The sequence below is a fragment of the Halorubrum sp. Ib24 genome (assembly GCF_002252745.1).
Lineage (GTDB): Archaea > Halobacteriota > Halobacteria > Halobacteriales > Haloferacaceae > Halorubrum.
In genome coordinates this window covers 1-41,281 of record NZ_NHOX01000010.1, presented here as the reverse complement: position 1 = coordinate 41,281, position 41,281 = coordinate 1, and the positions used below count along the sequence as shown (strand labels likewise).

Sequence of the window (41,281 nt, the reverse complement as noted above, 5' to 3'; positions counted from 1 at the left end):
TCGGCCTCGGCGGGATCGGGAAGCACCACGCGACGAAGCTGACGGAGCGCGGCGCGAACCTCGTCGGCGGCATGGACATCGACGCCGACGCCCGGCGGCGGTTCCACGAGGAGTTCGACGTCCACGCGTACGAGAGCGAGACGGACCTGTACGAGGACTGCGACGCCGTCCTGATCACGACGCCGAACCGCTTCCACGAGGAGTACGCCGTCTCGGCGCTGAAGGCCGGCCTCGACGTGCTCTTGGAGAAGCCGCTCGCACACACGGTCGAGAGCGCCGAGCGCATCGCCGCGGCCGCCCGCGACGCCGAGGGGTTCTGCATGGTCGGGTTCAACAACCGGTTCGCGGAGCCCGTCCAGGTGATCAAAGGCTACCAGGACGAGGGGCGGTTCGGCGAGACGACCCACGTCGAGGCGAACTACGTCCGCCGCCGGGGAGTCCCCGGCCGCGGCTCGTGGTTCACGTCGGGCGACGTCGCCGGGGGCGGCGCGCTCATCGACCTCGGCGTCCACGCCGTCGACCTGGCGCTGTACTTCCTCGACCACCCGGAGGTCGTCGAGGTGTCGGGCGAGACGCGCTCCGAGTTCGGGAGCCGCGACGACTACGCGTTCGTCCACATGTGGGGCGACGACAACGGCGCCGAGGGGTTCGACGTCGAGGACTCGGCGTCGGCGTTCATCCGCGATGCCGACGGCAACACGGTGTCGCTGGAGGTCGCGTGGGCGACGAACCGACCGACGAACGATGAGTTCGTGATCCGCGGGACGGAGGCGGGCGCGACGTTCGACCGCGGCAGCGACGAGCTCACGATCCACGAGGCGCGCTCCTTCGACGGCGACAGCCACCACTTCTCCGACACCGAGGTCGAGACCCGCGAGGGCGACAGCCACGGGGCCGAGCAGGCGGCGTTCCTCGAAGCGGTCGCCGCGGGCGAGGCGCCCGCGATCAACACGATCGACGAGGCGCTCTCCGTCCAGCGCGTCATCGACGCCATCTACCGATCCTCGGAGCGCGGCGAGGCCGTCCGGCTGGACTGAGGCCGGCCCGGTCCCGCCCTCGGCCCGAGTCCCCGCCGTCTCCGGCTCCCGCTATCCGAACCTATTCGGTCCTCCGGTTCCTCCTCGGAAGCAATCCGTGACACGCGACGCCGGCCCGACCCCGCCCTCCGAACGCATCGTCAGCCTCGACGCGCTCAGAGGGTTCGCCCTGCTCGGAATCCTGCTCATCAACGTCTGGGTGTTCGCGATGCCGGAGGCGTCGCTGTTGAACCCCACCGTGTACGCCGATTCCACCGTCTACGGCGACTTCACAGGCGCGAACTACTGGGCGTGGTTCGCCGGCCACGTGTTCGCGCAGTCGAAGCTCATCACGCTGTTCTCGGCGCTGTTCGGCGCCGGAGTCCTGCTGTTCGTCGGGAGCAAAGAGGAGAAGGGACAGGACGCGGTCCGGCTCCACTACCGGCGGACCGCGGTGCTCATCGCGGTCGGACTCGCGCACGCGTACCTGCTGTGGTACGGCGACATCCTCGTCGCCTACGGCTTCACCGGGCTGTTCCTGATCACGGTCCGCGACATGGACGCGAAACGGCTGGCGGCGCTCGGCGGGCTCTTCCTGCTGTTCGTTCCCGTCACGGAGCTGTTCGCCGCGGTCAGCATCGGCGGCGACGCGATCGCGTCTCAGTGGGCGCCGAGCGAGGCCGCCCTGCGCCAGGAGGTGGCGACCTACCGGAGCGGCTGGCTCGAACAGATGGACCACCGCGTCTCCGCCTCCTTCCAGCGACAGACGTCCGGCTTCATCGGGTCCAGCTTCTGGCGCGTCGGCGGCGTGATGCTGCTCGGAATGGCGCTGTACCGCTGGGGCGTGCTCACCGGCGAGCGCTCGGCGCGGTTTTATAAGCGGCTCGTCGCCGGCGGGGTCGTCGGCGTCGCGGTCGTCGTCGCCAGCGTCGCCTACATCGAGGCGAACGACTGGAGCGCGGGCGCGGCGCTGTACTGGCGTCAGTTCAACTACTGGGGGAGCCTCCTCGTCGCCGGGGGGTACGTCGGGCTCGTCATGCTGTACGCGAAGCGGCGGCCCGACGGTCCGGTGACGAGGACCTTCGCCGCGGTCGGACGGACCGCGTTCACCAACTACCTCCTCCAGACAGTGCTCGCGACCTCGATCTTCTACGGCCACGGCCTCGGCCTGTTCGGCTCCGTGAACCGCGTCGAACAGTACGGGATCGTCCTCGCCATCTGGGTCGTGCAGGTGGTGCTGTCGGTGGCGTGGCTCAACTACTACCGATACGGCCCCGTGGAGTGGGTCTGGCGGACGCTGACGTACGGGGAGCGGCAGCCGCTGAAGAATCCGAACTAATCGAATTTCGCTGGCCGTCTTTTTCCCGGGTCGATCGTAGTCTGTGTATATGTCGTTGCCGTCGTTGGCACGACGAACCCCTCCGACCCTCCGGCGGCTCGCTTATAAATAATCGAACACGCGTCGACGGTGAAGGCAAACAAAGCTCCAGCCGTGAGGCGCGCCCCGCACCGCAACCGCAGCCTCACGCCTCCCCAGCCTCGCCGCTGGCACCCTCCGCTTCGCTTCGGGAGCCAGCGACTCCCTCGCGAGCGCTCTCGCCGGCGGCTACGCCGCCGGCTGTCAGAGGGACCTTCGGTCCCTCGCTCCTCGCGGCCTCCGGCCGCTCAAAAAGCACGCGCCACCGCACGCTTATTAAAATAAGCCGTCAGTCACGACACGTCGACGACTCGGTTCGACAGCGTCCCGACGCCCTCGTAGGTGATCTCGACGCGCTCGCCCGGTTCGACGAGCCCGGGGTTCGCCGGGCTCCCGAAGGCGACGCAGTCGCCGGGCTCGAAGGTGAACCGCTCCGAGAGGTACGAGACGATCTCGTGGGGACCGAACAGCATCAGCTCGGTGTTCGCGTCCTGACGCTGCTCCCCGCCGACCGTCGTCGAGATGTCGAGGCTCGTCGGGTCGACGTCGGTCTCGATCCACGGGCCGAGGGGCGCTGAGCCGTCGAACGCCTTCCGCGCGGTCCGCCCCTGCTGGTCGAGCGCGTCGACGTCGTTCATCACCGTGTAGCCGCGGACGACCTCGGGAACGTCCTCGGGGGCGACATCCCGGCAGCGCTCGTCGATGACGGCGACCAGCTCGCCGGCGTACGTCAGCTCGTCGGTCCACTCGGGGTACGCGGTCGACTCGCCGTGCGCGAGCAGGCTCGCCGGCGGTTTGATGAAGAAGTCGGGCTCCTCGGGGCGCTCGTACTCCATCTGATCGAGTGTCTCGACGTAGTTCCGCCCGACGCAGTAGAGCGCGCTCGGGTCGCAGGGCGGGAGGAGCCGCCCGTCGCGACCGACCTCGTAGCGGCCGTCGTCGTCGACGATCGTCCCGTCCTCGTAGCGTCCGGAGACCGGTCCGTCCGGCGTGAGCAGGCGTGCGAGTCGCATGGCGGCACGTCCACGCGGGGGCGTCGAAAAGGCGTCGGTCGCGGTCAGTCGTCGTCGCGGTCGATCGCGGTCAGTCGTCGTCGCGGTCGATCGCGGTCAGTCGTCGTCGGTCGCGGTCCCGATCACCACGCCAGACCGGATCTCCAGCGCGGTCTCGTACTCCTCGCGCCGCGTCCGACCCGAGCCCGCCCGCTCGACAGCCGTCTCGTGGGCGCGGGCGACGGCGTCGCGCTCGCGGTCAGTGAGTCCCAGCCGCTCCCCCACGCTCTCCCAGTGGTCGGGCTCCACGAGGAACGTCTCGCGGTCAGGCTCGGTCGCGATGCGCTCGTACCGCCGCCTGTACTCATCGATCCGCGGGCTCAGGTCCGCCTGCACGCGGGCGAGGAGGGAGGGGAGCCGCTCGGCGGGGACGCTGGCGAGCGCCGCCGTCTTGACCAGCGCGGTCCCGTCGATCGGGTAGTCGCCGTTCGGCGACGTCGACCCCGTCCCGGGTGACTCCTCGTCGCCGGCCATCAGCCTCCGGCCCGCATCGCCTTCTGACGGTACTTCGGGAGGAGCTCGGCCAGCGCGTCCGGGTCGCCGACGAACTCGGCGGTCACTTCGGTGAGTCGAATCGCAGCCGCGGCCGTCACCGTCTCGGCGCTGAGCGCGACGCGCCACCCGTCGCCGTCCACGCGGGTCGCCTCGGCCGGGTCGTCCGTGCCCACGAGCGTCCCGCCGAGGTTGACGAGGTAGTGGGCCGCGAGCCGCCGGGAAATCCCGCGGTACGCGACCGTCTCGCGCTCCCAGCCCTCCTCCGCGGGCGGGGGACCGTCGACGGGCTCGGTCCCGCCGCTCGCCTCGCCGTCGGGGGTCATGCGCCGCCCGCGACCGGCGGGAACACCGAGAGCCGGTCGCCGTCCTCCAACGCCGTCTCCAGCCCGTCGAGGTGAAGCACCTCGCGGCCGTTCTTGAGCACGTTGATCTGGGGCGCGAGGCCGCCGTCGACGACCAGGCGACCGTTCATCCCCTCGTACTCCGCTTCTAGCTCCCGCAACACGTCTCCGACACTCGACCCGTCGGCGAACTCCGCCTCGACGATTTTCCCGCCGGCGGCCTCGCGAAACGTCGCGAAGAACCGCAGTTCCAGTTCCATATGCGCGTAATCGGTCCGGACCGACATAAAACGGTCCCGAGAAGCGGGGAGGAACCACACCGCTCGTGCGATGTGGTACCATAGCTTTAGGTTCCACCGGTCCGTCCGATCACTCGGAAATGTCAAGCAAGGCGTACGATTACGCGGTCGTCGGCGCCGGGTCGGCGGGCTGCGTGGTCGCGCGGCGGCTAGTTGAGCGGGGGAACGACGTGATTTTACTCGAAGCGGGGGCACCCGACGAGAACCACGAGGAGCGGATCAACACACCGGTCCGCTTTCCGGAGCTGTTCAAGTCCGAGGCCGACTGGGAGTACTACACGGAGCCGCAGCCGGAGATGAACGACCGCCGGCTGTACCATCCCCGCGGGAAGACCCTCGGGGGGTCGAGCTCGCTGAACGCGATGATCTACAACCGGGGCGTTCCCTGGGACTACGACAACTGGGCGTCGATGGGGAACGACGGCTGGAGCCACGACGAGATGCTCGACGCGTTCAAACGGAGCGAGGACTTCGTCGGCACCGGAGACGAGGAGTTCCACGGGACGGGGGGACCGCTGACCGTCGACGACCTGTCCGACCCGCACCCGGCCTCCGAGGCGTTCGTAGACGCGGCCGAGGAGTGCGGCATCGAGCGGAACGCCGACATCAACGGGCGACGGCAGACCGGTGCGGGACTGTACCACGTGACGCAGCGGGACGGGAAGCGGTGCAGCAGCGCCGCGGCGTTCATCAAACCGGTACTGGACCGCGCCGGGCTGACCGTCGAGACCCGCGCACACGTCACCGGTATCCGGTTCGACGACGCGACCCGCGCCGAGGGCGTCGACTACCGACGCGACGGCGAGACGCACGAGGTCGACGTCTCGGAGGAGGTGGTGCTCAGCGCGGGGGCGTACGACACGCCGCAGCTACTGATGTGCTCCGGCGTGGGGCCGGCAGAGCACCTCCGCGACCACGACGTCGACGTGGTCGCCGACCGACCGGGCGTCGGCCGGAACCTCCAGGACCACCTGTTCAGCTTCGTCGTGTACGATCGGACCGACGACGAGCCGCCGGCGCCGACGTCGAACATCGGGGAGGGCGCCGGGTACACCTACGTCGACGACGACGAGCCGGCGCCGGACCTCCAGTTCCACTTCTGTCCGACGTACTACATGAACCACGGCTTCGACAACCCCGACGGGCTCGGGTTCTCGATCGGCGCGACGCAAGTGCGGCCCGAGAGCCGGGGGCGGGTCGAGCTCGCCTCCGCCGATCCCACCGATGACCCCGTCGTCGATCCGCGGTACCTCTCGGCCGAGCCGGACCTCGAGGTCCTCCGCGAGGGCGTCAAGCGGGCCCGTGAGATCGCTCGGGCCGACGCCCTCGACCCGTATCGCGGCGCGGAGGTCTGGCCGGGCGAGGACGTCGAGACAGACGCGGAGATCGAGGAACACGTGCGCGAGACCGCTCACACGGTGTACCACCCGGTCGGGACGTGTCGGATGGGGGACGACGAGTCGGCGGTCGACGACGATCGGCTCCGTGTGCACGGCGTGGACGGCGTCCGGGTCGCCGACACGTCGGTGATGCCGACGATTCCGAGCGGCAACACCAACGCGCCCGCGATCGCCGTCGGCGAGCGGGCGGCGTCGCTGCTCGAGGCCTGACCGGCCGGTTCGCCCGGCGGGACCGCGTTCGGAAGGGGACTACAGGTCCGAGAGCCGGATCCCGTCCTCGACGAGCCGGAAATTCCGCTCGCGACCCAGCTCGTCGCCGAGCCACTCGTGTTCGTACAGCTGTCCGATCAGTTCCACGTAGAGGTTCCGCCATGCGATGGCGTAGATCGGGGACTGCCCCCACGCGCGCAGTTCCGGGACGAACTCGTGGTACGTGCTCGCCTGCGTCTCCATTCGCTCGACCGCGTCGGCGACGACCTCGGCCGCCTCCGCGGGCTCGGCGCCCTCGATCTCCTCGTTGATCCGCGACTGAATGCCGGCGATGGCGCGACGCATGTCCTGTTCGGCGGTCTCGTCCTCCTCGGGGAGCGACTCGACGACCCCTCGCGGCACGCCGAGCTCTATCTCTGGCATACCGAATCGTCCGGCGGCGACGCTGAAAAAACCCGCTCACCGATCCGCCGCTCGACGGGGGCCTCCACGAGCCACCGACCGGTGAGCGTCCCGACCCGATCACGCGCGGCCGCCGGGTCGGTCGATACCCACTCGTCTCCCCGCTGCGGCCCGTAGGCGCCGAACCCGGCGTGATTGACCCCGTCGAGCTCGATCACCCGGGCGTCGTCGGGCAGGTTCGACCGGCTCTCGCGCTCGCGGTCCGCGTCGATCACCCCGTCGGCGCCCCCGAGCACCGAGAGGACCCGCAGCCCGCTCTCTGAGACGTCGCTGTCGCAGTAGGCGGCGTGGAGGACGAGCCCGTCGAGGTCGACGGCGTTGGCCGCCGCGTACCGACAGGCCATCGCGCCGCCGAGCGAGTGGCCGCCGACGTACCACGACTCGACCGCCGGGAGCGCCGCCCGCGCGTCGTCGGCCCGGTTCGGTCCGAGCACCGCGAGGTTCAGCGGCACGTCGACGATCACGACGGCGACGTCTCGCCCCGCGACCGTCGCCGCGGCGGTCGGGACGTAACTCTCCGGGTTCACGCGCGCGCCGGGATAGTAGGCGAGTCCGACCGTCTCCGCGGTCACCGGCCCGCTCCGAACGACCGTCAGCCCGTCGAGCCGCTCGACGGTGACGGCCGACGAGGACTCGACCGCGTTCACCGCCGCCTCCTCCGGGCCCGCGCCGACCGCGAAGTAGAGCCCGGCACCGGTCGCGAGAACCGCCGCACCCAGCGCGATCACCGCGACGGCGACGGCGACGGTGCGTCGGGAGGGGAGCCGACCCGTGTCGTCTCCCTCGGGGCTCACGGGGTCGGCGCGGCCTTCTGGAGAGCCGTCTCCGCGATGTTGCCGCCGTAGTCGGCCGACCGGAGCACGGAGTCGACGACGAGGCCGAGCAGCTGCGCGCGGGCCGGGTCCAGGTCGCGGAGGAGTTCGTCGATCGCGCGCACCCGCTCGTCGATCGCCCTGACGCCCGTGCGAGCGTCGTTCGCCAGCCGCGTCGCCTCGTCGCTGTCGTCGGCGAACAGCGCGTCCATCGCGGTGTCGATCACCTCGACCGCGTCGCCGTGGAGGTCGTTGACCGCCTCGACGACCTCGTCGGGGAGCGGCTCGTCGATGCTGAGCGTCAGGTGGCCGATCTTCGTCGCGTGGTCGCCGATCCGCTCCAGCTGGCGGGCGCTGGAGTGGTAGTCGAAACACTCCTCGCGCGGGAGGCCGAGCTCTTCGGCCGCCTTCGGCGTGCGAAGCGTCGCGCGGAAGATCCGGGAGACGACGAGCCAGAGCCGATCGAGGTCGTCGTCGCGGCCGATCACGTCGCGGGCGAGGTCGTGGTCGAGATCGGAGAGCGCGGCGAGCGCGTCCTCCAGCATCGACAGCGATATCAGCCGCATCCGGGTGACGGCGTTGTGGATCGACAGCTCCGAGGAGTCGAGCAGGTCCTGGATGACGACCCGCTCGCGCGTCTCCTCTAACACCTCCAGGCCGACGAGGCTCTGGACCGCCTCGCGGATGGCGGAGCGCTGCTCGGTGGAAATCTCGGCGCCCTCCAGTTCGATCACGTCGAACCCGCTGACGTACATCGTCGTCACCGCCCGGGTGAGCGCCTGCCCCGAGAGGTCGGTGACGTCGAGCGTCCCGCGGGTGCGCTCCTCCTCCGACCGCGGCGTGAGGAACAGCGAGTCCCCGTCGGGGAAGAACTCGATCTTGGTGCCGGCCTCCACGCCGTTTTCCGTCGCCCACGTCTTCGGGATCGAGACCGTGTACGTCGAGCCGCCGGTGACCTGCACCTTCCTCGTTTCCATGTATACAGATCGCACACGATATCCCTTAAGTTTATTCAAAATATATACTCCTACCGCGTCTCGGATAGACGACGCAAGTCGCATCTCAGCGGTCATAATTCGGATGGAAGCCGCGAGCAAGCCCTAACTGTCAGTCATAATATAATAATTATATATCCCTATATATTTCGGGTCGCGGGCCGAGCGGGCCGCTCGGCACGTCGACGTTCGAGGGTGAACACCGGGGTTGAGGTTCCGGGACGCAGAATACTGAGTCATGCCAGTCGCGACTGTCGGCGAGACGGCGTCCCACGAGGTACAGGTCACGGACGAGGCGATCGACGCGTTCGCCGAGCTCTCCGGCGACGACAACCCGATCCACCTCGACGACGCCTACGCCGCGGAGTCGATGTTCGGCGGACGCGTCGCGCACGGAATGTTGTCGGCCGCGGCGGTCTCGGCGGCGCTCGCGTCGCTCCCGGGCGACATCGTCTATCTCGAGCAGGAGCTGTCGTTCAACGCGCCCGTCCGTCCGGGCGAGACGCTCAGGGCCGCCGTCGAGGTCGTCGAGGACCTCGGCGGCGACCGACTGCGGGTGCGGACGGAGGCGTTCGTGGACGCGCGCGAGGAGCGCGTCCTCGACGGGGAAGCGACGATACTCTCGGTGGCCCACGAGGACGACTGACCGCGCGGACCGACGCCCCGACGCAAAGCGGCCCGCTACCCGTGCCAGCGGAGCACCGTCGCCGCCCACGTGTACCCGGTGCCCGCGGCGAGGAAGCAGACGAGGTCGCCGTCTGCGAGCCGACCGTCGGCCAGCCCCTCCTCGACGGCGAGCGCCTGATCGACGCTCTGGACGTGGCCGTACTCGTCGAGGTAGTAGCCGTCCCGCTCGGGGTCGAGCCCGAGCTCCTCCAGCACCATGTCGTGGAAGGACCGCTTCATGTGCGTGAGCGCGACGAAGTCGAGGTCGGTCCGCTCGAACCCCGACCGCGACAGCGCCTCGTCGGCGACGGAGCGGAACGCCGGCAGCGAGACCGGGCCCAGTCGCTCCTTCATCCCGTCGGGGTCGGGGACCTGCAGCGCGTGGAGCCCCTCGCGCACCGTCGCCTCGCTCGGCGGCGGCTTCGACCCGCCAGCGGGCATCACGACGTCGTCGGCGAAGGAGCCGTCCGTCTCGGCCGCGCTCTCGTGAACCGTCGCGCGGGCGCGGTCGCCGGGGTCGGCCTCGACGACGAACGCGCTCGCGCCGCTCCCGAAGTTGAACATGAACGACGCGTCCTCGTCCTCGTAGTCGACGAGGTCCTCCTCCCGGCTCGCCGAGACGAGCAGCGCGGTGTCGGTCTCCTCGACCGCGAGCTGAGCGGCCGCCTGCCGGAGCGCTATCGGGGCGCCGGCACAGAGCGTGTAGCTCTCGGTGGCGTAGGCGTTCTCGGCGCCCAACGCCTCGGCTATCGCGGCCGCGGCCGACCACACCACGTGGTCTTTGAACTCCGAGCCGTGGTAGAGGAGGAGGTCGACCGCGGTCGGGTCGACGTCGGCGTCCGCGAGCGCCTCGCGGGCCGCCTGCTCGGCCATGTCCGTCGCGTGGTCCCCGTCTCGCGGGCAGACGTGCTTCTCGGTCACGCCCATCTTCTCGACGACGACCTCCTCGGGGATCCCGCTGATCGCGGCGATCTCCGCGCCGGTGATCGTGTCTGGCGGCACGTATGTCCCGAGGCCGGTGATTCCGACCGTCATCGGCGGTACCTCCGTATCCGCTCCGGCAGGCGCTTGCCGACGGTCCCCCCGAGCCGGTCGCGCACCGTGCCGAGGATCCCGTTGGGGACGAACAGCACGAAGAGCACGAAAACGATCCCGAGGTACAGCGGCGCTCGTCCGGCCAGAGCGGTGTTGACGAACAGCTCGACGCTGAGCCCGAAGACGTCGGTCTCGAGGACGGTCGCCGGGACCCCTTCACGGATGTAGGTCGCGAGACCGCCGCTCTCGGTCGAGAGCACGTCCTCCAGCCACTGGTGGAACGCCGTGCCGAACAGCGGTCCCGCCAGCGTGCCGAACCCGCCGATGATCGTCGTGATCAGCGCGTCGGCGGTGACGAGGAAGAAGTAGGAGTTGTCCGGCGACACCGACCGGGCGTACGCGGCGAAGATCCCGCCGGCGACCGCCCCGAAGAAGCCGCTGATCGCGAACGCGGCCAGTTTGAACCGGTAGGTCGGATAGCCGACGGCGCGGGCGCGCTCCTCGTTCTCGCGGATGGCGACCATCACCCGCCCGAACGGCGAGTGGAGGATCCGCTGCATCGCGAAGTACGAGGCTAAGACGACGGCGCCCAGCGCGTAGTAGGAGACCACCGTCGCGGAGACGTCGATCCCCAGGCCGAGTAGATTCTCGACGCTGGTGCCGGTGAGCCGTCCGACCCGGAGGCTCAGCGCGTCGACGTACGGGACGCCGATCGCGAGCCCGTCGCCCCCGATCGTCGCCCCCTCTTGGGGGTTCGTGGAGACGTACCCCCACGAGCGGATCAGCTCGTAGATCACCTGCGCGAACCCGAGCGTGATCATCGCGAAGTACACCCCCGTGAGCCGGAACGAGACCGAGCCGATGACCAGCGCCAGCAGCGCCGCGAGCAGCGCGCCGAGCAGCAGCGTGATCATGAACGGCGTCCCGCCCGGGATCCCGGGGATCTGCCCGTTCGCCGCGAGCACGACGAAGTACGCCCCGGTGCCGTAGAACGCGGCGTGGCCGAACGAGAGGTAGCCCGTGTAGCCGCTGACGAAGTCGAAGCTCATCGCGAACAGCCCCATGTACAACACGGCGATCATGAACGTGATCCCCGGGAGGAACGCCGCCGTCTCGGCCGCCAGCGGCGACGACTCCAGCGCGCCGTTGACCGGCGGGTACAGGAAGAAGACGAGGACGACGGCGGCGTGGACCGCGTGGTCCCGGGCGTAGTCGGCGAGGGTCACGGCGCGGTCGACATCGCTGACTTCCGCGTCGTCGTGCCCGGCGTCGGCCCCCGCGTCGTCGGCGGAGGAGTCGGGGTCGCTAATGGCCGCCCACCTCCTCGACGCCGTAGAGGCCCTGCGGCCTGACGATCAGCATGCCGACTAACAGCAAGAAGATCGTCACCTCGGAGAGGCCGGAGAAGGTGACGACGCCGGTCGTGAACAGCCACGTCGTCACCGAGTCCGCGATGCCCACGATCCCCGCGGCGACGACGGTGCCGCGGAAGCTCCCGAGCCCGCCGATGATCACGACGACGAACGCGTACAGGAGCACGTCGATGCTCAGCAGGACGCTCGGCCCCCAGATCGGGTCCCACATCAGCACGACCCCGCCGACCGCGGCGAGGCCCGTCCCGACGCCGAAGACGACGGTGAACGCCCGGCGGACGTCGATCCCGAGCGCCTGCACCATCTCGGTGTCCTCGCTCCCGGCCCGGATGTATAATCCGTACAGCGTCCGGGTGAGGAACAACCAGACGGCGACGAGGACGACGCCGCCGATCAGCACCTCGAACAGGTAGAGCCGCCGCACTGCGATCCCGAGGAAGTCGGTCCGTCCCAGCAGCACGTCCGGCGCGGTACCCATCGGCGCCTGCCACTGCGGGTCCGGCTGGATGCCCCGCAGCGTCAACACGATCCGCGCGACCTCCTCGATGATCAGCGAGACGCCGAACGTCAGCAGGATCTGGTAGGTCGGCGTGCGGTCGTAGATCGGTCGGATCAGCTTCAGCTCGATGAGACTGCCCGCCGCGGTGGTGACGGCGAAGACGATCGCCATCGCGGCGAAGAAGACGCCGATCGTCGCGAGCGTCCCCGTCCGGGAGCCGACGACCAGAACGAGCACGAGCCCGCCGAGGTACGCGCCGACCATCGTGACGGCGCCGTGGGCGAAGTTGAGCACGCCCATCAGCCCGAACACGAGTGTGAGCCCCACCGCGATGGTGAAGTAGACGGCGGCCTTGCCGAGCCCCTCGACGAGGACGCGGACCGCGGTCCGGAGCCCGTCGGCGGCGCCGCCCGTCGCGAGCAGCGGGGCCGGGTCCGCGACGCCGAGGGAGAGCGCGGTCGCGCTCATGCGGTGAGGTACCTCCGGATGCGCTCGTCCTCGCTCGTGACGCCGTCGGTGTCGCCCTCCTCGACGACGACGCCGTGGTCGACGAGGTAAAACCGGTCGGCCAGGTCCATCGCGAGCCGGAAGTTCTGCTCGACGAGTACCATCGTCGTGTCCGCGGAGGCCGCGCGGAGCGCCTCGACGACGTCGCTCACGATCTGCGGCGCGAGCCCCTCGCTGGGCTCGTCGACGAGCAGCAGGTCGTTGTCGCCGAGCATCCCGCGGGCGATCGCGAGCATCTGCTGTTGGCCGCCGCTGAGGTCGCCGGCCTCCTTGTCGGCGAACCGCTCAAGGGCCGGGAAGAGGTCGTACGCCTCCCCGATCCGGGCGTCCGGGTCGGCCGCGGCGTGGGCGGCGACGCGGAGGTTCTCCGCGACGGTCAGGTGCGCGAACACCCGCCGGTCCTCCGGCACCCACCCCATTCCGCCGCCGGCGATCTCGTGGGGCTCGCGGCCGGTGACGTCCTCGCCTTTGAATCGGACCGTCCCGCGCCGCGGCGGCGTCAGCCCGAGCGCGGTCCGTAGCGTCGTCGTCTTACCGACCCCGTTGCGACCGACGAGCGCGACGATCTCGTCGTCTTCGACGGTCAGGTCGAGCCCCTGCAGGATGTGGCTCTCGCCGTAGTACGTGTGGACGCCCTCGAACTCCAACACGCTCACCGGCCGCCACCTCCGCGGTTCGGCGTTCGCCCAGACGCTCGGCCCCGTTCGGCCGGCGGGGCTCGCCCTGTCGGCCGGTCGACGCGACGACCGCCGTCGGTCGCGCGCGGAGCCCGTCCCGTCGGCCCCGCGCTCTGCTCCTCGCCGGTGGCGTCGCCCTCGCGCCGTAGTCCGCCGAGATATCGCCTCCTTGACGGCCGGGTCGTTCCGGACCGATCGGCGGGCCGTCCGCGATGAGCTCGCCGCGGTGGAGCAACCGCGATGCGTCGGAGATGCCCATCACCACGTCCATGTTGGTGTTCGAATCAGCATCACGGAGTGGTCGGCGCACCGTCCTCGATCCAAGGCGCGACAACGTTCGTCGACCCCCTCGCTGTAGACCCCGGCGGTCGGCTCGTCGATCAGGAGCAGGTCGGTCGCCCGTCGAGCGAGACGCGACCTCAGGCTTCCCGTTTCTCGCCGTGACTGAAGGATCTCCGCGACGCGTCGGGCCCTCCATCGATCGATCCGGTCGAGGATTGGTGGGCTCCCTCGTAATGCGCGTCGAACGACCGAACGTGCGCCAGAGCTTCCAGCGTCGCCGCCCCGCGCCGCCTGCGCCGCGATCCGGACCGTTCTTCCCAGCCCGTGAGCGTCGGGAAAGACGGTTGCGTGATCTGGTACGACCGGTGAATCCCGCCAGCGCCGTCTCGTGAGGGAGGCGTCCGTTATGTCGCGGGTGCCGACCCGCCGTCTCCGCCCTCGCGGCCTGGCCGACTGGCGCCCCCGCGGCTCCGGAGAACGGTGCGAACCGGATCGCGCGTCGGACGGCTCCACACTCCAGTGAGGAGGTTGAAGAACGTCGTCTTCCCCGGCGCCAGTTCGTGGCCGATGGCGAGCAGAGCCGCCGGACTCCAGCGCGAAGTCGACACGTCGCCGCCGTGATCTCCGAACCGCTTCGTCAGCCCGTTCGGTTTCGGAGCAAGCATCACAGCGAGGCAGCTGGCGTCCTCCTGGGACCATGACGTCCTCGGCGTCGAGCCGTTCGAGCGGCTCGCCGGGCATGATGGGCGCGTCCCACGTCTCGGCGAACTCGTCGCTCGTGGGGACCGGCCAGGCGACGGTCATCTGGGAGGCGCCCTGGTTGTTGTGGCCCTGGAAGGTGTAGCCGTCGGCGCCCTTCGGCGTGTCGGCGACGGTCATCCCGCGCAGCGCCTCCGCGACGTCGGCGCCGTCCGTCGACCCGGACTCCGTGACGGCCTGCGAGAGGGCGGAGGCGGCGGTGAACGTCCCCGAGCTGAACAGGTCGGGGACGATGTCGTACGCGTCGATGTGCATCTGTCGGAACTCCTCGTTGATCGGGTTCTCGTACTGGTTCCAGTGGTACCGGCTGGTGAACGGACCGAGCCCGGCGTCCTTGATGTCCTGCTCGGTGAAGCCCTCGCCGAGCGCCGACTCGATCGTGCCGCCGATGAGCTGGGTCGTCAGCAGCGCCGCGAACCCGCCGAACACCTGCACGTCGAACGAGATCGCCGAGGTGAGGAACTGCGGCAGCGTCGACGCCGTGAACCCGCCGACGACGCCGGACGCGCCGTTCGAGACGGCCTCCTCGAAGAGCCCGTCGAACTCGGAGTAGCCGACCTCGACGAACCGCGGCTCCAGCACCTCGACGCCCTGACTCTCGAGGACCGCGGTGTAGTTCTCCGCGACGCTCTGTCCGAAGGCGTTGTCGGACGCGAACACCGCGACCGTGTCGATGTCGAAGTTCTCGGCGACGTACGTGCCGCCCGCACGCGCGTCCATCGCGGTGTGCTCGCTCGCGCGGAACGCCAGCGGGTGACAGAACTCCTCGTTCACCGTGATGCCCGCGTCGGCCGCGGGACCGATGAGGTACGGGACCTCGGACTCGTCGACGACGGTGTCGATCAGGCGCCGCGCGCTGTCCGAGGACGTGCCCCCGAAGAGGACGTCGACGTCCTCGTCGAGCACGAGGTTCGTCGCGACGTTCTGTGCGGTGTCGGGGCTGAACTGGGTGTCCTCGACGATGATCTCGTAGGTCGGGCCGTCGTCCGTCTCCAGCGTGTAGGTGCCCGGCGTGAGCTCCTCGATCGGATCGACGTCGTGTTTGTACGCCAGCCCGGAGTAGAACCCCATGAGGCTGATCTGGCCGTAGTACTGGAGGTCACCGGAGGTCGGCTGCAGCGCCCCGATCCGGAGCGTCTCCCCGGAGAGGTCTCCGCCGTCGCCTCCGTCCTCTCCGTCGCCGGATCCCCCGTCTTCGCCGTCGCCGCAGCCGCCGTCGCCGCCGTCGCCGCTCCCGCCGTCGCTCCCGTCGCCGCCGTTTCCGGAGCAGCCGGCGAGTCCTGCGAGTCCGACTCCGCCGACCGCGGCGCCAGTTCGTCGAAGATACGACCGTCGCGTGGTTACGTCTCGCATACGCATACCGACGAGACACACCGGCAAAAGGGGCCGAGTTAAGATGTTAACAAGCGACGCGAAACCGCGAGGGATCAGGCGAAACCGCGAGGGATCAGGCGAAAACGCTCGCTCACGCGGAGAATCAAGGGGCCGGGCGAGTCACGGACTCAGTCGACCGCAGTCGCCCGGCTCAGTTCATCCGGTCGAGCGCCTGCACGACGCTACGGAGCAGTTTCTTCTCGCCGCGGCGCATGTTCTTCGAGACCGCCGCCGTCGACACGTCGAACTCGTCGGCGAGCGTCGAGAGGGTCGCCTCTCGCGGCGACTCGAAGTAGCCGGCGTCCGCCGCCGTCTCGATGGTCTCGCGCTCGACGTCGGTGAGGTCGCGGCAGGCCTCCAACATCGTGGAGGCCGCGTTCGCGTTGCGCATGGTGTCGAACAGCGACTCCATCGACAGCTCCGAGCGGTCCTCGACCACGAACTCGTTGCCCTTCTCCAAGTCGTGTAGCGCCGCCTCCGTGGTCTCGTCGTCGTCGAAGCCGACCTGCCACTGCTCGGAGCCGTCGGCGATCCGGAACGGGCCCGTGATGTAGCCGCCGTGGTCGGTGATCGTCGACATCGCGTTCGTCTCCTCGATGACCGTCCGGATGATCGCGGTGTCGTCCCGCTTCGAGAACAGGCGGTACTCGGCCATGTTCTCGTGGTCGCGGAGCCTCTGCAGGCCCTCGCTCAGCTCGTAGCGGTCGGACGACTCGACGAGCAGTCGGGTCTCCAGCTGTTCGGCCGCCGTGTCGAGCTGCCAATGCATCGCGGAGAACCCGACGTCGTGGTCCGCGGAGGTGTCGATGAACGGGCAGTCGAACTGCTCCATATCCATCGTGACGTCGATCATGGCCTCCCCTTATCTCCCACATATATAACGGTTGTTCCTGTGGGACGCCCGCCACGTCGTGAGACGGCCGAAAACGGCGGGATAGCGCCCGACAGCTCGTTCCCGGCACGCTCGGCTCGGTCGCGTCGGACCGTCACTCCCCGAACCGCTCCTCGATCGCCGCCCGGTCGATCTTCGACGGGCCCGACGTCGGCATCTCCTCGACGAACGCGAGCCCCTTCGGCACCGCGTACCCGGCGACGCGGGAGGCGAGGTGCGAGCGCAGGTCGTCGAGCGTCAGCGACTCGTCGCCCACGACCACCGCCTTCCCGACGGTCCCCCACTCCTCGCTCGGAATCCCGATCACGACGGCCTCCTCGATCTCGGGGTGATCCGTGAGCGCGTCCTCGACTCGCGGCGGGTAGACGTTCTCCCCGCCGGAGACGAACATGTTCTTCTTGCGACCCTCGATGTGGTAGTAGCCGTCCGCGTCGACGCGGGCCAGATCGCCCGTCGAGACCCAGTCGCCGAACGTCTCGGCCGTCTCCTCGTCGTCGTTCCAGTAGCGGTCCGCCGCCGCGGGGCCGGCCAATTCAAGCTCGCCGACGGTCCCGTCCGGGACCGGGCCGTCCTCGTCGACCACGCGCGCGTCGACCGCGAGCGCGGGCACGCCGACGCTGGCGGTCTTCTCCGGCGGGAAGCCGTCGGGCATCGCGAAGTTGTTCGGGCCGCACTCCGTGAGCCCGTACCCCTGCGATATTTCCACGCCGCGGTCGCGCCACGCGTCGATGACGCTCTCGCGGCACGGCCCGCCCCCGCTCTTGACGAACCGCAGGGAGGAGAGATCGGTGTCGGCCCACTCGTCGTGGCGCGCCATCATCCGGACGACCGCGGGGACCGCGACGAGCGTCGTCGCGCGTTCGCGCTCGACGTCGGCGAGGACGCGGCCGGGATCGACCTCGGGGCTCAACAGGATCCGCGCCCCCATCTGGAGGAAGGGGACGGTGAGCACGTTCCACCCACCGGTGTGGAACATCGGGAACACCATCGGCGTCACGTCGTCCTCGCGGAGCCCCCACGCCGTGATCGTGTTGAACGCGTTCCAGCGGATCGCGCCGTGGCTGATCACCGTCTCCTTCGGCGTGCCCGTCGAACCGCCGGTGTGGAGGAAGAGGTGCGGGTCGGCGAGCGAGACGGCGGCGGTCTCGACCGGCGAACCGTCGTCGGGGAGGTCAGCCCCGAGCGTGCGCCACGCGTTGTCCGCGTCGGTCGCGATCGCGCGCACCGGGGGCTCGACGTCGGCGCGCTCCAAGGCGTCGACCACGTCGCCCTCGAACGGCGTCTCGGCCGCGAGGAGCGCGGGGTCGACGTCGCCGAGGACCGCCGCGAGCTCGCGCTCCGCGAGCCGGTGGGAGAGTGGGGCCAACACCGCCCCGACCTTCGCCGTCGCGAAGAACAGGTCGAGCAGCTCCACGCGATTCCGCGAGACGACGGCCACGCGGTCGCCCTTCCCGACGCCGACCTCGCGGAGGAACCGCGCGGTGCGGTTGGCGCGCTCGTCGAGGTCGGCGTACGTGTACTCCTCGCCCGCGGCCGTGTCCGTGACGGCGACGCGGTCGGGCGAGAGTCGCGCTCGGCGCGCCGACAGCGACCCCACCCACTCGTACGCCCGGTCGCCGTGCGGGTGCGGCCGGGGGTCGTCGGCTCCCTCCCCGCCACTCCGCGGATCGTTCCCGGCCATCTCAGGCGACCCCGTCGAGGAACGACCGGATCCTGTCGTCGACGGCGTCCCGCTCCTCGATGAAGAAGAGGTGGGGCCCGCCCTCGATCCGTTCGACCGTCGCGTGCCGGATGAGTTCGGCCAGACGGTCCGCGTTCTCGACCGGGAGCACCCGGTCGGCGGTGCCGTGGACCACCAGCGTCGGGACCGACAGCTCGCCGAGCCGGTCGGACGCGTCGAACGCGGCGACCGCGGCGGCCTGCGCCTCCCGGCCCGCGGGCGTCGCGTCGCCCGACAGCCGCCAGTCGACGATCCGATCGACGAGCTCCGGCTCGCGCTCGTAGAACCCGTCGCTCACCGCGGGCTCCATCAGGTACCGGATCCGCTCCCGCGGGTCCGCGTCCTCGGGCGCGGAGAAGATGTGATCTTGAACCTCGGGCGGCGTCTCGGCCGCGCCCTCGCCGCCTGGCGAGGTGCAAAGCAGGGTCAGCGAGGCGACCCGCTCGTCGGTCAGCGCGAGCTCCTGCGCGATCATGCCGCCCATCGAGGCGCCGCAGACGTGCACCCGGTCGACGCCGCGGTCGTCGAGCACGGCCCGCGCGTCGGCCGCCATCTCGGCGATCGCGTACGGCCCCTCCGGGACGTCGGAGTCGCCGGTCCCGCGGTTGTCGGGACGGAGCACCTCGTACCCGTCCGCGAGGTCCTCGGTCAGCCACCGCCACATCCAGCGACCGTACCCCAGCCCCTCTAAGAGGAGGACCGTCGCGCCGTCGCTCGTCCCGTCGACGGCGTAATTTATCGCGACGCCGTCGCGTGTCGCTCTCGGCATACCAGTACAGACGGGGTCGCGCCGCATCAACCCGCACGTTAACGTTTCAACCACCCCACCGGTGTCAAGCGGACTCAACGCGCCGACCGCTCTCGACGGCGGGGCGGAATCCGGGGACGAAGCCCCTGTCGAGGCGTCCCACGGTGACGGGAGTTGAGAAGAGTTAAATCGGATGCGGCACAAGCGGAAATCGCGCTCGGTTGGTGTAGTCCGGCCAATCATGTTGGCCTTTCGACGGATGCGGCGCATCGGTGCGCCGGTTCGGAAGTCAGCCGACGACCAGGGTTCAAATCCCTGACCGAGCACTTCTCGCGAAACCGCTCCGGCAGCGACGGGTCCGTTCGGCCACCGCCGCTCCGAAGGGGAAGAATCACCACGCTCGCCGACGAGTCCCCGATATGAGCGACCACCCCGAAGGCGACGACCCGCGCTTCGAGACCCGCGCGATCCACGCGGGACAGGAGCCCGACCCCGAGACCGGCGCGCTGATGACGCCGATCCACGCGAACTCCACGTACGAGCAGGACGGACCGGGCGACCACCGCGGCTACGAGTACAGCCGGACCGGGAACCCGACGCGGACCGACTTGGAGGCGAACCTCGCGTCGCTGGAGTCGGGGAGCCACGCGCGCTGCTTCTCCTCGGGCATGGCCGCGATCAACACCGTCCTGAACCTGCTGTCGGCGGGCGACCAGGTCGTCGCCGGCGACGACGTGTACGGCGGCACCCACCGCATCCTCACGCAGGTGTACGACGAGTACGACGTCGACACCACCTTCGTCGACACCACCGACCACGACGCCGTGCGGGACGCGGTACGGGAGGAGACGGAGCTGGTGTGGGTCGAGACGCCGACGAACCCCCTGATGAACGTCAACGACATCGGCGCGCTCGCGGACATCGCCCACGCCAACGACGCGCTCTGTGCGGTCGACAACACGTTCGCGACCCCGTACCTCCAGCGTCCGCTCGAACACGGCGCCGACGTCGTCTGCCAGTCGCTGACGAAGTACCTCGGCGGCCACTCCGACACGATCGGCGGCGCGCTCATCGTCGACGACGAGGGACTCGACGAGCGACTCGGCTTCTACCAGAACTCGGTGGGCGCGACCCCCGGCCCGTTCGACTGCTTCCTCGTGCTCCGCGGGACGAAGACGCTCCCGGTGCGGATGGACCGCCACTGCGAGAACGCCGCGGCGCTCGCGGAGTGGCTCGAGTCCCACGACGACGTGAGCCGCGTCTACTACCCCGGCCTGGAGAGCCACCCGGACCACGAGCTCGCCGCAGAGCAGATGGACGCGTTCGGCGGCATGCTCTCCTTCGAGTTCGACGGGAGCCTCGATCAGGCGTCGACCGTCGTGAGCGAGACCGAGGTGTTCACGCTCGCGGAGTCGCTCGGCGGGGTCGAGAGCCTCATCGAGCAGCCGGCCGCGATGACCCACGCCGCGATCCCGCGCGAGGAGCGTCTCGCGGCGGGGCTCACGGACGGACTCATCCGCGTCTCCGTCGGCCTCGAACACGTCGACGATATGAAGGCGGACCTGCAGGGCGCGTTCGACGCGGCCCTGGAGTAACCGAACTCCGCCGCGACCGCGCCCCACAACGGCCTCGCCCCGCACCGGCCACCTTCCGGACCGGCCACCTTCCGGACCGGCCGCCGCGCGCCCCGAATCCGGCACCCTTCGCCGCACGGGCACCCTTTATAACGGTCGCGCCGAGTGGCGTCGCCATGAGCGATCCAGACGTCCTCGTGCTGCGACAGACGATCCACGGATCGGACGCGTCGGACCTCGTCGCGTCGCTCCGCGAGCGACTCCCCGACCGCGAGATCGCGCTGGCCCGGACGCCGGCGGAGGAGCGCGAGCTGATCGCGACCGCCCGCGCCGCGGTGGGGCTCCACATCGACGAGGAGCTGTTGGCGGCCGCCGAGGAGCTCGAACTGTTCGCCTGCGTGTTCGCCGGGACCGGGCACCTCCCGCGCGAGGCGCTCGCGGACCGCGGCGTCGCCGTGACGAACGCCTCCGGCGTCCACGGCCCGAACATCGCCGAGTACGTCGTCGGGTCGATGATCACGCACGCCCGCCGGTGGCCGCGCGCGCACCGCCAGCAGGCGGACCGCGAGTGGCGCACCTACGAGACGACCGAGGTGTACGGCTCGACGGTCGCCGTCGTCGGGCTCGGCGCCATCGGGCAGACGGTCCTCGAACGGCTGGCGTCGTTCGACGTCGAGGCGGTCGGCGTCCGGTACTCGCCCGAGAAGGGCGGCCCGGCCGACGCGGTGTACGGCTTCGACGAGTTCCACGAGGCGATCGCCGACGCCGAGTACGTGGTGCTCGCGTGCCCGCTCACCGAGACGACGCGGGGGATCGTCGACGCGGAGGCGCTCAAAACGATGCGCTCCGACGCCGTCCTTATAAACGTAGCGCGCGGGCCGATCGTCGACACCGACGCCTTGGTCTCCTCGCTCAGGAACAGCCGGATTAGAGGGGCCGCCCTCGACGTGACCGACCCCGAACCCCTCCCGGAGGACCACCCGCTGTGGGGGCTCGGGAACGCCACGATCACCCCGCACAACGCCGGCCACACGCCGCACTACTACGACCGCGTCGCCGACATCCTCGCCGGCAACCTCACCAGGCTCGATGACGGCGAGGAGCTTGAGAATCGGGTAGTATAAGATACTCGGACGGCGGACCGCGGCGTCGACATCGGGGACCGCGGCGTCGACATCGGGGACCGCGGCGCCGGTCTACTCGTCGACGGCGACCTGCTCGATCTCGACCGTGTCGCGGGGCTCGTCGCGTCGGTCTGTCGGGACGGCGCCGATCTCTTCGACGACGTCCATCCCATCGATGACCTGGCCGAAGACGGCGTGCTTGCCGTCGAGGTGCGGGGTCGCGTCAAGCGTGATGAAGAACTGCGAGCCGTTCGTGTTCGGGCCGGAGTTCGCCATCGAGGGGATCCCCGGACCGTCGTGGGTGAGGTCGTCGTGGAACTCGTCGTCGAACTGGTAGCCGGGGCCGCCGCGGCCGTTCTCCTGCGGGTCGCCGCCCTGGATCATGAAGTCCTCGATGACGCGGTGGAAGACGTTCCCCTCGTACAGCGAGTCGCCGCGGACCTCGCCGCTCTCGGGGTCTTCCCACGTGTTGGTGTCGCGCGCGGGGTCGGCGTCCGCGGCGGGGTCGTGACGCGCCAGTCCGAGGAAGTTCTCGACCGTCTTCGGGGCGCGGTCGGCGAACAGCTCGACGACGACGTCGCCGTGGTTCGTCTGGAGCGTCACCTGCGGGTTGTCGGGGTTGGAAACCTCTCGTGCCATGTCGCCGTGAAGGGACGCGCGTCGGAAAACCCTACCCATCCCCGCCGCCGCGTCCCCGACCGCGAACACCGCGTTTATAAACGGACGTCGCCGACGCGTCGACATGGGTTCGACCACCGTCCTGACCGCCGCCGCGCTTCTCGTCGGGGTGACGGTCGGCGCGCTGTTCGCGTTCCTCCGCGTCCCGATCCCCGCCCCGCCGGAGTTACCGGGCGTGATGGCGATCGTCGGGATCTATCTCGGCTTCAAACTCGTCGGCTACGTCGGTGTGGGCTTCGACCTGCTCGACGCGCTCGGGCTGTAACGGTCCGCCCTCACCCGTCGCCTCGGCCGCCTCCACCCGTCGCTTCGGCCGCCTCCACCCGCCGATCCGTCCCGCTCGCGGGTCGACTGCGCCGCTCGCTCGAACGGCCGGTATCGTTTTGCACCCGGCCCGAGCAGTGCCGGGTATGTACGACGACATCCTCCTCCCGGTCGCGCCGGGCGGCGAGTCGAACGACGCCGTCCCGCACGCCGCCAGCCTCGCCGAGCGCTACGACGCCACCGTCCACGTCGTCTCAGCGGTCGACACGCTGGCGCAGACGCTCGGCGGGCCGCAGGCCGGGGCGTTCGCCGAACGGATCGAGGACGCCGCGCGAAAGCGCGTCGAGACGGTGACCGCGGAGCTCGATGACGCGGGGGTCGACGTCGTCGGCGACGTCAGGCAGGGCGAGCCGATCGACATCATCGAGGCCGCCATCGAGGACACCGGCGCCGACATCGTCGTGATGCCGAGCCACACTCGCAGCGGCCTTCGGCGAGTCCTCCTCGGAAGCGTCACCGAGAAGATAGTCCGGGTCTCTTCCGTTCCCGTCGTCACCGTGCCGATGGCCGTGGACGGCGACGACGCGACGACGGGCGAGGATGCGACGACGGGCGAGGATGCGACGACGGGCGACGCCGACGGGGGCGACGACCGGTCCGCAGACGGGACGTGACCGCCGCCGCGACGACTCGCGCGTTCCGGGTCGCGTACGACGGCCGCGAGTACGCCGGCTTCCAGCGCCAGCCCCACGCGACGACCGTCGAAGGCACCCTCCTCCGGGCGCTCGCGGAACACGGACTGCTCGATCGCGGGGACGGGCCGACGCACGCGACGCCGCCGGGCTACGCCGCGGCGGGCCGCACCGACGCCGGGGTCTCCGCGGTCGCGCAGACGGTCGCGTTCGAGGCGCCGACGTGGCTCACGCCGCGGGCGTTCAACGGGCACCTCCCGGGATCGGTGCGCGTCTGGGCGGCCGCGGACGTCCGGGACGGGTTCCACGCGACGCACGACGCGGTCCGGCGGACGTACCGGTACCACCTCTACGCGCCCGCGGCGGGTGCCTCCTCGCCGGCCCCCGACGGCGCCGTGGACGACGGACGCGTCCGCGACGCCCTCGATCGGCTCTCGGGCCGCCACGACTTCCACAACCTGACGAGCGACGACGCGGGGACCGTCCGGAACCTGACCGCGACCGTGTCCCGGGACGGCGACCTGCTCGTGGTCGAAGTCGCCGCCGACGGCTTCCCGCGCGCGCTGGTCCGCCGGCTCGTCGCCGCGGTCCGGGCGGTCGGACGGGGCCACACCGAGCCGTCGCGGATCGACCGCCTGCTCGACGCGGAGCCGGTGCCGGGGGAACTCGGCGTCGGCCCCGCGCCGCCCGAGCCGCTGGTGCTGTGGGACGTCGCGTACGACGGGGTCGCCTTCGACGTCGACCGGGAGGCCGCCGAGAGCGCCCGCGTCGCCTTCGGAGAGCGGTACCAGACGGCCCGTCACGCCGCCGCCGCGACGGGGGCGATCCGGGACCGGATCGCGTCGGGGGACCGCGTCGAGTCCGCGGAGCGCCGCGACGGCGACGCCTCTTAGTCGGCCGCGCTCTCCTCGGCGGCGTCGGCGGACGGGGTCTCCATCCCGTCGACGCGCAGGAGGAGGGTGTTACCGTCGACGTTCGTGGCGTCGACGGTCCCCGAGAGGCGCAGCCCGGCGGCCGGCGTCGGACCGACGGTGACGTGATCGCCGGCCTCGAAAGGACCGACCGGGCCGCGGATCACCAACTCAGCGCGGCAGAGTTCGGGGTTGGCGACGCTGGAGAGGTCGATCTCCTCGACGTTCACGCCCTCTACCGGGTCGCCGTCGACGGCGACCGGCGTGGTCTCGGCGTCGTCCATCCGCTCGACGCCGAGAGTCTCGTAGGCGCCGTCGGTGGGGACGTACCCGCCGTCGGGCCCCGGGACGCCCTCGACCAGCCGGAGGTCCCGAAGGCTCTGCATCCGGTTCCGGACCGTGCCGGCTTTGCGATCGATCGACTCGGCGATGTCACCCCCGGAGACCGGGAGATCGGCGTTTTCCGCGAGGTTCACGAGCGCGGTCAAGACGCGTTTCTGACTCGTCGTGAGCTGTATCGTCGACATACACGAATCCAACAAATTGATATGGATAAACGTTTGCTTCTACGCACCTTATATTCTTGATACAGTAATTGGGAGCCGACTAATCCCACAAACATATGTTATTAGTGCCAAAATGCACATAGAACAGAACTCCTGTTACTCCATATGAGACACAATCTGCGTATCAGCTATCTTTCGCTGTATGACCCCGAATTTCTTTATCAGTATTCCGTATTTACACTGGTATCTGAGATAATTCTCACAATACCTTATATAGTTGGCACCGTGGGTATTTACCCGTCCGTTCGGAAGCGGGAGTCGAACATGAATCGTCGAACCGACGGTCGACCGCGGTCGGGTCCCCGCCGAGCCGCGGTCCCGGACCGCGCCACGCCGTGGAACCGCGGAGCGACGACGGGGACGACCGGAGGCCCGAACGATGAGTGATCGGGGGTCTCCCGCCTTCGAGGGCGACTCATTAGACGGGCGCGCCGCGAGTTCGGTCCGGTCGGACGCTCGCGACGAGACGGCTGCGACCGACGGACCGCACGCCGGCGAGTCGGTTCCCGACGACGTCACCGGCGACGAGGACCGTCGCCTCCGCGACCCCGGTGACGAGCGCGAGCGGGTCCGCTCGTTCCTCGACTCGCGGGTCGCGGCCGCCGGTGCCGAGGGGGTCGTGGTCAACATGAGCGGCGGGCTCGACTCCACGGTGACCGCGGCGCTGGCCGTCGAGGCGCTCGGCGCCGACCGCGTGTACGGGCTGATACTCCCGTGTAACAAGGTCGGCGCGCACCACGCTCGCGACGCCGAGGCACTGGCCGAGGCGCTCGGGATCGATCACGACACGGTCCACCTCCACTCGCTGTTCGCGCAGTTCGGGGCGGTCGCGCCCGACCGCTTCGATCTCCACGACGAACCGGTCCTGTCCGGCAACGCCGTCGCTCGGCTCCGGATGACGCTCGCGTACCTCGCCGCGAACGCGACGGACCGCCTCGTCTGCGGGACGGCCAACCGGAGCGAGCTGCTGCTCGGCTACTTCACGAAACACGGCGACGGCGGTGCGGACGTGCACCCGATCGGGCACCTGTACAAGACCGAGGTCCGCGCCCTCGCGTCCGAGCTCGACGTCCCCGAGTTCGTCGTCGAGAAGCCGCCGACCGCGGGATTCCTCCCCGGACAGCGCGACGCCGACGATCTGGGCGCCCCGTACGAGGTCATCGACCGCGTGCTCCGGCTCGGCGTCGACCGCGGGCTCGGCGCCGCGGCGATCGCGGAGCGGCTGTCGGACGGCGAGGAGGACGACGTTGACGTCGACGAGGAGGGCGGCGTCGACGTCGACGAGGAGACCGTCGCCGACCTTCTCGACCGACACCGGGCCACGGCTCACAAGCGCACGACGCCGACCGTGCCGACCGGGCGCGGGCCGTAGCCCTCTCCGTCACTCCCTCCGTACCGCACGACTGACGCGCGCTACTCCCAGCCGTCGGGCCAGAGGTCGGCCGCGCGCATCCCCGTCTCGAAGTCGGCGTCGACGAACTCGGCGACGAGTTCCTCGCGGTCGAGCCGGGGCACGTCGCGCTCGGCGGCCGCGAACTCGCAGACGAGCAGCGCCGTCAGCATCGCGTGCTCCCGGACGTTCCGGTCGTCGACCTTGTCTCGCGTGTCCGCGTGCGTGTGACCCCAGCCGCGGCCGCGGTCGCCGGAGTCGCTGTGAAGCTGGAGCGCCGGCACCCCGCGGCGGACGAACGGCCACTGGTCGGAGAACGGGTGCGGCTCCGCGTCCACCGCGATCGGCTGGCGGGTCGCCGTCGACACCGACCTCGCGACCGACGCGGCCGCGTCGGAGGCGTGCGCGAGCGCGACGAGGTCCCGGTGGCGCCCCGCGCCGTCGACGTTGATCACGCCCCGTATCCGGTCGAGGTCGACCGTCTCAGCCAGGTGCTCCGCGCCGAGGAGCCCGACCTCCTCGGCGCCGACGGCGACGACGTCGACGCCGATCGGAAGCTCCGCTTCGGTCAGGATCCCCGCCGCGGTCGCCACGGTCGCGATCCCGCAGCCGTTGTCGAGCGCCCCCTCCGCGATGTCGTGGCCGTCGTAGTGGGCGAGCAACAGGAGCCGCTCGTCCGTGTCGGGCCCGACGCGGCCGACGACGTTCCGGCTCTCGCCGGGCTCGGTCGTCGCCTCGACGGTGAGCTCGGCCTCGGCGGCCGCGTCGCTCGCGACGTGCGTCCCGCCCGCGCCGCCTCCGCCGGCCGCGTACTCCCGGAGCCACGCGCCGGACTCCTTGGAGACGCCGACCGCGACAGCGTCGGCCTCCCCGCCGAACGTCAGCGAGCCCGTCGGCGGGAGCTGCCCGTCGAGGTGGTTGACGAAGACGAAGCCGACCGCGCCCGCCTCGATCGCGTACCCGAACTTCTCCATCCGGTGGACGAACCGACCGTCCGGCGTCGTCGTCGAGGCGACGGCGATCCGCCCCTCGACGTCGCGCTCGTCGATCTCGGCGGGGGTGCCGTACCCCACGTCGACGAGCTCCCCGGAGACTTCGCCGGCGGGCGAGTACGGGAGCGCGATCGACTCGAACTCGCGGACCGAGCCCTCGCCGTTCCGGTTCGGGACCCGAACGCGAAGCGACGCGCGTCCGCGCTCCCACGCGTCCAGTTCGAAGGGCTCGGTGTCGACGTCGGCGAGCCCCGCGCGCTCCGAACGCCGCCGCGACGACCCCCGCCGCCCGGCGCTCCCGTCGCTGCCGGCCATGCGGCTCCCGATCGCGGTGAGGTCGGTGAGGAAGCGCCACGGTTCGTCGTCCGTCCACGTCCGGCCGAGCGCGGGGGCGAGCGCGGCGCGTCGCTCGCGGACGCGCTCGACGGCCTCCGCGTCGGCGGACACGTCGGCTTCGGTCGGCTGCGAGTGCATGCTATAGACTGCCCCGGCAGCCTGTTAAGCATGTGGCTCCCGGCACCGGAAACGCTATGTTAAAGTGTGGTCGTCGGATAATTCCGGGCGAGCACCGTTGGTCCAGTGGTAGGACATTAGCTTCCCAAGCTAATAGCCCGGGTTCAATTCCCGGACGGTGCATTTCTCGAACGTAGTGAGAGAAATCACCGGACGGAATTGAACCCTATCAGTCGCGCGTAGCGACCGGCGCGACGCGAGCGGCGGCACGGGGCGGACGGAACGCGCGCCCGACTAGAAGATGTTCGCCTGCCCGTAGACGGAGATCCCGGTGTCGGTGATCTCGTAGGGTTTGGTCTCCCGCGAGTGGTTCGCGTCGCGGATCTTCTGGATCTCGACGGCGAGCCGCGTCGCGCGGAAGTCAGAGCCGCGGACGTACTGGAGCACGAACACCGCGTCGGTGAGGTACTCGACGATCCCGTGTCGGGAGGCGTAGGGGTTCTCCTCGCTGGCCTCCGAGGTCAACAGCGTCGTCACGCCGGCCTCCTTCAGCGACCGGGTGAAGCCGAACACCTCAGAGCGCCGCTTCGCCGGGTGGTCGTACATCATCTCCAGCAGCGAGACGGAGTCGAGCACCAGCCGGTCGGCGTCGAAGTCGGCGATGAGGCGGATGAGGTCGTTCCGGATCGAGGCCAGCGAGTTCGCCATCTCGATGGGGTCGATGGCGACGACGGCGAGGCGGCCCTCGTCGGCGTGGTCGCGGAACGTCCACCCCTTCTCCGACGCGGTCGAGAGGATCGACTCGCGCGTCTGCTCTAACGTGATGTACACGCCCTTGCCCCCGGATTCGAGCGCCTCGTTGAGGAACTGGAGCGCGAACGTCGTCTTCCCCGTCCCCGCCCCGCCGATGACGGAGAGCAGGGAGCGACGCGGGACGCCGCCGAGGATCATCTCGTCGAGTCCCTCGATGCCCACGTCGGTGCGCTCGATCGAGGACTCGAACTCGTCGGGGTCGACGTCGAATCCGGGCTCGGCGCCGCCGGCGCCGCCGGCACCGCCCGCGCCGTCACCGCCGCCGAACTCGCCGAAGCCGTCGGATCCGCCCGGAGCGCGGTTTCGATACCCGCCGAACGGGTCGTCCTCGCCGAAGGACCCGCCGCCGAACGGGTCGTCGCCGTCCGGCCCGGTGGCGCCGCCGAGCGGATCCCCCGCGCTCTCGTCCGCACCGGACGGGTCCGGGTCACCGAAAGCGTCCCCGCCGAAGTCGTCGGCACCGAGGTCGTCGCCGCCGCCGAAATCGTCCTCACTGAACTCCTCGCCGCCGAAGTCGTCGCCGCCGCCGAAGTCGTCGCCGCCGCCGAAGTCGTCGCCGCCGCCGAAGTCCTCGCCGGTCGCCTCGCCCGGCGATCCAGGCTCACCGAACTCTCTTCCGCCGAACGGATCGTCGTCACCGAACGATCCCCCGCCGAGTGAGTCGCTCTCGGCGCCGCCGTCGTCACCGCCTTCCGGGCCAGTCTCGTCGGTCTCGTCCGTCCCGTCGCGGACTCCGCCGAACGGGTCGTCCCCCTCCCCGCGGTCCGGAGCCACGTCGCTCCCGGATTCGTCGCCCACGGCCTCGGCGTCGTCGCCCACCGCCTCGGCATCGTCGGTCTCGGCGTCTTCGCTCCCGAAATCGTCAGCCTCGGCGTCTCCCGAGCGGTCGGACTCGTCGTCGAGGTCGCGCAGCGCGCGCTCGAACCAGTCGTCCTCTTCGATCATCGTTTCAGCCGGCCGTGGGCGGTCGACATGTCCTTGGCAACGCGGCCGGCCGGCTTGAAACTTTCCGGAAGCCGGGGCCGAAGTCCGCATCCTTTTGTCCGGTGGCGAGAATCGGTAGCGCATGGAGGTCGGCATCGTGGCGCGGAAGGGAAGCGAGCGCGCGGCGAGCCTCGCCGCGGAGCTGCGCGACGCCGTCGTCGCCGCGGGCGCGTCCGTCTGGCTCGACGCGGAGACGGCCGACGCGCTCGGCGAGGGTGACCGCGGCCGCTCGGTCGACGCCCTCGACGACGCGGACCTCGCCGTCGCGGTCGGCGGCGACGGGACGTTTCTCTTCGTCGCGCGCAACGCCGGCGACACGCCCATCGTCGGCGTCAACCTCGGGGAGGTGGGCTTCCTCAACGCGGTTCCCCCGTCGGACGCCGAAGCGGCCGTGCTCGCCGAGGTCGACGCGTTCGGTCGCGGCGAACTGGACGTGCGGGAGGCGCCGCGGCTCGCGGCGCACGCGGGCGACTGGACGTCGGTGCCGGCGGCGAACGAGGTCGTGATCCAGAGCGACCGCCGCGGTCCCGGGGCCGGCGTCGACTACGAGGTCCGCGTCGACGGGAGCCGCTACGCGGGCGGCCACGCGGACGGCGTCCTCGTCGCGACCCCAACCGGGTCGACGGCGTACAACCTCTCCGAGCGCGGCCCGCTCGTCGGCCCGGGCGTGAGCGGGATCATCGTGAACGAGATGGCCGCCGAGTCGGGGATGCCGCCGCTCGTCGTCGACGTCGACGCCGCGGTCACGGTCGCGGTCGAGGGCGTCGACGAGGCGACCGTCGTCAGCGACGGGCGGAACGTGACGACCCTAGAGGCGCCGGTCGAGGTGACCGTCGAGCGGACGACGCCCCCGATGCGGATCGCCGGCCCCCCGTCGGACTTCTTCGAGGCGCTAGGGAAGCTCTCCTGAGCGGGCGTCTCACCCGCGACCGCTCCCTCGACGCGAAAGCTTCAACCGACCGCCGGTCGCATCCGCGCTCGATGGAGGTTCCCCTCGGACTGGCGCCGTTCGCCGGACAGTCCCGCGGCGAACACGCCGCCGTGCTCGCGGGGGGCGCGGTCCCGTGCCTGATCGGTTACGTCGGCGCCGCGGCCCTGCTTTTCGGCGTCGGCGCGCTCGATCACGGCGAACCCGCGGGACCGCGCCGCGTCGCGTCCGCGTTCGCGTCGCTCGCCTGTTGGGGATTCTACACCGCCGCGTTCGTGCGCGGCAAGGGCGGTCCGGTGACCGACGCCCTCGCTTACCCGGTCGCGACGGTGACGGTGGTACCGTTCGCGTTTCGGTGGATCGCGTTCGGCCCGGCTTGGGGCGCGGTCCGCGACCGGATCGGGTTCCTCGTCTTCCAACCCGGGCTGTTCCTCGACGCGGCGGCCCTGATCGCCCCGGGCGTCGCCTTCGGCGCCGGGCTCCTCGCGCTCTGGGCGAGCGTCCTCGGCGAGGACGCGGTCGAGGAGTGGCAGCGGGAGCACCTCCCGGAGGAGTTCCGGCGGGCGTTCGCCGACGAGTGAGTCGGCGGCGGGAGAGGCGGTCCGCCGCGGACGGCCGCGACCGCGCGCCTGCGGGGCGACGCCGGCCCACAAAGCGTTTATGCCGCGGAGCGAACCGTTGGGCGTGAACCGCCGGTTCGCGCTGTTCGGATACCTCGTCGCGGGCCTCGCCGGCGCCTGCGCGGCCGTCGCCGCCTGGATCGCGTCGCCCGAGGCCGCCGTCGCACGGCTCGCGTTGCTCGCCGACGACCCGGTCCGGTTCGGGGTCGCGCTGCTCGCGCTGACCGCCGTCAGGCCGCTGTTAGCGTGGCCGACGACGCTGCTCGCCGTGGCCGTCGGGTTCGGATACGGCTGGGTCGGCGTCCCGCTCGGCGTCGTCCTGTTGGTGGCGACGGCCGTCGTCCGCTACCGCCTCGCGCGGGCGGGGAGCGTCCGGGTCCGCGGCGCCTCTCGGACCGCGGACCGCCTCTGCGACGCGGGCGAGCGGCTGGCGACCGCCGCCGGAAGCCTCCGTGCCGTGGCGGCCACCCGTCTGCTTCCGCTCCCCTCAGACGCGGTCTCGGTCGGGGCGGGAGCCGCTGGAGTCCGCACGCGACCGTTCCTCCTCGGAACCGCGGCCGGCGAACTCCCGTGGGTGATCGTCGGCGTCGCCGTCGGCGTCTCGCTGGACCGGCTCGCCGCGGGTGACCTCTCCGCGGTCGATCCGACCGTGCTGGTCGCGATGGCCGGCACGGGAGCGCTGCTGCTCGCCGGCCCGCTGTATCGGACGTTCGTGCGAGAAGAATCCGCTGCAACGGCGTGACCGCCGCGGTCGGCGGTCGATGCCCTCGCGCGGTCCCGATCGGGACCGCGACTGCGGGAGGAACGCGCCGATCGTTCGGAAGCACCGAGCCCCCGAACGATCGATACGAACCGTGTGCCTCTCTGATAGCCGATGCGAGCGTGCATTCCCATAGACCCCGGATCCCGGGACGAACCCAGCCCTAACCCCGAAGCCGCGGCGGCGGCGCCGTCGCGACGCCGATCCGAGACGGCTTCAACGGGGGTCTACGGGTTACTTACCGTCGATCCTCACGAACCGCCGTCGGACTCGTTCCCGCCGCCGTCACCCTCGTCGGTCCCCCCGTAGGAGACCTCGATCCCGCGCGGAACCGGGCGCAGGAGGTACGAGCCGTTCCCCCGGCGCACCGGCGCGAAGTCGGCGGTGAATCTCGTCCGGGTGTTCTCGCGGACTTCGAACGCCTCGTTGAACGTCAGCGGCGCGTTCCCGGGCAGGTCGACGTCAGCCTCGTCGCCGCCCTCAAGGGTACCGTCGACGTTCGTGACGTCGAGCTGGAGGAACTGGTACGTGCCGACCGACAGCTCCCGTTCGTCGATCAGCTGCGTCTCGCCGTTCTGCAGCCGGACGAGGTCCGCCTCCTGTGACTCGTCGAACTCGTGGTACTCGCGACCGGCGGGTTCGTCGCCGTCACCGTCGTCGGTCTCGTTGCCGTCGTCGTCGCCGTCAGTCGCGTTCGCGTCGTCGCCGCCGTCACCGTCGGTCTCGTTTCCGTCCGCGCCGCTCTCGGCGCCTTCGGCTCCGAGCCAGATCCCCTGGACGGTGACCACGAGCGACTCGAAATCGCCGATGTCGGCCGGCTGGTCGGTCACTCTGGTCGCGAGCGTTCCGGTCGTGCGGCCGACGCAGCCGGCGAGCCCGGCGGCCCCGAGCGCGGCGGCGCCGGTCGCCTGCAGGTAGGTCCGTCGGGAGACCGAATCGGTCTCGGCCGCGTCGGCGGCGGGCGTGCGGTCCGTCACGTTACGCGCCCCCCGACTCGTCGTCGGTCTCGGCGTCTTCACCGGCGTCGGCGTCGTCCCCGTTGCTGGCGACGTCGCTCACGGAGTCGCCGAGGTCGTCGACGCCGCCCGAGAGGAAGTCGTTCACGCTACTCAGGATGTCGCCGACGAAGTCCGGCACCTGGTCCGGCAGGTCGCTCGGCGGGCCCGCGTCGCCCGACGCGTCGTCCGGTCCGGGCGTCGCCGCGACGGCACCGGCGGCCGCGCCGGTCCCGACTAGTACCACCGCGGCCAGCGCCACGATCAGTGTCGTTCGAATCGCGTTCATGACGATTCCCGCTCGGGGCGCGACCTCCTTTAATGGAAGAAGCCCTTCAGCCCATTTGGCTCCGATTTAACGCGGTTTAATCGCATGCAGGCGGCCTGACGGCTCGATCGCGACCTTCCCAGCCACCACTTATAAAAGAACACGCCGAACGGTCGCGGTCGACGGCGCGGCCGCGGCCGACGTCTCCGGCGACGACCGACCGCCTTCCGGACCGGCGACGACCGATCGCCTTCCGGACCGGCGACGACCGACCGCCTCCCGGGGAACACCATCCTCCGCGACGGACCGTCACGCGGCGGGTCGTCCCGGGTCGACGCCGTTACGGCTCCAGCCGGTTCGGGTCGCGCGGGAACATGATCGCCTCCTTGATGTTGTCGAGGTCGGCGACCTTCTGGACGAGGCGGTCGATGCCGAGCCCGTAGCCGCCGTGGGGCGGCGTGCCGAAGCTGAGCGCCTCGATGTAGAACTCGAAGTTCGCGGTCTCGACGCCCTCCTCCTCCATGACGTCGACCATGCGGTCGACGTCGTGCTCGCGCTGACCGCCCGAGGAGAGCTCCTGACCTTTATAAATGAGGTCGAACTTCCGCGAGGCGATGTCGTCCTCGGGGACGTCCTGCATGTAGTAGAACTTCTCGTCGGGGTAGCCGACGACGAAGAACGCCGGATGCCCCTGCTCCTCGAAGTGCTCGCCGAGCAGCTTCTCCCCCTTCGTGTCGAGGTCGGTCGGGTCGTCCGGGAAGTGGCCGTACTCGGTCTCCAGGATATCGAGCGCCTCGTCGAAGGTGATCCGCGGGAAGTCGTCCTCGGGCACGGCGAGGTCGACGTCGAGGAGGTCGAGCTCGCGCTCGGCGTTCTCGGCGGCCGCGCGGAGCGCGTACCGCAGCGACTCCTCCTGGACGTCCATCACGTCGTCGTGGTCGTCGATGTACGCGAGCTCGACGTCGAACATCGCGATCTCGGAGACGTGCCGGGAGGTGGCGAAGTCCTCCGCGCGGAACGCGGTGCCCGTCTCGTAGACGGCCTCGTAACCGGAGGCCATCAGCATCTGCTTGTACAGCTGCGGGCTCTGCGAGAGGAACGCGTCCTTGTTGTAGTAGAGGATCGGGAACAGCTCCGCGCCGCCCTCGGCGCCGCCCTTCGAGATGAGCGGCGTCTTGATGTCGACGAACCCCTCGTCGTCGAACCACTCCTCCATCGCCGTCATCAGCTTCGAGCGCAGGCTGAACACGGCGAGCGTCTGCGGCTTCCGGAGGTCGAGCGCGCGGTTGTCGAGCCGGGTCGAGAGGTCCACCTCGATGTCCTTCGAGATCTCCAGCGGGAGCGGGGAGTCGGCCTCGTCGATGACCTCGTACTCGGTCGGCGCGATCTCGACGCCGCCGGGCGCCTGGTCGCTCTCCAGCGGCTCGCCGACCACGCGGACCACGTCCTCGGCGCCGGCGTCCTGCACGGCCTCGAACAGCTCCGGCTCGCGTTCCTCTTTGAAGACGACCTGAATGAGTCCTTCGCGGTCGCGCACGATGAGGAAGACGAGGCCTCCCAGGTCGCGGATCTCGTGGACGTGGCCGGCGATGGCGACCTCGTCCGCGTCCGGCTCGACGTCCGACGTGTGGATTCGCTCGATCATAACGGTGGCTTCGTTACGTGCATCTGGTCGGGCGTTCGGCATAGGCCTGTCGTCTCGCCGTCGACGGAACCCGTCGCCCGCGACGGTCTCGGCGGGGATTCGCGGCGATCACGCCCGGGGAACCCGTCGGTCTCTGGGCCGCCTTCCTCGCCGAGGCGACGTCGCGTGACACTGCCTCACAACCTCGCCATAGATTTAATAACCATCCGACATATTGACGGAGTAACGGCGCATTCGCGCCGCGGAGTCCACGTATGACCCACGCCCGTTCCCCCGTTCCGACGTCCGCCGCCGACAGCGGCGCGCTCCTCGGCTGGAACGGCTACGGGGCTCCGAACACACGGTCCGTCCGGCCGACCGCGTAACGCGCGTCGGCTGGGGAGGTTCCCCCGCGGGACGGACCGTATCCCGTTCTCTCCAGCCGCCGCGTCGACCGCTGAACTGCCCGGACGCGACCCTCCCCTCGCGAGCGCCGACGCCGCCTCGCCGCCCGCTCCCGCGGGCGTCGACGGCGACCCGCGGCGTTCGAGGTCGCACCGCGTTCGACTCGCGGCGAGGGCCTCATGGCAGCAGCCATCCGCACGCAGACGGTGGAAGCGACGGTGACCGTTCGCGTCTCGCAGGCGGCCGGGGGCGACCTCGCGGCGGGCGCCCGGCGACAGCTGGAGCGCGTCGACGGCGTGACCGTCGAGGATCTGACGATCGCCGGAGTCCGGCCGGGCCTGAACGACACCACGGTCGAGGCGGTCGCGACCCTCTTCGTCGAGGACGAGGGTCCGGTCGCCGACCCCGACGGGGAGACGGCAGGGAGACCCAACGACGAGACGAGAGGGAGACCCAACGACGAGACGAGAGGGAGACCCGGTGGGGGCCCGCGATCGGAGCCGCCCGGCGGCGTCGCGGACCGCATCGCGTCGCGCCTGGCGGACCGGTTCGGCGTGGAACCAGAGCGCGTCGAACGGGTCGATCCTCCGGAGTGACCGGGACGGTTTCGATCGCTTTCCGTCACTCGCCCGGCCGGTCGCGGACCTGCGCCTCGGCCCGCCGGAGCACGTCCCGGATCGGGAGCCCCGCGGCCTCGGCGACCGCGACCGCGTCGTCGTACTCGGCGCTCACGTCGTAGACGTCGCCGTCGGCGGTCGAGGCCACCTTCACCGACACCTCGTGGGCGTCGCCGTCGACCGCGAGCGTCGCCGTCTCGAAGGCGCGGTCCGCGATCCACCGGTGGCTCGCGCCCGACTGCCGGACGCCGAGGGTCCCCGTCTCGCGGGCGAGCCGTTCCGCCACCGCCTCGGCGTCGTCGGGCTTGCAGACGACCTTCACGAGGTGTCCCGGCCGCGACTTCTTCATCGTCGTCGGGAGGATGGTCACGTCGCGGGCGCCGGCGCGCGTGAGCGTCTCCTGAAGCCCGCCGAGCACCTCCGGCGACGCGTCGTCGAGGCTCGTCTCCAGGACCGCGATCTCGTCGCGGACGAACCCGTCGTCGACGTTCGCCGCCGCGCCCTCGTCGCGGTTGTCGCCGCCGTCGCCGGCGAGGACGCGGAGGACGTTCGGATGGTCGGGGAGCGTCGCGTCGCCCGCCCCGTAGCCGACGGCGTCCACGTCGAGCGGTGGGAGCCGGTCGACGCCCTCGGCGACGGCGGCCAGTATCGCGGCCCCGGTCGGCGTGAGCAGTTCGCGGTCGACGGGGCCGCCGACCACCGAGAAGTCCGCGGCCGCCGCGATCTCGGTCGTCGCGGGCGCGGGGACCGGGTAGACGCCGTGGCTCATCTCGACTTCGCCGCCGCCGGTCGCGACCGGCGTGGTGAGGACGCGGTCGGGGTCGAGGTCGTTCAGGAGGAGCGCCGCCCCGACCACGTCGGCGATCGCGTCGTCCGCGCCGACCTCGTGGAAGTGCGTCTCGTCGAGGTCGGTGCCGTGGACCGACGCCTCGGCGCGACCGAGGCGCTCGAAGGCGTCGAGCGCGAGCGACTCGACGGACGCGGGGAGGTCCATCGACTCGACGAGCGCGACGACCTCGGGGTAGCTGCGGTGGACGCCGGCGCCCTCGGCGTGGCCGTGGGCGCGTTTTCGGTCGCCGTCCTCGTCGTCGTCCCCGTGGTCGTGACCATGATCGTGGGTATGGCTGTGACCGTCCCCGTGGTCGTGGGTATGGCTGTGACCGTCCCCGTGATCGTGGTCACTCTCGGGATCGACCTCGTGACCGCTCTCTGCGGGTCGGCCGGCGTCGCGCACCTCACCGTCGCGACCCTCGTCGTCCCCCGACTCCGCGAGTAGCACGTCGACCGTCGTCGCTCGGATCCCCTTGTTCGTCGTCTCCCCGACCTCGTACCGAACCGGGAGCCTGTCGGTCACGGGCGAGAGGGCGTCGGGGTCGGCGCCGGCCGCGATCAGCGCGGCGCAGATCATGTCGCCGGCGGCGCCTGTCCGGCCGTCGAAGACGAGCGTTCGCATGGCGGACCGGAGGCGAGCGCGGGACATATACCCCGTGATCCGGGACCGGACGTCGGGACCGTCGTCGACGGCGACGGCGGCGCTACGAGGCCTCGGCGGCCGCGAACAGGTACAGTTCGCCGAGCACCAGCGCCCCGATCACCGAGAGCGGGACGACGAGGACGCCGCCGGCGTCGAGCGCGTACAGTCCGAGGCCGACGAGCGCGCCGGCCGCGAGGAACGCGACCCGAGAGAGCAGCGAGCGCATCGGCCCCGAGAGCGAGTCGAACACACCCGAACGTCGGTTCGAGCGGTCAAAAAGCGTCCGTCGCGATCCCCTCCGGATCGACGGCGAAAACGCACGCTTACGACGGCGTTTTACGTCGGGGGTCCGTACCATGGCACATGATGACACAGTCCGCCGCGGGCCCCGGTTCTCCCGGACCGGCCGGCGGTACCGCCAGGGGCAACAGGCTTATTCCCGAACCGGATGGAGATACGGGTAACCCCCGCGAGGAATCATGAACGAAGTCCAACTCGAAGTGGCGAAGGCGTACCCGAACGACTCGGGACGCGGCATCGCCCGCCTCGACCCCGACACGCTGTTGCACCTCAAGCTCTCGCCCGGCGACATCATCGAGATCGAGGGCTCGGAGACGACCGCCGCGAAGGTCTGGCGCGCCGACCGCCAAGACTGGAACACCGACACGGTCCGCGTCGACGGCTTCACGCGGCAGAACGCCGACGTCGGTATCGGCGAGCGCGTGACCATCCGGAAGGCCGAGGCGGAGAAGGCCGACAAGCTCGTGCTGGCCCCGCCGGAGGAGGCGTCGGTCCAGTTCGGCTCCGACGCCGCCGGCATGGTGAAACGTCAGATCCTCAAGCGGCCGGTCGTCGAGCGCGACATCGTGCCGGTGATGTCCTCGACGAACCACCCGTTCATGCGGTCGCCCGGGCAGGCGATCCCGCTGATCGCGGTAGAGACCGAGCCCGACGGCGTCTGTCTGATCACCGAGGACACCGAAGTCGAGCTCCGCGAGGAGCCGATCTCCGGATTCGAGAAGACGGGCGGCGGGATCACCTACGAGGACATCGGCGGGCTGCAGAAAGAGATCCAGCGCGTCCGTGAGATGGTCGAACTGCCGATGAAACACCCGCAGATCTTCTCGAAGCTCGGGATCGAGCCGCCGCAGGGGGTCCTCCTGCACGGTCCGCCGGGCACGGGGAAGACCCTGCTCGCGAAGGCCGTCGCCAACGAGACGTCGGCGTCGTTCTTCTCGATCGCCGGCCCGGAGATCATCTCGAAGTACTACGGCGAGTCCGAACAGCAGCTCCGGGAGATCTTCGAGGACGCGAAAGAGGAGAGCCCGAGCATCATCTTCATCGACGAGCTCGACTCGATCGCGCCCAAGCGCGAGGACGTGACGGGCGAGGTCGAGCGCCGCGTCGTCGCGCAGCTCCTCACGATGATGGACGGCCTCGAGACGCGCGGGCAGGTGGTCGTCATCGGGGCGACCAACCGCGTGGACAGCGTCGACCCGGCGCTCCGCCGCCCCGGCCGGTTCGACCGCGAGATCGAGATCGGCGTCCCCGACGAGACGGGCCGCAAGGAGATCCTCCAGATCCACACCCGCGGAATGCCGCTCTCGGACGACGTCTCCCTCGACCACCTCGCCGACGAGACGCACGGCTTCGTCGGCGCCGACATCGAGAGCCTGACGAAGGAGGCCGCGATGAAGGCGCTCCGGCGCTACCTCCCCGAGATCGACCTCGACGACGAGGAGGTGCCGCCGAGCCTGATCGACCGGATGATCGTCAAGCGCGATGACTTCTCCGGCGCGCTCACGGAGGTGGAGCCGTCGGCGATGCGCGAGGTGCTCGTCGAGCTCCCGAAGATATCGTGGGACGACGTCGGCGGGCTCAGCGAGGCCAAAGAGCAGGTCCAGGAGTCGGTGGAGTGGCCGCTCACCTCGCCGGAGAAGTTCGACCGGATGGGCGTCGACGCGCCGAAGGGCGTCCTGCTGTACGGCCCGCCCGGCACCGGGAAGACGCTGATGGCGAAGGCCGTCGCCAACGAGACGAACGCGAACTTCATCTCGGTTCGGGGGCCGCAGCTGCTCTCGAAGTGGGTCGGCGAGTCGGAGAAGGCGATCCGGCAGACCTTCCGGAAGGCCCGGCAGGTGAGCCCGACGATCATCTTCTTCGACGAGCTCGACAGCCTCGCGCCCTCTCGCGGCCAAGAGATGGGGAACAACGTCTCCGAGCGCGTCGTCAACCAGCTGCTCACCGAGCTCGACGGGCTGGAGGACATGGGCGACGTGATGGTGATCGGGGCCACGAACCGCCCCGACATGATCGACCCCGCGCTGCTTCGCTCTGGCCGGTTCGACCGGCTCGTGATGATCGGCCAGCCGGACCAGGAGGGCCGCGAACAGATCCTCGACATCCACACGCAGGACACGCCGCTCGCGCCCGACGTGAGCCTCCGCGAGGTCGCGGAGATCACGGACGGCTACGTCGGCTCCGACCTCGAGGGGATCGCCCGCGAGGCCGCCATCGAGGCGCTACGCGACGACGACGACGCCGAGGAGGTCGAGATGAAGCACTTCCGGCGCGCCATGGAGTCGGTGCGGCCGACCGTCAACGACGACATCCTCTCGTACTACGAGGAGATCGAACAGCAGTTCGGCGGCGGCGGCGAGACGCTCCGCGACACCGGCGGCCGGATCGGGTTTCAGTAGGCGGCACCGCCGTCTCCCACCGCCGACCGTTTTTTCGTCTGGGGGGCGTATCGACGCCCGGCTATGTCCGACGAGGTCACCGTCGACGTTGAGGTGGAAGTCGAGGTCGACAGCGACGAGCTGGAGATCGAGCGCGACGACGCCGAGCTCGTGGAAGCGAGCTACGAGGCCGGCGGCGTCGAGATCGATATCGAAGCCGAGGTGGAGACGCACGGTAGCGATGAGGAACTCGACGAGCGGGGCGCTGGGCACGACGACGAGCATGGCGCTGGAGACGACGACGAGCATGGCGCTGGAGACGACGACGAGCAGAGTTCTGGGGACGACGACGGCTCCGATCCCGAGGAACACGACGACGAGTAGGTCAGCGTCGCCGACCGCGAGCGCGCCCCAGGCGCGTCTCGTTCCGCGTCTTTTAACCCCGACAGCGACCAAGGAATCCCATGTCCCAGCCGCGCGTCCCGGGCGGTGACGAGAACACGCTGGAGCTGCCCTGCGGACAGACGATAGCGGCCGGCGAGCTGGACCTCGGGATGCGCGAGTTCGAGTGCGACTGCGGCGAGACGCACGCGGTCGTGATGGACGTGCACCCACCGGAGCGCTTCCTCCCCGACTTCCTCGTCGAGGTCCTCCGCGAGGCGATCGAGACGACCAGCGAGGAGATGCCGGAGTTTGACACGCCGCACCTGCTCGGCGTCGTGCTAGAGGAGTTCCCGGAGGCCGTCGTCGCGTACGACGCCAGCGAGAACGCGGACGTCGGCTACGCGATGACGTGGGTGGCCGACTTCGACTCCCGGCGGCTCCACGAGATCGTCGTCGAACTCGTCGTCGAACTGATGGAACACGCCGTGAGCCACGCCGTCGACGACGAGGCGCTCTCGGCGTTCGAAGCGGAGATGGTCGAGTTCGACGTGACCGAGTTCGTCGAGCAGTACCGCGCCGAGCGCGACTTGGAAGCCGAAGACCCGTACGCCTGACGGCCGACGGGTGAAAGGAGGACGGGACGAGACGGTCGAAGCCCTCCGAATCCGCGGTGAGCGTCCGTTTCGACGTTCGTGTCAGACAGTTGTCCGACTCCTGTCTCACTGAAGCCTATATGTCGCCCTACCGTACGTAGGACGTATGAGCGGCGGCGAATACGACCGATACGACCGAATCCGCAGCGTGCTCACCGAGGCCGACGAGCCGCTGACGGCGCGGGAGATCCTCGCGCTCGCCGACGAGTGCGAGGAGATCGACAGCCCGCACCGCGTCGCGACCGTGCTGGGCCGGTGGGCCGAGCGCGGCGAGGTCGAGGTCATCTCGGACCGCCCGTACCGGTACCGGCTGGAGACCTGACCGCGGCGGTGCGGCCGGGGCGATCCCGGCGGCGCGGTCGCGACGCTCGACCCGACGGACGGCGCGCTCCGGTTCGGGCCG

40 protein-coding genes, 2 tRNA genes and 2 pseudogenes are annotated in these 41,281 nt (G+C 70.3%); 20 read left to right on the top strand and 24 right to left on the bottom strand.

Annotated features, from left to right (window positions below; all coding sequences use genetic code 11):
- Both DJ82_RS02405 and DJ82_RS02400 read left to right on the top strand, forming a co-directional pair.
- On the top strand, nucleotides 1-1,037 hold a 1,037-nt coding region (locus DJ82_RS02405), incomplete at its 5' end, for a Gfo/Idh/MocA family protein (RefSeq protein ID WP_094580977.1).
- 97 nt (nucleotides 1,038-1,134) lie between these two features.
- Nucleotides 1,135-2,355: a DUF418 domain-containing protein gene (locus tag DJ82_RS02400; RefSeq protein WP_094580976.1), complete on the top strand. Its 1,221-nt coding sequence runs from the start codon at nucleotides 1,135-1,137 to the stop codon at nucleotides 2,353-2,355.
- A gap of 371 nt (nucleotides 2,356-2,726) precedes the next feature.
- On the opposite strand, the gene DJ82_RS02395 is transcribed toward DJ82_RS02400, so the two are convergent.
- From DJ82_RS02395 to DJ82_RS02380, 4 genes are all read right to left on the bottom strand, one after another.
- Nucleotides 2,727-3,446, bottom strand: a complete 720-nt coding sequence (locus tag DJ82_RS02395; protein WP_094580975.1) for a fumarylacetoacetate hydrolase family protein — start codon at nucleotides 3,444-3,446, stop codon at nucleotides 2,727-2,729.
- Between the two features lie 96 nt (nucleotides 3,447-3,542).
- Nucleotides 3,543-3,959: a hypothetical protein gene (locus tag DJ82_RS02390; RefSeq protein WP_094524138.1), complete on the bottom strand. Its 417-nt coding sequence runs from the start codon at nucleotides 3,957-3,959 to the stop codon at nucleotides 3,543-3,545.
- Complete coding sequence (locus DJ82_RS02385) at nucleotides 3,959-4,303, bottom strand: hypothetical protein (protein WP_094524139.1); 345 nt, start codon at nucleotides 4,301-4,303, stop codon at nucleotides 3,959-3,961. Before DJ82_RS02385 ends, DJ82_RS02390 begins: the two co-directional genes overlap by 1 nt.
- Nucleotides 4,300-4,581: a ubiquitin-like small modifier protein 1 gene (locus tag DJ82_RS02380; RefSeq protein ID WP_094524140.1), complete on the bottom strand. Its 282-nt coding sequence runs from the start codon at nucleotides 4,579-4,581 to the stop codon at nucleotides 4,300-4,302. The genes DJ82_RS02385 and DJ82_RS02380 overlap by 4 nt, the downstream gene beginning before the upstream one ends.
- Before the next feature lie 119 nt (nucleotides 4,582-4,700).
- Between DJ82_RS02380 and DJ82_RS02375 the strand changes: the two genes are divergently transcribed.
- Entirely contained in the window at nucleotides 4,701-6,230 is a 1,530-nt protein-coding gene (locus tag DJ82_RS02375) for a GMC family oxidoreductase (RefSeq protein WP_094580974.1), read from the top strand.
- A 39-nt stretch (nucleotides 6,231-6,269) separates the two neighbouring features.
- Here DJ82_RS02375 and DJ82_RS02370 read toward each other — a convergent pair whose 3' ends face one another.
- From DJ82_RS02370 to DJ82_RS02360, 3 genes are read right to left on the bottom strand one after another with little or no spacing between them, the layout of a single operon-like run.
- Nucleotides 6,270-6,653 carry a hypothetical protein gene (locus DJ82_RS02370; RefSeq protein WP_094558008.1) on the bottom strand — a complete coding sequence of 128 codons (384 nt, stop codon included), beginning with the start codon at nucleotides 6,651-6,653 and terminating at the stop codon, nucleotides 6,270-6,272.
- Nucleotides 6,641-7,486, bottom strand: coding sequence for an alpha/beta hydrolase (locus tag DJ82_RS02365; RefSeq protein WP_198947999.1), 846 nt, complete (start codon nucleotides 7,484-7,486; stop codon nucleotides 6,641-6,643). Before DJ82_RS02365 ends, DJ82_RS02370 begins: the two co-directional genes overlap by 13 nt.
- Nucleotides 7,483-8,481: a phosphate uptake regulator PhoU gene (locus DJ82_RS02360; RefSeq protein WP_094558009.1), complete on the bottom strand. Its 999-nt coding sequence runs from the start codon at nucleotides 8,479-8,481 to the stop codon at nucleotides 7,483-7,485. The genes DJ82_RS02365 and DJ82_RS02360 overlap by 4 nt, the downstream gene beginning before the upstream one ends.
- 256 nt (nucleotides 8,482-8,737) lie before the next feature.
- On the opposite strand from DJ82_RS02360, the gene DJ82_RS02355 reads away from it, so the two are divergent.
- Complete coding sequence (locus DJ82_RS02355; RefSeq protein WP_094526456.1) at nucleotides 8,738-9,145, top strand: MaoC/PaaZ C-terminal domain-containing protein; 408 nt, start codon at nucleotides 8,738-8,740, stop codon at nucleotides 9,143-9,145.
- 35 nt (nucleotides 9,146-9,180) lie between these two features.
- Here DJ82_RS02355 and DJ82_RS02350 read toward each other — a convergent pair whose 3' ends face one another.
- From DJ82_RS02350 to DJ82_RS02315, 8 genes and pseudogenes are all read right to left on the bottom strand, one after another.
- Nucleotides 9,181-10,200, bottom strand: coding sequence for a 3-oxoacyl-ACP synthase (locus tag DJ82_RS02350; RefSeq protein WP_094580973.1), 1,020 nt, complete (start codon nucleotides 10,198-10,200; stop codon nucleotides 9,181-9,183).
- Complete coding sequence (locus DJ82_RS02345) at nucleotides 10,197-11,426, bottom strand: branched-chain amino acid ABC transporter permease (RefSeq protein WP_094524146.1); 1,230 nt, start codon at nucleotides 11,424-11,426, stop codon at nucleotides 10,197-10,199. The genes DJ82_RS02350 and DJ82_RS02345 overlap by 4 nt, the downstream gene beginning before the upstream one ends.
- A gap of 79 nt (nucleotides 11,427-11,505) precedes the next feature.
- Complete coding sequence (locus DJ82_RS02340) at nucleotides 11,506-12,540, bottom strand: branched-chain amino acid ABC transporter permease (protein ID WP_094580972.1); 1,035 nt, start codon at nucleotides 12,538-12,540, stop codon at nucleotides 11,506-11,508.
- Nucleotides 12,537-13,235: an ABC transporter ATP-binding protein gene (locus DJ82_RS02335; protein WP_094524148.1), complete on the bottom strand. Its 699-nt coding sequence runs from the start codon at nucleotides 13,233-13,235 to the stop codon at nucleotides 12,537-12,539. Before DJ82_RS02335 ends, DJ82_RS02340 begins: the two co-directional genes overlap by 4 nt.
- A 977-nt stretch (nucleotides 13,236-14,212) precedes the next feature.
- A pseudogene (locus DJ82_RS02330) lies at nucleotides 14,213-15,650 on the bottom strand (ABC transporter substrate-binding protein); the annotation flags it as partial.
- A gap of 172 nt (nucleotides 15,651-15,822) precedes the next feature.
- Nucleotides 15,823-16,524, bottom strand: a complete 702-nt coding sequence (locus DJ82_RS02325; RefSeq protein WP_094524151.1) for a helix-turn-helix domain-containing protein — start codon at nucleotides 16,522-16,524, stop codon at nucleotides 15,823-15,825.
- Between the two features lie 133 nt (nucleotides 16,525-16,657).
- Nucleotides 16,658-18,244, bottom strand: coding sequence for an AMP-binding protein (locus DJ82_RS02320; RefSeq protein WP_094580971.1), 1,587 nt, complete (start codon nucleotides 18,242-18,244; stop codon nucleotides 16,658-16,660).
- A gap of 1 nt (nucleotide 18,245) precedes the next feature.
- Entirely contained in the window at nucleotides 18,246-19,052 is an 807-nt protein-coding gene (locus DJ82_RS02315) for an alpha/beta fold hydrolase (RefSeq protein ID WP_094526461.1), read from the bottom strand.
- 194 nt (nucleotides 19,053-19,246) lie between these two features.
- Here DJ82_RS02315 and DJ82_RS02310 point away from each other — a divergent pair.
- The 3 genes from DJ82_RS02310 (at nucleotide 19,247) to DJ82_RS02300 (ending at nucleotide 21,729) form a co-directional block, all read left to right on the top strand.
- Nucleotides 19,247-19,357, top strand: a tRNA-Glu gene (locus DJ82_RS02310).
- Between the two features lie 93 nt (nucleotides 19,358-19,450).
- On the top strand, nucleotides 19,451-20,626 hold the full coding sequence (locus DJ82_RS02305; RefSeq protein ID WP_094580970.1) for a cystathionine gamma-synthase: 1,176 nt from the start codon (nucleotides 19,451-19,453) through the stop codon (nucleotides 20,624-20,626).
- A 155-nt stretch (nucleotides 20,627-20,781) separates the two neighbouring features.
- Nucleotides 20,782-21,729: a D-2-hydroxyacid dehydrogenase gene (locus DJ82_RS02300; RefSeq protein WP_094526463.1), complete on the top strand. Its 948-nt coding sequence runs from the start codon at nucleotides 20,782-20,784 to the stop codon at nucleotides 21,727-21,729.
- Between the two features lie 72 nt (nucleotides 21,730-21,801).
- Here the strand turns inward: DJ82_RS02300 and DJ82_RS02295 are convergent, their stop codons facing one another.
- A complete protein-coding gene (locus DJ82_RS02295; protein WP_094580969.1) occupies nucleotides 21,802-22,368 on the bottom strand; it encodes a peptidylprolyl isomerase in 567 nt (188 codons plus the stop codon).
- A 103-nt stretch (nucleotides 22,369-22,471) separates the two neighbouring features.
- Between DJ82_RS02295 and DJ82_RS02290 the strand changes: the two genes are divergently transcribed.
- The 3 genes from DJ82_RS02290 (at nucleotide 22,472) to truA (ending at nucleotide 24,256) form a co-directional block, all read left to right on the top strand.
- Complete coding sequence (locus tag DJ82_RS02290; protein WP_094524157.1) at nucleotides 22,472-22,672, top strand: XapX domain-containing protein; 201 nt, start codon at nucleotides 22,472-22,474, stop codon at nucleotides 22,670-22,672.
- Nucleotides 22,673-22,817: 145 nt separating this feature from the next.
- Complete coding sequence (locus tag DJ82_RS02285; protein WP_094526465.1) at nucleotides 22,818-23,345, top strand: universal stress protein; 528 nt, start codon at nucleotides 22,818-22,820, stop codon at nucleotides 23,343-23,345.
- Nucleotides 23,342-24,256 (top strand): tRNA pseudouridine(38-40) synthase TruA, encoded by a 915-nt coding sequence (truA, locus tag DJ82_RS02280; protein ID WP_094580968.1) that lies wholly within the window; start codon nucleotides 23,342-23,344, stop codon nucleotides 24,254-24,256. Before DJ82_RS02285 ends, truA begins: the two co-directional genes overlap by 4 nt.
- On the opposite strand, the gene DJ82_RS02275 is transcribed toward truA, so the two are convergent.
- Nucleotides 24,253-24,801 (bottom strand): Rrf2 family transcriptional regulator, encoded by a 549-nt coding sequence (locus tag DJ82_RS02275; protein WP_094580967.1) that lies wholly within the window; start codon nucleotides 24,799-24,801, stop codon nucleotides 24,253-24,255. The two genes, truA and DJ82_RS02275, sit on opposite strands and share 4 nt — an antisense overlap.
- A gap of 418 nt (nucleotides 24,802-25,219) precedes the next feature.
- On the opposite strand from DJ82_RS02275, the gene nadE reads away from it, so the two are divergent.
- On the top strand, nucleotides 25,220-26,212 hold the full coding sequence (nadE, locus tag DJ82_RS02270; RefSeq protein ID WP_094580966.1) for an NAD(+) synthase: 993 nt from the start codon (nucleotides 25,220-25,222) through the stop codon (nucleotides 26,210-26,212).
- A 41-nt stretch (nucleotides 26,213-26,253) separates the two neighbouring features.
- Here nadE and DJ82_RS02265 read toward each other — a convergent pair.
- Nucleotides 26,254-27,696 (bottom strand): annotated as a pseudogene (locus tag DJ82_RS02265) (M28 family peptidase).
- A gap of 91 nt (nucleotides 27,697-27,787) precedes the next feature.
- Between DJ82_RS02265 and DJ82_RS02260 the strand changes: the two are divergent.
- Nucleotides 27,788-27,858 (top strand) — tRNA-Gly (locus DJ82_RS02260).
- A 111-nt stretch (nucleotides 27,859-27,969) separates the two neighbouring features.
- Here DJ82_RS02260 and DJ82_RS02255 read toward each other — a convergent pair.
- Nucleotides 27,970-29,433 carry a KaiC domain-containing protein gene (locus DJ82_RS02255; RefSeq protein WP_094580964.1) on the bottom strand — a complete coding sequence of 488 codons (1,464 nt, stop codon included), beginning with the start codon at nucleotides 29,431-29,433 and terminating at the stop codon, nucleotides 27,970-27,972.
- 121 nt (nucleotides 29,434-29,554) lie between these two features.
- Between DJ82_RS02255 and DJ82_RS02250 the strand changes: the two genes are divergently transcribed.
- From DJ82_RS02250 to DJ82_RS02240, 3 genes are all read left to right on the top strand, one after another.
- Nucleotides 29,555-30,382: an NAD(+)/NADH kinase gene (locus DJ82_RS02250; RefSeq protein ID WP_094523768.1), complete on the top strand. Its 828-nt coding sequence runs from the start codon at nucleotides 29,555-29,557 to the stop codon at nucleotides 30,380-30,382.
- A gap of 71 nt (nucleotides 30,383-30,453) precedes the next feature.
- Nucleotides 30,454-30,981: a hypothetical protein gene (locus tag DJ82_RS02245; protein ID WP_094580963.1), complete on the top strand. Its 528-nt coding sequence runs from the start codon at nucleotides 30,454-30,456 to the stop codon at nucleotides 30,979-30,981.
- Nucleotides 30,982-31,084: 103 nt separating this feature from the next.
- On the top strand, nucleotides 31,085-31,762 hold the full coding sequence (locus tag DJ82_RS02240; protein ID WP_094580962.1) for a TVP38/TMEM64 family protein: 678 nt from the start codon (nucleotides 31,085-31,087) through the stop codon (nucleotides 31,760-31,762).
- Nucleotides 31,763-32,031: 269 nt separating this feature from the next.
- Here the strand turns inward: DJ82_RS02240 and DJ82_RS02235 are convergent, their stop codons facing one another.
- The 3 genes from DJ82_RS02235 to aspS form a co-directional block, all read right to left on the bottom strand.
- Nucleotides 32,032-32,757 carry a DUF4382 domain-containing protein gene (locus tag DJ82_RS02235; RefSeq protein WP_094580961.1) on the bottom strand — a complete coding sequence of 242 codons (726 nt, stop codon included), beginning with the start codon at nucleotides 32,755-32,757 and terminating at the stop codon, nucleotides 32,032-32,034.
- Nucleotide 32,758: 1 nt separating this feature from the next.
- The gene (locus DJ82_RS02230; RefSeq protein WP_094523764.1) at nucleotides 32,759-33,064 is read right to left on the bottom strand and encodes a hypothetical protein; all 306 of its coding nucleotides are present in this window, start codon (nucleotides 33,062-33,064) and stop codon (nucleotides 32,759-32,761) included.
- Nucleotides 33,065-33,383: 319 nt separating this feature from the next.
- On the bottom strand, nucleotides 33,384-34,688 hold the full coding sequence (aspS, locus tag DJ82_RS02225) for an aspartate--tRNA(Asn) ligase (protein WP_094580960.1): 1,305 nt from the start codon (nucleotides 34,686-34,688) through the stop codon (nucleotides 33,384-33,386).
- A gap of 563 nt (nucleotides 34,689-35,251) precedes the next feature.
- On the opposite strand from aspS, the gene DJ82_RS02220 reads away from it, so the two are divergent.
- Nucleotides 35,252-35,668 carry a hypothetical protein gene (locus tag DJ82_RS02220; RefSeq protein ID WP_094580959.1) on the top strand — a complete coding sequence of 139 codons (417 nt, stop codon included), beginning with the start codon at nucleotides 35,252-35,254 and terminating at the stop codon, nucleotides 35,666-35,668.
- 25 nt (nucleotides 35,669-35,693) lie between these two features.
- On the opposite strand, the gene larC is transcribed toward DJ82_RS02220, so the two are convergent.
- Nucleotides 35,694-37,142 carry a nickel pincer cofactor biosynthesis protein LarC gene (larC, locus tag DJ82_RS02215; RefSeq protein WP_094580958.1) on the bottom strand — a complete coding sequence of 483 codons (1,449 nt, stop codon included), beginning with the start codon at nucleotides 37,140-37,142 and terminating at the stop codon, nucleotides 35,694-35,696.
- 82 nt (nucleotides 37,143-37,224) lie between these two features.
- A complete protein-coding gene (locus tag DJ82_RS02210) occupies nucleotides 37,225-37,413 on the bottom strand; it encodes a hypothetical protein (RefSeq protein ID WP_094523760.1) in 189 nt (62 codons plus the stop codon).
- A 229-nt stretch (nucleotides 37,414-37,642) separates the two neighbouring features.
- On the opposite strand from DJ82_RS02210, the gene DJ82_RS02205 reads away from it, so the two are divergent.
- From DJ82_RS02205 to DJ82_RS02190, 4 genes are all read left to right on the top strand, one after another.
- Nucleotides 37,643-39,862, top strand: coding sequence for a CDC48 family AAA ATPase (locus tag DJ82_RS02205; protein WP_094523759.1), 2,220 nt, complete (start codon nucleotides 37,643-37,645; stop codon nucleotides 39,860-39,862).
- A gap of 63 nt (nucleotides 39,863-39,925) precedes the next feature.
- Nucleotides 39,926-40,225, top strand: coding sequence for a hypothetical protein (locus tag DJ82_RS02200; protein ID WP_094558343.1), 300 nt, complete (start codon nucleotides 39,926-39,928; stop codon nucleotides 40,223-40,225).
- Between the two features lie 80 nt (nucleotides 40,226-40,305).
- Nucleotides 40,306-40,839, top strand: coding sequence for a DUF5815 family protein (locus DJ82_RS02195; RefSeq protein ID WP_094580957.1), 534 nt, complete (start codon nucleotides 40,306-40,308; stop codon nucleotides 40,837-40,839).
- 145 nt (nucleotides 40,840-40,984) lie between these two features.
- Nucleotides 40,985-41,200 carry a hypothetical protein gene (locus DJ82_RS02190; RefSeq protein WP_094558344.1) on the top strand — a complete coding sequence of 72 codons (216 nt, stop codon included), beginning with the start codon at nucleotides 40,985-40,987 and terminating at the stop codon, nucleotides 41,198-41,200.
- The last annotated feature ends 81 nt before the right edge of the window (nucleotides 41,201-41,281 follow it).

Excerpts from the sequence above, each read along its gene's own strand:
- DJ82_RS02250 (WP_094523768.1), top strand. The coding sequence starts at position 29,555 with ATGGAGGTCGGCATCGTGGCGCGGAAGGGAAGCGAGCGCGCGGCGAGC.
- DJ82_RS02220 (WP_094580959.1), top strand. The coding sequence starts at position 35,252 with ATGGCAGCAGCCATCCGCACGCAGACGGTGGAAGCGACGGTGACCGTT.
- DJ82_RS02370 (WP_094558008.1), bottom strand. The coding sequence starts at position 6,653 with ATGCCAGAGATAGAGCTCGGCGTGCCGCGAGGGGTCGTCGAGTCGCTC.
- DJ82_RS02320 (WP_094580971.1), bottom strand. The coding sequence starts at position 18,244 with ATGGCCGGGAACGATCCGCGGAGTGGCGGGGAGGGAGCCGACGACCCC.
- DJ82_RS02285 (WP_094526465.1), top strand. The coding sequence starts at position 22,818 with ATGTACGACGACATCCTCCTCCCGGTCGCGCCGGGCGGCGAGTCGAAC.
- DJ82_RS02190 (WP_094558344.1), top strand. The coding sequence starts at position 40,985 with ATGAGCGGCGGCGAATACGACCGATACGACCGAATCCGCAGCGTGCTC.
- DJ82_RS02275 (WP_094580967.1), bottom strand. The coding sequence starts at position 24,801 with ATGTCGACGATACAGCTCACGACGAGTCAGAAACGCGTCTTGACCGCG.
- DJ82_RS02390 (WP_094524138.1), bottom strand. The coding sequence starts at position 3,959 with ATGGCCGGCGACGAGGAGTCACCCGGGACGGGGTCGACGTCGCCGAAC.
- DJ82_RS02255 (WP_094580964.1), bottom strand. The coding sequence starts at position 29,433 with ATGATCGAAGAGGACGACTGGTTCGAGCGCGCGCTGCGCGACCTCGAC.
- DJ82_RS02245 (WP_094580963.1), top strand. The coding sequence starts at position 30,454 with ATGGAGGTTCCCCTCGGACTGGCGCCGTTCGCCGGACAGTCCCGCGGC.
- DJ82_RS02375 (WP_094580974.1), top strand. The coding sequence starts at position 4,701 with ATGTCAAGCAAGGCGTACGATTACGCGGTCGTCGGCGCCGGGTCGGCG.
- DJ82_RS02315 (WP_094526461.1), bottom strand. The coding sequence starts at position 19,052 with ATGCCGAGAGCGACACGCGACGGCGTCGCGATAAATTACGCCGTCGAC.
- DJ82_RS02340 (WP_094580972.1), bottom strand. The coding sequence starts at position 12,540 with ATGAGCGCGACCGCGCTCTCCCTCGGCGTCGCGGACCCGGCCCCGCTG.
- DJ82_RS02395 (WP_094580975.1), bottom strand. The coding sequence starts at position 3,446 with ATGCGACTCGCACGCCTGCTCACGCCGGACGGACCGGTCTCCGGACGC.
- DJ82_RS02200 (WP_094558343.1), top strand. The coding sequence starts at position 39,926 with ATGTCCGACGAGGTCACCGTCGACGTTGAGGTGGAAGTCGAGGTCGAC.
- DJ82_RS02290 (WP_094524157.1), top strand. The coding sequence starts at position 22,472 with ATGGGTTCGACCACCGTCCTGACCGCCGCCGCGCTTCTCGTCGGGGTG.
- DJ82_RS02325 (WP_094524151.1), bottom strand. The coding sequence starts at position 16,524 with ATGATCGACGTCACGATGGATATGGAGCAGTTCGACTGCCCGTTCATC.
- DJ82_RS02355 (WP_094526456.1), top strand. The coding sequence starts at position 8,738 with ATGCCAGTCGCGACTGTCGGCGAGACGGCGTCCCACGAGGTACAGGTC.
- DJ82_RS02195 (WP_094580957.1), top strand. The coding sequence starts at position 40,306 with ATGTCCCAGCCGCGCGTCCCGGGCGGTGACGAGAACACGCTGGAGCTG.
- larC (WP_094580958.1), bottom strand. The coding sequence starts at position 37,142 with ATGCGAACGCTCGTCTTCGACGGCCGGACAGGCGCCGCCGGCGACATG.
- DJ82_RS02295 (WP_094580969.1), bottom strand. The coding sequence starts at position 22,368 with ATGGCACGAGAGGTTTCCAACCCCGACAACCCGCAGGTGACGCTCCAG.
- DJ82_RS02350 (WP_094580973.1), bottom strand. The coding sequence starts at position 10,200 with ATGACGGTCGGAATCACCGGCCTCGGGACATACGTGCCGCCAGACACG.
- DJ82_RS02385 (WP_094524139.1), bottom strand. The coding sequence starts at position 4,303 with ATGACCCCCGACGGCGAGGCGAGCGGCGGGACCGAGCCCGTCGACGGT.
- DJ82_RS02230 (WP_094523764.1), bottom strand. The coding sequence starts at position 33,064 with ATGAACGCGATTCGAACGACACTGATCGTGGCGCTGGCCGCGGTGGTA.
- nadE (WP_094580966.1), top strand. The coding sequence starts at position 25,220 with ATGAGTGATCGGGGGTCTCCCGCCTTCGAGGGCGACTCATTAGACGGG.
- DJ82_RS02360 (WP_094558009.1), bottom strand. The coding sequence starts at position 8,481 with ATGGAAACGAGGAAGGTGCAGGTCACCGGCGGCTCGACGTACACGGTC.
- DJ82_RS02305 (WP_094580970.1), top strand. The coding sequence starts at position 19,451 with ATGAGCGACCACCCCGAAGGCGACGACCCGCGCTTCGAGACCCGCGCG.
- aspS (WP_094580960.1), bottom strand. The coding sequence starts at position 34,688 with ATGATCGAGCGAATCCACACGTCGGACGTCGAGCCGGACGCGGACGAG.
- DJ82_RS02205 (WP_094523759.1), top strand. The coding sequence starts at position 37,643 with ATGAACGAAGTCCAACTCGAAGTGGCGAAGGCGTACCCGAACGACTCG.
- DJ82_RS02300 (WP_094526463.1), top strand. The coding sequence starts at position 20,782 with ATGAGCGATCCAGACGTCCTCGTGCTGCGACAGACGATCCACGGATCG.
- DJ82_RS02380 (WP_094524140.1), bottom strand. The coding sequence starts at position 4,581 with ATGGAACTGGAACTGCGGTTCTTCGCGACGTTTCGCGAGGCCGCCGGC.